The sequence below is a fragment of the Streptomyces africanus genome (assembly GCF_002150735.1).
Classification (GTDB): domain Bacteria; phylum Actinomycetota; class Actinomycetes; order Streptomycetales; family Streptomycetaceae; genus Streptomyces; species Streptomyces africanus.
This window is the reverse complement of the sequence record NZ_MUKA01000023.1, coordinates 319-57,045: the sequence shown is the minus strand read 5'-3', so window position 1 is coordinate 57,045 and position 56,727 is coordinate 319. Positions and strand designations below refer to the sequence as shown.

Here is a 56,727-nt window from a genome sequence, read left to right as displayed (position 1 = left end):
TCAACCTGCCCGCCACGGTGGAGCGTTCGACCCCGTCGACCCACGCCGACCGCTTCGAGTGGATGGGCCGCAACCTCTCCCGCCGCGAGCACGTCTGCCTGTCGATCCACCCGCACAACGACCGCGGCACGGCCGTCGCCGCAGCCGAGCTGGCCCTGATGGCCGGTGCCGACCGCGTCGAGGGCTGCCTGTTCGGCCAGGGCGAGCGCACCGGCAACGTCGACCTGGTCACCCTGGGCATGAACCTCTTCTCCCAGGGCGTCGACCCGCAGATCGACTTCTCCGACATCGACGAGATCCGTCGTACGTGGGAGTACTGCAACCAGATGGAGGTCCACCCGCGCCACCCGTACGTGGGCGACCTGGTCTACACGTCCTTCTCCGGCTCCCACCAGGACGCCATCAACAAGGGCTTCGACGCCATGGAGGCCGACGCGAAGGCCAAGGGCGTCACCGTCGACGACATCGAGTGGGCCGTCCCCTATCTGCCGATCGACCCCAAGGACGTCGGCCGCTCCTACGAGGCGGTCATCCGGGTCAACTCGCAGTCCGGCAAGGGCGGTATCGCCTACGTCCTGAAGAACGACCACAAGCTGGAACTGCCCCGCCGGATGCAGATCGAGTTCTCGAAGATCATCCAGGCGAAGACGGACGCCGAGGGCGGCGAGGTCACGCCGAAGGACATCTGGGCGACCTTCCGGGACGAGTACCTGCCCAACCCCGAGAACCCGTGGGGCCGGATCCAGGTCAAGAACAACCAGTCGACGACCGACACCGACGGCGTGGACACGCTGACGGTGGAGGCCACGGTCGACGGCCAGGACACCGTCCTGACCGGCTCCGGCAACGGCCCGATCTCGGCCTTCTTCGACGCGCTCCAGTCCGTCGGCATCGACGTACGCCTGCTGGACTACCAGGAGCACACGATGAGCGAGGGCGCCTCCGCGCAGGCCGCCTCGTACATCGAATGCGCGATCGACGACAAGGTCCTGTGGGGGATCGGAATCGACGCGAACACCACGCGGGCCTCGTTGAAGGCGGTCGTCTCGGCCGTCAACCGCGCGACGCGCTGACCAGCCCTGTAGGCGGTTTGAGGGCTCCGTCCGCCGATGTCCGGCGGACGGAGCCCCGTCGTATACCGGCCAATCCCTGTGACGGTCACGGAAAGGTCTCCTCCGGGGTACTGACTCCTCCTCACAGATGTGGCTAACATCACGCAAGCGCGGCGACGCTGCCGTGCGGCGTGACGGAGGTGCGACGTGCTGCCAGGACGGGGACGAAACGGCCGTGCCGCCAGGTTTTCGAGCATCCTGGGCACCCGTACCGCGTGGACGCCCGCCGGTGACGGGGAGTTCTTCTGCCCCGGCTGCGGCGGCGACCGCAACTACCAGCGGCTGACCGGCCAACGCCGCTTCACCCTGCTCGGCCTGCCGGTGCTGCCGCGCGGCGAGACCGGCCCGGTCGTGGAGTGCGCCGCCTGCCGCCGCCACTTCGGCACGGACGTCCTCGACCACCCGACCACCACCCGCTTCTCCGCGATGCTCCGCGACGCCGTGCACACCGTCGCCCTCGCCGTGCTGGCCGCGGGCGGCGCCGGATCCCGTACGGCGCTGGAGGCCGCGGTGCTCGCCGTGCGCGCGGCCGGCTTCGACGACTGCACGGAGGAACAGCTGGCCGCCCTCGTGGAGGCGCTGGAGGCGGACACCGGCCGGATCACCGGGGAGCCCTGCGGTGCGGGGCTGGCCATAGAGCTGCATGAGGCGCTGGACCCGCTCGCCCCGCACCTCGCCACGGTCGGCCGCGAATCGATCCTGCTCCAGGGGGCGCGCATCGCCCTGGCGGACGGTCCCTACACACCGGCCGAGCGGGACGCGCTCGCGACGGTGGGCGCGGCGCTCACCATCTGCTCGGACGACGTGACCCGGGTGCTGGCGGCGGCGGCCCGGACGCCGTCGTAGGGCAGCGCTCAGAGCAGCCCCGCCGCCGTCAGGTACGTCCCGACCCGCTCCACCTCGGCCTGTGACAACGGCACCTGCGGCTCCGCCGTGGCCGGGCAGTCGATCACGCCCCTCAGGTGCAGCGCGGCCTTGAAGGCGCCGATCGCCGAGGAGCCGGGGCCCATGCGGGCCGGGTCGCCGACGCCGACCAGGCCGAACAGGGCGCACAGCCGTTCCTGTTCGGCACGGGCCTGTTCCCACTCCCCGGCGCGGCACAGGCGGTCCAGGCGGGCGTAGCCGTGCGGGTCGACGTTGCCGAGGCCGGGCACGGTACCGTCCGCGCCGACCGCGAGCGCCGCGTCGACGATCAGCTCGGAGCCGGTCAGCACGCTGAAGCCGGTGATGCCCGGGTGGGCCCTGGCCCCGGTCACGACCTGGCGGAAGGCGGCCAGGTCGCCGCTGGAGTCCTTGAGCGCGGCCAGGACACCGTCGGCGGCCAGCTCCAGGACCACGTCCCCGGGGAGCTTCGTGTGGACGGCGACGGGGATGTCGTAGGCGACCACCGGGACCGGGCTCGCGGCGGCGACCGCGCGGTAGTGGCGGGCGATCTCCGCCGGGTGGGTGCGGGCGTAGAACGGGGCGGTGACGACGACCGCGTCCGCGCCCGCCGCCGTCACCGCCGCGACGTGGTCCACCACCCTGGCCGTCGTCATGTCGATCGCCCCGGCCAGCACCGGGAGTTGCCCGCCCGTGTGGGCCGCGACCGACTCGACCACCAGCCTGCGCTGGGCGTCCGTCAGATACGCCGCCTCCGAGGTCGAGCCGAGTACGAACAGGCCGTGCACCCCGCCGGACACCAGATGGTCGACCAGCCTGAGCAGCGAGGGGACGTCCACCTCGCGGTCCGGTGTCAGGGGCGTGCAGACGGGCGGGATGACACCGGTCAGCGGGGTGAGGGTCATGGGGCCTCCATCGGGTCGCTCCGGAGGACGAGGTCGCGGGTCGACTCGTCCTCCTGGACAGGATGGTGGCAGCGGAAGCGGTGCGCGGGGGCCGACGCGACCGAGAAGTCCGGCATCACCTCCGCGCACGTCGCGTCCGCCTTCCAGCAGCGCGTGCGGAACGGGCAGCCGCTCGGCGGGCGCGTCGCCGACGGGACCGGACCGGCCAGCGGGATCGGCTCGATCGGGTCGAGCAGCCCGGGCGTGGCGGAGAACAGGGCGCGGGTGTACGGGTGCCGGGCCCGGTCGGTGACCAGGGCGGCCGGGGACTCCTCGACGATCCGGCCCAGGTACATGGTGATCACGCGGTCGCTCATGCGCCGGACCGTCTGGATGTCGTGCGAGACGAACACCAGGGCCAGCCCCAGGCGCTCCTTCAGGTCCAGCAGCAGATTGAGGATCTGGGCGCGGACCGACACGTCCAGGGCACTGGTCGGCTCGTCCGCCACGACCAGGTCCGGGTCGAGCGCCAGCGCCCGGGCGATCGCGACGCGCTGCCGCTGCCCGCCCGACAACTGGCCCGGCAGGGCGTCGGCGAGGGCCCGGGGGAGGCCGACCAGGGACATCAACTCCCGGACTCTCTCGTCACGTTGACCGCGAGTGCCCCGGTCGTGCACGTCCAGCGGGTCCCGCAGGATCTGCCGTACGGTCAGGCGGCGGTTCAGGGCCGTCGACGGGTCCTGGAAGATCATGCCGGTGCTGCCGCCGACGGCCCGACGGCGTTCGGCGGGCGGCATCGCCCACAGGTCGCGGCCCCGGAACGACACCGTCCCTCGCATCGGCCGCTCCACCCCGACCAGCACCTTCGCCAGGGTCGACTTCCCGCAGCCCGACTCGCCCACCACGCCGACGGTCTCGCCGGGCGCGATCGCCAGGTCGGCGCCGGTCAGGGCGTACACCCGGTCGCGGGTGAACAGGCCGCCGCTGCGGGCCTTGTGGACGACGTGGGTGTCGGAGAGCTCCACCAGAGCGGGCTGGGCGTTCATGACACCGCCTCGGTCCCGGTCGTCGCCAGCGCTATGGCCGGGTGATGGCAGGCCGCCGTGTGGGCCGCGGTGCCGGCCAGGACCGGAGCCGTCGTACGGCAGACCTCGCTCGCGCGCGGGCAGCGGTCGGCGAACCGGCACCCGGCCGGGAAGTCGGCCGGGGACGGCACGACCCCCTTGATCTGCGTCATCCGCTCCTGCGCCGACTCCAGCGACAGCACGCTGCCGAGCAGACCGCGCGTGTAGTGGTGGGCCGGCGCCTCCACCAGGTCGGCGGTCACGCCCGTCTCCACGATCTGCCCGCCGTACATCACCACCACCCGGTCGGTGACGTCCGCGATCAGCGCCAGGTCGTGCGAGACGAGGATCAGCGCGAAGCCCAGCTCCGCGCGCAGCCGCAGCAGCAGCTCTATGACCTGGGCCTGCACGGTCACGTCGAGGGCGGTCGTCGGCTCGTCGGCGACGATCAGCTTCGGGTCGCGGGACAGGGCCATGGCGATCAGGACACGCTGCCGCTGCCCGCCGGACAGTTCGTGCGGGTAGCTGCGCAGCGTGCGCTCGGGGTCGAGGCCGACCATCGTCAGCAGCTCGGCGGGACTGCGCCGCCCGCCCCGCCGGACGACCTGCTTGAGCTGGGCGCGGATCGTCATCGCCGGGTTCAGCGACGACAGGGCGTCCTGGTAGACCATCGCCATCTCGTGGCCCAGCAGCCTGCGGCGTACGCGCATCGGCTCGGCGAGCAGGTCGCGCCCGCCGAACCGGACCTGGCCGCCGACGCGCGCCCCCTTCGGCTGGAGGCCCATGATCGCGAGCGCGGTCAGCGACTTGCCGCAGCCCGACTCGCCGACCAGGCCCAGGACCTCACCGGGATGCACCTCGAAGCTGATGCCGTCCACGATGTCCACGCCGCCGTGCCGCCGGTCGAAGCCGATGGCCAGGTTCTCCACGGCGAGCACGGGCTGCCCGTCCCGGGGCACATGGCGGGCCCGGGCCCGCAGTCGCCGGGCCGCTTCCGTCAGGCCGGGCAGTTGGACGATCTCCCCGCTGCCGGGCTCCGGCGCCTGGAGCCGGTCGTCCTCGGCAACCTCCACCTCGCGCGCGGCCGGGGCCGCCCACGCGTCGGACACTCCCTCGGACAGGATGTTCAGCGACAGCACCGTGACCAGCATCAGCAGGCCGGGGAACACGGTCGCCCACCAACCGCCGGTCAGCACCATGTTCTTGCCGTCCGCGATGACACTGCCCCACGACGGGTCGGGCGGCCGTACGCCCGCCCCGATGAAGGACAGCGACGCCTCGAAGACGATCGCCTCGGCGACCTGCACCGTGCAGAACACCAGCACGGGCGCGGCGCAGTTGACCGCCACGTGCTTCAGCACGATGTGCGGTGTCCGGGCGCCGATCACCCGTTCCGCCGTCACGTAGTCCTCGCCGTACTGGTCGAGGACGTTCGCGCGGACGACCCTGGCCACGGGGGGCGTGAACAGGAACGCGATCGCGCAGATCAGCACCGTGATGCCACCGCCGAACACCGCGACCAGCACGGCGGCGAGCGCGATGCCCGGGAACGCCATGACGACGTCCAGGCAGCGCATCAGCGTCTCGTCGACCGCCTTGCGCGAGGTGGCCGCGACCGCCCCGAGCAGTGCCCCGGCCACCAGCGCCAGGCCGGTGGCGCCGAGCCCGATCGCGAGCGACCAGCGCGCCCCGTACATCAGCCGGCTGAGGATGTCCCGGCCGAGACTGTCCTGGCCCATCCAGTGCCCGGCTGAGGGATGCCCGGTGCCGTCCACGGGCGGCTGCTGGTCGAGTGGGTCGTGCGGGGCGAGCAGCGGGGCGAGCAGCGCCATCAGCACGACGACCGCCAGGAAGCAGACGGCGGCCTTCGACAGCAACGGCAGCCGGCGCCAGGCGCGCAGCCGCACGCCGGGCCGGGACAGCGCCTCGGTGAGGCTCTTGCGGGTCATCGGACGGGTCATCATGCGGTCGCGTCCCTCAGTCGCGGGTTGACCAGCAGGTAGAGGACGTCGATGACGAGGTTCACGACGACGAACCCGGCCGCCGTGGTCAGGACGACACCCTGGACGACGGCCGGATCGCCGTTCTTCACCGCGTCGATCATCAGCTTGCCCATGCCGGGCAGCGAGAAGATCGTCTCGATGACGACCGCGCCGCCCAGCAGGTAGCCGACGCGCAGCCCGAGCACGGTGAGAGGGTTGATGAGCGCGTTCCGCAGCACGTTCCGCCCCACGACCACGCGCGGCGGCAGCCCGCTGCCGATCGCCGTCCGGACGTAGTCCTTGTCCAGCTCCTCCACCACGGCCGTCCGCACGATCCGGGTCAGCTGCGCCGCCACCGGCAGGGAGAGGGCGAGGGCGGGGAGTGTCATGGTCTTCAGCCAGCCGGTGAAGGAGTCGGCCGGGTTGATGTAACCGCCGGTCGGGAACCAGCCCAGGTCGACCGCCAGATACTGGATCATCAGCAGCGCCAGCCAGAAGCCGGGCGCCGCGACGCCGGTCAGCGACACGACCCGGATGATCTGGTCGGGCAGCCGGTCCCGGTGGATCGCCGCGGTCACGCCGCCCACGAGGGACAGCACGACCGCGACGCCCAGGCCCAGGAAGGTCAGCTGGAGCGTGAGCGGCAGCGCGGTGGTGACCTGGTCGATCACCGGCGCCCGGGTCAGCGCGCTGGTGCCCAGGTCGCCGTGGAGCAGGTCGGCGACGAAGTCGGCGTAGCGCACGGGCAGCGGGTCGAGCAGGCCGTGTTCCTCGCGGAAGTCGTGCAGTTGGTCCGGAGTCGGGTTGGCGCCCTGGAAGAACGCGGACGCCGGGTCGACGTCCGAGAACCGCATCACCAGGAACACGAACAGCACGATGCCGAGCATCAGCGGCACGAGCAGGGCGATGCGGCGCAGCAGGATCCGCAGGACTGCCGTCATGCCGCTAGGCCCACTTGGCCTGGAGGAGGTTGATGCCCGGGTAGGGCTGGGCCCTGATGCCGCTGAGCCGCTTCGGGTCCCAGGCCGTCATCAGCTCGTTGTGGACGACCGGGTAGAGCACGGCCTGTTCGGCGACGACGTCGATGTAGTCCTGGACCATCGCCTTCTTCTTCTCCGGGTCCGGCTCCCGGGTGGCCCGGTCCATGTCCCTGAAGAGCGCCTTGGCGACGGGGTCGCCGGCCCACCGCGTGTACTGCATCCACAGGTTTTCGGGCCCGTAGTTGTAGTGCATGATCAGATCGGCGTCGAGGCCGAACTGGTTGGGGTTGGAGGCGGCGGCGACGACCTGGTAGTCCTGCTTCTGGTCCATCTTCGTGAACACGGCCGTGGTCTCCTGCGGGGACAGGGTGGTCCGTACGCCGATCGCGTCCCAGGACGCCTTGATGGTGGGCAGGCAGTCGACGATCCAGCTCACGTTCACCGCGAGGATGTCGATGCTCAGCTCCTTGACCCCGGCCGCCTTCAGCAGGGCCTTCGCCTTGTCCGGGTCGTGGTCGTACACGGTCTTTGCCCGGCGGTAGGAGGGGTTGCTCTCGTCGAGGAAGGAACTCGACGGCTTGCCGTGCCCCTTGAGCGCCACCTCCACCATCTTCTCGGTGTCGATGGCGTAGTGCAGGGCCTGGCGCACGCGCACGTCGTCGAAGGGCTTGTGCCGGGTGTTGAACATCAGGAACAGGTTGTTCATCCCCGCCCCGCCGGCGACGGTCAGCCCGCCGCTCTCCAACTGCGCGATGTTGGCGTACGGGATGTTGTCCGCGATCTGCGCGCCCGCGCTCGACCCCGAGATCTTCGCGACGCGGGGCGCCGCGTCCACGATCGTCAGCCAGTTCATCTTGCGGAAGGCCGGCTTGCGCGGGCCGTTGTAGTCGTCGAACGCCTCGAAGGTCGTGTTCGACTTCGGGTGGTGCGCGGTCTGCCGGTACGGTCCCGAGCCGATCGCCTTGCCCTTGATGGCGTCGTCCCAGGCGCCGGGCCGGGAGAACACGTGCTTCGGCATGATCTTGGCGAGGGTCAGCCGCGCGAGCCCGTCCGGGAACGGGAACCTGAGCACCAGCTCCACGGTCCGTGGGTCGATCTTCCGGACCTCTTTCAGCCAGCTCGCGAAGAAGCCCTTGGCGAGGGTCTGGGTGCCCGGGTCGAGGATCCGCTCGAAGACGAAGACCACGTCGTCGGCGGTCACCGGCTTGCCGTCGTGGAACCTGGCCCCCTCCCGCAGCGTGAACCTCCAGGACGTACCGCCCGGGTCCTTCGGCACCTCGGTCGCCAGGGCCGCGTACGGCTCGCGGGAGATCGGGTCGGTGTCCAGCAGGCCCTCGTAGATGTGGTGGTTGGCGGCCATGCAGAACGCGGACGCCGTCTGGGTGGGGTCCCAGCTGCCGTCGTTGCCGTAGCCGATCACGGCAGTGAGCGTCCGGTTCGCCCCACTGCCGCCGCCACCGGTGTCGTTGGTGGACTCCGGCCCGGACGAACAGGCCGACAGCGACGCGGAGACGGCGGCGGCCGCGCCCAGGGCGCCGGTGTACTTCAGGAACGTCCGGCGGTGCGCCGCCGGCACGTCGGGGGTCTCGTCGCGCACGGGGTCCTCCAGCGAGAGGTCTGGAAAGGAGAAGGGGGAGGGCGAGCAGCGGAGATACGACGTCCTACGTCCGGCGGTCAGCGCGACCATAGGAGGGGCCGTGGGGCCGGTCAAGAGATCGCACACGAATGGCGTATCCGCCACAGGTGGGACCAATGGCACTGTTCTAGGGGGTGAGTTGACGCCTCATCAGGGCGGGCATGATGAGCGGCGTGACTGAGCTGTGGACCGAGAATGGCGCCGGCGTCCTGAGACTGCCGTCCGGCCGGCTGGTGCGGGGGCGAGGTCTGCGCCACCCCATGGACCCCGGCGAGCCCCGTCCCTCCTACGGTGTCTACCTGCTCGGCCGGCAGCCGCCCGAGGTTCCCTGGGAGGCGTGCTGGATCCGCTGGCCCGACTTCCGCCTCCCGTCGGACCGTGCAGCCGCCCGCGAGGTGCTGGCCGGCGCCTGGGAACGGGCCGCCGGGCAGCGCGTGGAGATCGCCTGCGGCGGAGGACGCGGCCGCACGGGCACGGCCCTGGCCTGCCTCGCGGTCCTGGACGGCGTACCCGCCGAGGAGGCGGTGGCGTACGTGCGCCGGCACTACGACCGGCATGCGGTGGAAACGCCCTGGCAGCGGCGGTACGTACGCCGGTTCGGCGAGGGATGAGCCCTTCCTTCGGCGCGGCGCCTCATACCTTGGTCGCCCCGCCGTAGACCGACGGCCGACAGCCGGGCCGGGTGTCCGCTCGGCACAGTGAACGGCATGGAAGAGACCAAGGGGATCAAGCAGGCGAAAAGCATCAGCCGGGCGCAGTTCCTGGCCGGAGCGGCGGCGGTGGGGGCCGCCGGGGCGCTGGGGCCGGCGGGACAGGTCCGGGCGACGGAGCCCCGGCACGGCAGGGGGCTGCGCCGCCGGGGCGTCGTCTACACGGTCGGCGAGGGCGAGACGCCGGGGACCGCGTGGAACGCACGCCGGATGCGGGCCGATGTCCGGGCCATCCGGGACGACCTGCACGCCGACACCATCGACGTCACGGGCGACGGCGTCGAGCGGCTCACCGCCACCGCCGCCGAGGCCGCCGAACGCGGGCTGCACATCTGGCTGCAGCCGACGCTCGGCGACGCCCCGCAGCGGGACATCCTGGAGCACCTGGCCGAGACCGGCCGGTTCGCGGAACGGCTCCGCCGGCAGGGCGCCGGTGTCGACTTCAGCGTCGGCTGCGAGTTCTGGCTGTTCGTCCCCGGCATCCTGCCGGGCGAGACGGTCCTGGAACGCATCAGGAACCTGCAGAACGGCACGGTCGACTGGCCCCGGGCGCAGCGCCGCCTCGCCGACTTCACGGCGAAGGCCGCGAAGACCGGCCGCTCCGTCTTCCAGGGCAACCTCAGCTACGCCGCCGCCCAGGCCGTCGACGACCCGGACTGGAACCTCTTCGACATCGTCGGCATCGACTACTACTCGTACTTCCCCGAGCGGTCCGGGTACGTCCGGGAGCTGAAGCGGTACCTGCGGTGGGGAAAGCCGCTCGCCATCACCGAGTTCGGCACCTGCGCCTATGTCGGTGCCCCCGAGACCGCCGGCATGGGCTGGGACGTCGTCGACCACGACAAGGAGCCGCCGGAGATCAAGGGCGACCTGGTTCGCAGCGAGCGCGTCCAGGCCGACTACGTGGGCGAACTGCTGGACGTCTTCGAGTCGATGGGCCTGTACGCGGCGATGACCTTCGAGTTCCTCACCGCGGACGCCCCGCACCGCCCGGACGAGCCCCGCCTCGACCTCGACATGGCGACGTACGCCCTCACGAAGGCGATCAAGGACCGCCCGGACGACCCCGCCTCCGGCTGGCGCTGGGAGCCGAAGGAGGCGTTCCACGCGGTGGCCCGCCGGTACGGGGCGGCGGCCCGCCGCGCCGGGCAGGCGGGATAGGGGTGTCCGCAGTGGACGTCCGACGCGGGCCGGATGTGCCGTGTCGGCTCACTGCGGCGCCACATCGTCCCAGTCGCCCAGGTCGTCCAGGTCGTCCAGGAAGCCGAAGCCCGGCGTCTCGACGGCCATGGCCGCCTCGCCGCCGTCAAGAGCCTGCTCGGTCCAGATGACCTTGCCGTCCGGTGGGTAGCGGGTGCCCCAGCGCTGTGCGAACTGGGTCACGAGGAACAGGCCGCGTCCGCCCTCGTCGGTGGTCTTGGCGCGGCGCAGGTGGGGGGAGGTGCTGGAGCCGTCGGCCACCTCGCAGACCAGGGTGCGGTCCTTGAGCAGGCGCACGGTGATGGGCTCCTTGCCGTAGCGGATGGCGTTGGTGACCAGTTCGCTGAGGATCAGCTCGGTGGTGAAGGACAACTCCTCCAGCCCCCAGTCGGCCAGCTGCCGGGCGGCCCGGCTGCGGACGGGGGCCACGGCGGCCGGGTCGGCGGGAATGTCCCACGTGGCGACCCGCTCGGGGGCGAGGACGCGGGTGCGGGCCGTCAGCAGGGCGATGTCGTCGCTGGGACCGGCGGGCATCAGTGCGTCCAGTACCGCCTGGCAGGTGTCCTCCATGGTCCTCTCGCCGGGGCCCGCCAGGGCTCTGCCCAGGAGTTCGAGGCCTTCGCCGATGTCGCGGTGGCGGTCTTCGACGAGTCCGTCGGTGTACAGGGCGAGCCGGCTGCCCTCGGGAAGTTCGAGTCGGGCGGTCTCGAAGGGCTGTCCCCCGAGCCCGAGAGGCAGGCCCGCGGGCACGTCGGGGAACTCCACGGCGCTGCCGGGACGGACCAGGGCGGGGCCCGGATGCCCGGCCCGGGCCATGGTGCAGTGGCCGGAGACCGGGTCGTAGACGGCGTACAGACAGGTCGCTCCCGTGGCCCCCTCGCCGCCGTCCCCGGCCGCCTTGTCCTGGTCCATCCTGGCGACCAGCTCGTCCAGGCGGGTCAGGAGTTCGTCCGGGGCCAGGTCGAGGGCCGAGAAGTTGTGCACCGCGGTGCGCAGCCGGCCCATGGTGGCCGCGGCGTGCAGCCCGTGCCCGACCACGTCGCCGACCACGAGGGCGACCCGGGTGCAGGACAGCGGGATGACGTCGAACCAGTCGCCGCCCACTCCGGCCTGGGCGGGCAGGTACCGGTACGCCACCTCCACGGCGCTCTGCTCGGGCAGGTCGCCGGGCAGCAGGCTGCGCTGCAGGGTGACGGCCATGGAGTGTTCCCGGGTGTACCGGCGGGCGTTGTCGACGCACACCGCGGAACGGGCGGCCAGCTCCTCGGCGAAGGACAGATCCTCCTGACCGAAGAGCTCGGACGGGTCCATGCGCCAGAAATCGATCGCTCCCAGCACCACGCCGCGGGCCCGCAACGGCACCGCGATCAGGGAGCGGATGCCGTAGTCGAGGATCCGCCGGGTGTGGTCCGGGTCCTGGGCCTTCCATCCGGGCGCGGTGCGCAGGTCGGCTTCCAGGACCGCGTGGCCGCTGTGCATGCCCACGGCCATCGGCGTCGAGGGGGCGAACCTGACCAGCTTGCCCACCGGGTAGAGCGGCGGGTCCTCCCGGATGCCGCGGAGGGCCGTGCGGCGCATCTCGCTGCTCGGCCCGGCCGGCTCCTCGCCGCGCAGGACGGGGTCCAGCAGCTCGACGGTGACGAAGTCCGCGAACCTCGGGACCGCCACCTCGGCCAGTTCCTGTGCGGTACGCACCACGTCCAGGGTGGTGCCGATCCGTGACCCGGCGTTGTACAGCAGCTCCAGCCGCTCCCGGGCCTTCTCGGCCCGGCCGGCCAGGCTGTGCAGCTCGGTGGTGTCCCGCAGGGTCGCCACGTTCCCCACCGGGCCGCGACCTCCTGAGCAGTGACCGGCCGCGACGACCCGGTCGGCCCGGACTGAACAGCCCTTGCGCTCGCGTCAGTCCACGGACTGCGTCATCTGTAGCGGAACGTCCTGGGCAGACGCTGCCTCTCGATGGCTGACGCGCGGTCGTTCCACGGGGACGGCTCGGGCCTGGCGAGCGGCTGGGCCGGGAGCGGTACGGCTGCGGCCCGGGTCTGCAACACGGCGATGACGGCGGCCAGTTCTTCGGCGGTGGGCCGGCCGCGCACCACCGTGACAAGGGGCAGGGACATGGTGGGCTCCTTACGGAGGGCCTTCTTCTAGAGGGGGATGTTGCCGTGCTTCCTGCCGGGCTGCGTCTCGCGCTTGGTGCGCAGGGCTCGCAGACCGCGCATGAGGTGCTGCCTGGTCCGGGACGGGGTGATCACGGCGTCCACGCAGCCGTGCTCGCACGCCGAGTCGGAGTCGAGGAAGGTGACTTCGGGCGCGAGCCGTGGTCCGGGCACCGTGATGCGGGCCGTGGGCCAGGCGAGGTTGAGGTCGGCGCCGAGATGCTTGGAACCCATGACGTCGTAGGCGCCGCCGCAGGCCTTGCGGATGATCACGGTGATCAGCGGCACGGTGGCCTCGGCATAGGCGTAGGTCAGTTTGGCGCTGCGCCGGACGACGCCGTTCCACTCCTGGTCGGCGCCGGGGCGGAAGCCGGGGACGTCGACGAACGTCACGACCGGCACATTGAAGGCGTCGCAGGTGCGGATGAAGCGGGCGGCCTTCTCGCAGGCGTCGATGTCCAGACAACCGCCGTGGCGCAGCGGCTGGTTGGCGACCACGCCGACGGGGTGTCCCTCGACGCGGCCGAAGCCGGTGATGATGTTGGGGGCGAAGAGGGGCTGGGTCTCCAGGAACTCGTCGTCGTCCAAGGTGCTTTCGACGACCTGGAGCATGTCGTACGGCTGGCCGGCGGTGTGGGGGACGGCCGAGTCCAGCTGCGGCCGCAGTTCCGTCTCGATGTCGCCCGCACGGCTCTCGGGGTCAACCGGTGGGTCCTCCAGGTTGTTTGACGGCAGGTAGGACAGCAGCGCTCTGACGTACTCGACGGCGTCCCTGTCGTCGTGCGCCATGTGGTGTGCGATGCCGGACACGGTGCTGAGGGTCCTGGCGCCGCCGAGTTCTTCAGGGTCGACGGGCTCTCCGGTCGCGGCCTCCACGGCCTCGGGCCCGGTCACGAACAGGTACGTCGCCTGGTCGCTCGTCACCACGAAGTCGCTGACGGCGGGGGAGTGCACCGCGTGGCCCGCACGCCCCACGACCAGGGCGATCTGGGGGATGACTCCGGAGGCGAGCACGGTGCGGCGGAAGATCTCTCCCCGGACGCCCACGGCACCTCCGCCGGCGTCGGAGCCATGGATGGAGACGAGGGGGCATCCCGTCTTCAGGGCGAAGTCCATCACCTTGGTGATCTTCGTACCGGAGAACCCGTCGAGGGCGGCACCGGAAGCGGTCGCGTCCTGGGAGAAGACGGAGACGGGCCGGCCGTCGACCGTGCCGTAGCCGGTGACGACGCTGTCGGGGCGGCGGTGTGCCACGGCGTCGAGCTCGACGAAGGAGCCTTCGTCGAGCAGCAGTTCGAGCTGCTCGCGGGCGCTGCTGGTTCTGGTGCCCACTGCGGTCATCCGGATCTTCCTGTCCTGGTGAGTGACGCTACGGCCGTCCTTACGCGACGAGGGTAGAGATTGTTGAACAATCCTTCAATAGCTGTACGGGTCGAAGTTGCGTGGTGCCCGCATGGAAGCCCAATGCAGAAAATGACCCCATTCCTCTTGAGGGATCGTTGAACAATCCCTAGGTTGTTCCCACGCCGAGGCCGGCTGGTGCGCAGAGCCGGTTGCTCCCCTCAGTTCCCTCCTCCCGTGAGGTCTCCATGAGAACCACGCCCACCCGTCCCCCCGTCGCCGCCGAGGACGTGACCGGCCGATTCGCCTGGTACCGGTCGTTCGGCCCGCAAGGGCGCCGCGCCTTCAAGGGAGCGTTCGGCGGGTACGCCCTCGACGCCTACGACTTCCAGGTGCTCCCGCTCAGCATGGTGGCGATGGCGGCCTACTTCAGCCTCACCACGGCGCAGACCGGGCTGCTGACCACGGTCACGCTGCTGGTGTCCGCGCTCGGAGGCATCCTGGCGGGCCTGCTGATCGACAGGGTCGGCCGGGTGAGGACGCTCATGATCACGGTGGGCACCTACGCGTTCTTCACCGTGCTGTGCGGCTTCGCCGTCAACTACCCGATGCTGCTGGTGAGCCGGGCTTTCCAGGGGCTGGGATTCGGCGGTGAATGGGCGGCCGGGGCGGTCCTGGTGGCCGAGTACGCCAAGGCCCGCTACCGCGGCAGGGTGCTGGCGTTCATCCAGAGTTCCTGGGCGGTCGGCTGGGGTCTCGCCGTGATCGTGTCGACCGTCGTCATGGACAGCCTCGACCCCGCCATGAGCTGGCGGGTGATGTTCTGGACGGGCGCCCTGCCCGCGCTGCTGCTGGTGTACGTGCGCCGCAACGTCAAGGACGCCCCCGAGGTGACCGAGCGGCTGGCGAGCAAGGAACCGCGGGTCCCGCTGTCGTCGATATTCAAGGGCGACCTCGCCCGCAAGACGCTCTTCGCGACACTGCTCGCCACCGGTGTGCAGGGCGGCTACTACACCATCGCCACCTGGCTGCCCACCTACCTCAAGGTCGAGCGCGGCCTCACCGTCGTCGGCACCGGCGGCTACCTCTTCATGCTCATCACCGGCGCCTTCCTGGGCTACCTCGCCGCCGGCTACATCACCGACGCGCTCGGACGCAAGAAGACCTTCGCCCTCTTCGCGGTGCTCAGCGCCGGCTTGCTGCTGGCCTACATCAACATCCCGCAGGGCGCCAACACCACGCTGCTGTTCCTCGGCTTCCCGCTGGGCTTCTGCGCCTCCGCCATCTTCTCCGGGTTCGGTGCCTACCTGGCCGAGCTCTACCCGGGCGCGGTCCGCGGCACCGGCCAGAGCTTCGCGTACAACGTCGGCCGCGCCCTCGGCGCCTTCTTCCCCACCGCGGTCGGCTTCACCGCGGGCAGCGCGGGCGTCGGCGGCGCCCTGATCTACGGGGTCATCGGCTACGCCATCGCTCTCGTCGCCCTGCTGGGACTGCCGGAGACCCGCGGCACCGAACTCACCTGAGGCGACCCGCCACAGGTGCGCACCGTACGGCGGCGCCCCGGCGCCACGGGTCCCCGGATCCGTTGCCCCGGGGCGCCGCCGCGCACAGGAGAGGCTTCATCCCTTGCATCCGAGAGCCGGCAGGGCCCTCAGAACGAGACCGCGTCCGCGTCACTGGCCCGAACCGGGGGCCTTGCGCCACCTCGCCCGGCCCCAGAACTGGCGGGTACGCCACAAACTCACCGCCGTCGTCCTGATCCCCGGTCTCCTCGCCGGCTTCCTGACGACCGTCGGCCTGTCCCGGACCATCGGCGATGCCGACGACTACGGGCGGTTCGCCGCGCTGGCCCGTCTCCAGCGCCCGGCCCTCGGTCTGGTGCACGCTCTCCAGGACGAGCGTGATGCCACGGCCGCGTTCGTCGCCGAACGGCGCGAGGGCCCGCACGGCGGCCTCGGCGGGCCGCGGGCCGCGGCCGACACCGCCGCTGTCGCCTACCGCCGGGCGGCGGGTGCCCTGGACACCTCCGGTGATCCGCACCTGCGGGCGGCGTTGCGCAGGGTGGCGGAGGAGTTGCGCACGCTCGGCGGGCTGCGTGCGGCAGTGGACGAGGCCGCACTGACCCAGGGGGCGATCGTCACCGGCTACACGGTCATGCTGGGCAGACTGCTGGACCTCGGCCCGGTGATCGCCGAGCACAACGGCGGCGGGGCGTCCGCACAACGGGTGCGGGCCCTCAACGCCCTGTCCGTCGCCGTGGAGAACACCAGCCGGGTCCGGGCGGAACTCAACGCCGTCCTGACCACCGGGACCTTCCTCGTCGGCCAGTTCCCGGACTTCGCCGGCGCGGTCGCCCGCCAGCAGGAGTCCGTGGACGACTTCCTGGCCACGACCAGCCGACCGCAGCGCACTCTGTACGCCGACGCCGTCAAGGGAACCGCGGTCAGCGCCACCCAGGCCATCCAGGAGCGGGCCGCCGAACAGGCGCAGGCGGGCCGGATCAGTATCGAGCCGGCGCGGTGGAACAAGGTCTCCAGTCGCAAGATCGCACTGATGCGCACGGTCGAGTCCCGGATCCTGGACGAACTGATCACCGTCAGCGAGGCCTCGCACGCCTCACGGCGGTGGGCCGCGTGGTGGGGCGCGGCAGGCATGCTGGCCATGCTCCTGGCGACCGGATGGGTGGTCAGCGCGGCGGTTCGCTCGATGACGCGTCCCTTGAAGACCCTGCGCGCCTCCGCGCTCGATGTCGCCCACCACCGTCTGCCCGAGGCCCTGGCACGGCTGCGGCAGGCGGACGCCGATGACCTGGGCGACTTCCGGGCCACGCCCACCGGGGTGGTGTCCGGGGACGAGATCGGCGAGGTCGCCCGGGCCTTCGACGCCGTACAGAACGCGGCCGTACGGCTGGCCACCGACCAGGCCGCGCTCCGCGCGCACATCAACGGGATGTTCGTGCACCTCTCCCGTCGCAACCAGCGTCTGGTGGGCAAGCTCCTCGGCGAGATCGGGGACCTCGAACAGGACGAGGGGGATCCCGAGCGTCTGGGGCGGCTGTTCCGGCTGGACCACCTGGCCACGCAGATGCTGCGGACCGACGAGAGCCTGCTGGTGCTCGCGGGTTCGGACACCGGACGCGGATGGGATCGTCCGATGCCCCTGTCGGAGGTACTGCTCGCCGCGAGCGCCGAGGTGGAGCAGTACGCCCGGATCGTCTGCCGGCCGGCCGTCGAGGCGGACATCGCGGGTGACGCCGTGACCGACCTGGTGCATCTCCTCGCGGAGCTGATGGAGAACGCCACGCACTTCTCCGGCCTCCACTCGGCCGTCACCGTGACGTGCGGTGTCACCGGCGACCGCACCGCCGATCCGGTGATCTCGATCGTGGACGAGGGGGTGGGGATGACCCCCGAGGAGATGGCGGTCACCAACCACCGGCTGGCCTCGGTCAGTGTGTTCGACCCCGAGGCGGGCCAGAGCATGGGCCTCTTCGTCGTCAGCCGTCTCGCGTCCAGACACGGCATCTCGGTCACCCTCGCCCCCTCGCCCGGGCACGGGACGACGGCTCTGGTGCGGTTGCCCCGCCACCTGCTGGCCAGGCTCGAGCATCCTGCGGCCGACGGGCCCGAGTACCCAGGGGCGCAGCACCCCGGGCAGGTTCTCCCGCCGCAGACCTCAGCCGCGGAACCCGCGTTCGGCTCGGCGCAGGACTGGCTGGTCCACCGCCGTTTCTCCGACGGACTGCACGCGGCCGCCGACCATCAACCGCCAGCCGTACCGTTCACCGCGGAAGGAAAACACCAGTGATGCCGAGACGCGCCGCCGGCACGATCGCCGTCCTCTGTTCGGCTCTGCTGCTCACCTCCGCCTGCACAGGTGACCCGGTGGCGAGACCCGGGGCCACCGTGACCCTCGGATTCCTGGCCCCGCTGTCAGGCCCCGCGGCCACCGTGGGTGCCGACACCAGGCGAGGTGCCGAACTGGCGGTGAAGATCGTCAACGACGATGCGGCAGCGATCCCGCTGCCGCTCGGCCCGGGTGAGGGGCTTCCCCGGGCGGACCACGCGAGGATCAGGCTGCTGTCCGCCGACACCGCCGCTTCCGGCACGACCGGTGCCGGGCAGCTGGAGCGGCTCGTGAGGGGACGGGGCGCGGTGGCCGTGGCCGGCGGGTACGAATCGGCGGTCACCCGGTCGGCCGGCGCGCGAGCCGAGGAGCTGAGGATCCCCTTCGTCAACGGCGGATCCTCCGCAGCGTCGCTGACCGAGCGGGGCCTGGACTGGTTCTTCCGCACAGGGCCCTCCGACCTGGGCTACGGCAGGGTCGTGTTCTCGCTGCTCAAGGAGCGCCAGAGCGAAGGCACCGCCGTTCGGCGCATCGCCGTGGTGCACACGGACGACCAGTACGGGGAGGACGGATCGGGCATGATCAAGCGCCTGGCCTCCCAGGTCGACGGCGATGTCGTGGCCGATGTCGAAGTGAGTGCCAGGTCCACCGACCTTTCGGGGGCCGTTGCGGAGGTGCGTGGTTCGGCTCCGGATGTCGTCCTGACACTGCTGTACACGCCGCAGGCGCTCGCACTGAGTGAGGAGGCTCGCGCCGTGTCGTACGAGCCGCCGGCTCTCATGGCCTTCGGCGGGGGCTATGCCGACCCGGCCTTCGTCAGGACGGAGGGAGGCGACGCGGAAGGGATATGCAGTCGATTCGCCTGGTCCGCGGACCTGGCCACGCACAACCCGGCGGCCCGGGCCGTCGCCGACCTCTACCGGAGGACGTATCGCAGCCCCATGAACGACGACGCCGCGCGTGCGTTCACGGCGGTGATGACCCTCGCCCAGGCGGTCGACGAAGCCGCTTCCCCTTCACCGGCGGACATCCGCTCCGCTCTGGTGAACCTCGACGTTCCGGGGCGGGACACGATCATGCCGTGGGACGGCGTGAAGTTCGACGACAACCATCAGAACACCGGGGCCCGGGGCGTCGTGGAGCAGATCCAGAAGGGGCGCTACCGCCTGGTCTACCCCTTTGACGTGGCTCGCGCGCGGCTGCGGTGGCCCATGCCCTAGGGCCTGTCCCTAGACGCCCGGCCGGATCACTCGGCCCGGTCGGCTTCGGCCGTGATGGTCTCGGAGTACGTCCGGACGAGTTCCTGCTCGGCGTCGTTGAGGTAGTCGGCGAGCAGGAGCTCCGCCTTCACGGTGGCGCCGGCCCTGAGGGCGGCGAGGATGTCCCGGTTGCGCGCCAGATAGGACTCGTGGAACTCCCGCAGCGCGCCCATCACATGGAAGCCGAGACGCAGTTCCGCCAGGATGCCGCGCATCAGTTCGTTCAGGCGGACGCTTCCGGCGAGGGCCACCACCGCGTCGTGGAAGTGCGTGTTGGCGGTGCCGACCTTGAGCCAGTCGCCGTCCTCGGCGGCTTGTTCTCCCTCGGCGACGGCGGCTTCGGCATCCGCCAGTTCGTAGGGCGGGTCGCCCAGGTGGCGGACCACCGAGCATTCGATGAGCCGGCGCACCTGATAGATGTCGGTGACGTCCTGGACGGTGAGCCTCCGGACGAAGACCCCGCGGTTGAGCTCGTGGACGAGCAGCTTCTCGTGCGTGAGCAGCCGGAAGGCCTCTCGCAGGGTGTTGCGTGAGACGCCGAGTGCCTTGCCGATGGTGTCCTCGGAGAGCTTGCCGCCCGGCGGGAGGTGACCCTCGGAGATGCGGGTGCGCAGGATGTCGGCGACCCGCTCGGCGGTACTGGACCGCCCCAGCAGGGCGCGATCGCCCACCAGTACGGCCGGATCCAGCTCGGCAACCATCGTCCTCGGTCCTCCTCCGTGAGCTCTGAGAGTCAGTCAATCGAAAACCCGGGGATGGAACAACACGCCTCTTGTCGGATTGTTCAACAATCCTCTAGCCTGGGTTCGTGGACGCGTAAGCCGTCCTTGGTTTCCCCTGTCGAAAGGACCGCTGGTGGCAACCGTTGCTGACCCCGCAGCCCTGAGCCCCGCTCAGGCCCGAGAGCTGTTCCGACGCGGCGAGAGCCGGCCCACTGCCGGATGGTGCGGGGGATTCACCCAGGTCAACCTGATCACGGTGCCCGCCGACTGGGCCTACGACGTCCTGCTGTTCTGTCAGCGCAACCCCAAGCCGTGTCCGGTGCTCGACGTCACGGACCCCGGCTCGTGGTCCACGGCGCTCGCCCCGGACGCCGACCTGCGGACCGATGTGCCGCGCTACCGCGTCTGGGAGCACGGCCGGCTGATCGACGAGCCGGCCGACGTCGTCGGCCACTGGCGCGAGGACCTGGTCACCTTCCTGATCGGATGCAGCTTCACCTTCGAAACCGCCCTGAACGAGGCGGGCGTACCACTGCGCCACGTCGACCAGGGACGCAACGTCGCGATGTACCGGAGTGGCCGTGCGTGCCGGCCCGCGGGGCGGCTCCACGGTCCCATGGTCGTGTCGATGCGGCAGATCCCGGCCGGCCTGGTGGACACGGCGACGCGCGTCAGCGAGCGGATGCCCGCCGTGCACGGCGGGCCGGTGCACGTCGGAGACCCCGCGGACCTGGGCATCGACGACCTCGCCCGCCCCGATTTCGGTGACCCGGTGGAGGCCGAGCCCGGCGACGTCCCGGTCTTCTGGGCGTGCGGTGTCACCCCGCAGGCCGCCCTGATGGCATCGCGGCCGCCCTTCGCCCTCACCCACGCGCCCGGACACATGCTGATCACGGATGCGCGGGACACCGACTACCGCGTCGGATGAAGCGGACTCGGGTGATGACTACGGAACATGTGCGGTCGCGAGGAGAACAGGCACCAGGGATGACGGACGTCGTGATCGATCTCAACGCGGACCTCGCGGAGGGCTACGGACGGTGGGTCCTCACCGACGACGAGGCCATGCTGGAGCTGGTGACCAGCGCCAACGTCGCCTGCGGCTTCCACGCGGGCGACCCCGGCATCATGCGCCGGGTCTGTGACACGGCCGTCGAGCGGGGGGTGCGGATCGGGGCCCAGGTCTCCTACCGGGATCTCGCCGGTTTCGGGCGCCGGGCCATGGACGTTCCCGCCGGTGAACTGGCCGACGAGGTCACCTACCAGATCGGCGCCCTTCAGGTGTTCGCCCGCGCCGCCGGGGCGGACGTCGCCTACGTCAAGCCGCATGGGGCGCTCTACAACCGGGTCGTCTCCGACCCCGAACAGGCCGCCGCCGTCGCGTCGGGCACCAGGCTCGCGGACTCCCGGCTGGCCGTGCTGTGCCTGCCCGGCTCGGCCCTGCACCGAGCGGCCGCCGAAGAAGGGCTGGCCGTGGTCGGCGAAGCCTTCGCGGACCGCGCCTACACCGCGGCGGGCACCCTGGTCCCGCGCGGCACACCCGGCGCCGTGATCAGCGACCCCCTTCAGGTCGCCCGGCAGGCCGTCGCGCTGGCCCGCGACGGCCGCACCACCGCACTCACCGGTGAGCCGGTACGGATCCGGGCGAGGTCGCTGTGCCTGCACGGCGACACCCCCGGAGCGGTCGGCCTGGCGCTCCGGGTCCGCACGGCACTGTTGGACGCGGGAGTCCGGCTGGAGGCGTTCGTATGAGACTGCTGCGGGCCGGGCAGGACTCGCTGCTCATCGATCTGGACGAGCCGGGCGAGGCTCAGGCCTGGCATGCCGAACTGCTGCGCCGCCGCGCCGAGGGCACCCTGACGCCGGTGCGGGAGATCGTGCCGGGGGAGAGGACCGTGCTGTTGTACGGCGTGCACGATCTCCCGGGCCTGGAGGCGGAACTGCGCCACTGGTCCGCTCCTTCCCGGGCGGCGGACAGCGGCGAGCTCGTGGAGATACCCGTCCGGTACGACGGTGCCGACCTCGGCGTGGTCGCCGAGCTGTGGGGCATGAGCGAGGACGAGGTGGTACGTGTGCACAGCGGCGCCGAACACCGGGTGGCGTTCTCCGGGTTCGCCCCCGGATTCGCGTACATGACGGGACTGGGCGAGCCGTACGTCGTGCCGCGCCGGGCGGAGCCGCGCACCTCGGTTCCGGCCGGGTCGGTGGCCCTGGCCGGCCACTACACCGGCATCTACCCCCGGAGTTCGCCGGGCGGATGGCAGCTGATCGGCAGTACCTCGGTGACGCTGTGGGACCTGGACCGGCAGCCGGCCGCCTTGCTCGTGCCGGGCACCCGGGTGCGTTTCGTGCCTGACTCCGAGGGGGCGGCGGCGTGAGTGACGGCAAGGTGGAAGTGGTGCGGGCCGGTGCGCTGACCACCGTCCAGGACCAGGGGCGGTTCGGTCACGCGGCTCTCGGCGTACCCCGCTCGGGCGCCCTGGACCAGCCGGCCCACCGGCTGGCGAACCGGCTGGTGGGCAACCCGGCCGACGCCGCCACCCTGGAGACGACGCTGACCGGCGTGGCGATCCGCGTCACCCGGCCGGTGACCGTGGCCGTCACCGGTGCGCCCGCCCCGGTGTACGTCGACGGCCGGCCGGCGGCCTGGGGCAGCCCCGTCCGCCTGCCGGCCGGCGCGGTGCTCGACGTGGGCGCCGCCACCTTCGGGCTGCGCGGCTATCTCGCCCTGAGCGGAGGCATCGCCGTACCTCCGGTCCTCGGCAGCCGCTCCACCGATCTGCTGTCCGGGCTGGGCCCCGCGCCCCTCAAGGACGGTGACATCCTGCCCCTGGGGGAACCGGCCGGTGCGGGCCCGCCGCCCCACCACCTGGCCCTGTGGGACGGGCCCCCGCGTGAACTGGTGCTTCCCGTGCTGCTCGGCCCGCGCGACGACTGGTTCACCGCCGCCGCCGTGCGCACTCTCGCGGCGGGCCGCTTCTCCGTGTCCCCCCACAGCAACCGCATCGCCCTGCGGCTGGACGGACCCGCGCTGGAACGGGCGGTGGACGGCGAACTTCCCAGCGAAGGCATGGTGCTCGGCGCGGTCCAGGTACCGCCCGACGGCAGGCCGGTGCTCTTCCTCGCCGACTCACCCACCACCGGCGGTTACCCCGTCATCGGCGTCGTCCCCGAGGCCCGGCTGCCCGCCGCGGCCCAGGCCCGGCCGGGCCTGCCCGTTCGCTTCACACCGCTGCGACACCGGCGCCCGGCGGCCGCAGCATGAAGACGTCGACCGGGTCCTGGGATTCGACCGTGAATCCATTGCGTTCGTAGAGGCGCCGGGCCGGGCTCCCCCGCAGGACGTTGAGGCGGACGGCCGTGCCGGTGGCGTCCGTCCCGCTCAGCAGGGTTCGCAGGACCGCCGAGCCGAGGCCCCGGCCCTGGACGGCCGGGGTGAGATAGAAGTGCTCCAGCCAGTGGCCGTCCCCCGACGGGCGCAGGGCCACACTGCCCGCGAAGGTGCCGGCCGCGAGGACGACCGATGTGTGTTCGGGGCGGAAGCCGTCCCGCAGGCGCTGCCGGACCCGGTGTGCGTCGTAGCGGCCCAGCCTTTCCAGGTCCGGGCGCATCACCACCGCCCGTAGTTCCGCGATCGCCTCGACATCGGCCGGCTCCGCGGCCCGCAGCGACCATTCCAGGTCTGTACGCCGGCCCGGCTCGGTCTTCTTTTTCGTCCCCGTACTCGTGTCCACGGCTCGATCATGCCCGAACCCCTTTGTGCTGCCCCGCAGTTGTAGGGCACAGACTCCTCCGGAGTGTAGACGCGGAGCGTCACCGCGAAGATGCGAAGAGTGAAACTCCGCAAGGAAGGGGAGCACGGTGGAGGCACGACACTCGGCGCTCTGCGCCGAAGAAGCGGAGGATGCGGTGAAAGAATTGCGGGCAGAACTCGCCAAGGTCCGGCGGCACGCGGCGGTGCCGCGATGAAGCCCCCGGTCGGCGCGTACGTCGTGGACACCCGCAGCGGCCGCATCGGCATCGTCATGGGGCATGAGGGGCCCTACGTACAGCTGAGGCCGTACGGCGGCGGCAAGGAGTGGGACGCCGACCCCGGTGCCGTCCGGCACGCCACCCCGGCCGAGCGGCTGCGCGCGGCGACGCAGTACGCCAACGCCCGCAGCAGGGGTGAGGTCCCTTGACACCATGACCCTGCGAGAATGGCGCCATGAGTCTGTTCCGCGACGACGGCATCGTGCTGCGCACCCAGAAGCTGGGTGAGGCGGACCGGATCATCACGCTGCTCACCCGCGGTCACGGACGGGTACGGGCGGTGGCCAGGGGCGTGCGCCGGACGAAGTCGAAGTTCGGTGCGCGCCTCGAACCCTTCTCCCACGTCGACGTGCAGTTCTTCGCCAAGGGCAGCGAACTGGTCGGACGCGGGCTGCCGCTGTGCACGCAGAGCGAGACCATCGCGCCCTACGGGGGCGGGATCGTCAGCGACTACGCGCGGTACACCGCCGGGACCGCGATGCTGGAGACCGCCGAGCGGTTCACCGACCACGAGGGGGAGCCGGCCGTGCAGCAGTATCTGCTGCTCGTCGGCGGACTGCGGACCCTCGCCCGCGGGGAGCACGCGCCGCATCTCGTGCTGGACGCGTTCCTGCTCCGCTCCCTCGCCGTCAACGGCTACGCCCCGAGCTTCACCGACTGCGCGAAGTGCGGCATGCCCGGGCCCAACCGGTTCTTCTCGGTCGCCTCGGGCGGTTCCGTCTGCGTGGACTGCCGGGTGCCCGGCAGCGTCGTACCCTCGCCGCAGGCCCTGGAACTCCTCGGCGCGCTGCTTACGGGAGACTGGGAGACCGCGGACGCCTGCGAGGCGCGGTACGTCCGGGAGGGCAGCGGGCTGGTGTCCGCGTATCTGCACTGGCACATGGAGCGCGGGCTGCGCTCCCTGCGCTACGTCGAGAAGTAAGCAAGGCAAGCAAGCACGAGGAGACGAGAAACACATGGCCGTACGCGGGATCCTGGGGCGGCAGCGCCGGGAGTACAGGACGCCGGAGCCGCACCCGTCCGGCGCGCGGCCTCCGAAGCTCGGAGAGCTCGTACCGCAGCATGTGGCGATCGTCATGGACGGCAACGGGCGGTGGGCGAAGGAGCGGGGCCTGCCGCGCACCGAGGGCCACAAGGTCGGCGCCGAGCGGGTGCTCGACGTGCTCCAGGGCGCCATCGAGATGGGCGTGGGCGCCATCTCCCTGTACGCCTTCTCCACCGAGAACTGGAAGCGGTCGCCGGACGAGGTGCGCTTCCTGATGAACTTCAACCGGGACTTCATCCGCAAGACCCGCGATCAACTCGACGAGCTGGGCATCCGGGTGCGCTGGGTGGGCCGTATGCCCAAGCTGTGGCGCTCGGTCGCCAAGGAGCTCCAGATCGCCCAGGAGCAGACCAAGGGCAACGACAAGCTCACGCTGTACTTCTGCATGAACTACGGCGGGCGCGCCGAGATCGCCGACGCGGCGCAGGCGCTCGCGGCCGATGTGAAGGCCGGGAAGCTCGATCCGTCGAAGGTCAACGAGAAGACCTTCGCGAAGTACATGTACTACCCGGACATGCCGGACGTGGACCTGTTCCTGCGCCCGAGCGGTGAGCAGCGCACCTCCAACTACCTGCTCTGGCAGAGCGCGTACGCCGAGATGGTCTTCCAGGACGTGCTCTGGCCGGACTTCGACCGCCGCGACCTGTGGCGGGCCTGCCTGGAGTTCGCCTCCCGGGACCGCCGCTTCGGCGGGGCCATCCCGAACGAGGAACTGCTGGCCATGGAGGGCAAGCAGCAGTAGGTCTCACCGGCCTCGCCCGGCCCGGCAGCCCCTCGAGCGGCGGCCGGGCCGCCCTGGTCCGCTACTTCGCCGCTGCCGCGCAGTCGGCGCACGTGCCGAAGATCTCCACCGTGTGGGCCACGTTCACGAAGCCGTGCTCGGCGGCGATGGCCTCCGCCCACTTCTCCACGGCCGGGCCCTCGACCTCGACGGCCTTGCCGCAGCCGCGGCACACCAGGTGGTGGTGATGGTCGTCGGTGGAGCAGCGGCGGTAGACGGACTCGCCGTCGGCGGTGCGCAGGACGTCGACCTCGCCGGCGTCGGCGAGGGACTGCAGGGTGCGGTAGACCGTGGTGAGCCCGACCGAGTCGCCCTTGTGCTTGAGCATGTCGTGCAGTTCCTGCGCGCTGCGGAACTCGTCGACCTCGTCCAGGGCCGCCGCCACGGCGGCGCGCTGCCTGGTGGCGCGGCCCTTCACGGACGGTCCAGCGGTCGTCACCGTTGCCTCCTCACGTCTGCCTTGCCCGGGCCATTGTGCCAGCCCGGGGCGGGGGCGGTCAGACGCCGACTTCGTCGGATGCCTCCCGGGTGGCCGGAATCGCGCACTCGGCAGGGTCGTGGGCCGGATCCGCGGCGCTCCGGGCGCGGGCGCGGCGCCGGGCCAGCGGGGCCGCCAGCGCCGTCAGCACGACGAAGGCGCCGATGGTCAGCAGCACGATCGTCGCACCGGGCGGGACGTCCTGGTAGTACGACGTGACGGTGCCGCCGATCGTCACGCTCACGCCGATGACGACGGCGATCACGAAGGTCGCGGCGAAGCTGCGGCCGATCTGCTGGGCGGCCGCGACGGGCACCACCATCAGCGCGCTGACCAGGAGCAGGCCGACCACGCGCATCGCCACCGTCACCGTGACGGCCGCGGTGATCGCCGTCAGCAGGTTCAGGGCCCGCACCGGCAGGCCCGTCACCCGGGCGAACTCCTCGTCCTGGCTGACCGCGAACAGCTGCCGGCGCAGACCGAGGGTGACCAGGACGACGAAGGCGGCCAGCACGCAGATCGCCGTGACGTCCGACTCGGACACCGTCGACAGGGAGCCGAAGAGGTACGACGTCAGATTGGCGTTGGAGCCCGTCGGTGTGAGGTTGATGAACATCACACCGCCGGCCATGCCGCCGTAGAAGAGCATCGCGAGGGCGATGTCGCCGCGGGTCCGGCCGTACCAGCGGATCAGCTCCATGAGGACCGCGCCGATGACGGAGACGAGGGTCGCCATCCACACCGGGGACCAGGTCAGCAGGAAGCCGAGACCGACGCCGGTCATCGCCACGTGCCCGATGCCGTCGCCCATCAGGGCCTGGCGGCGCTGGACCAGGTAGATCCCCACGGCGGGCGCCGTGATGCCGACCAGGACGGCGGCGAGCAGCGCCCGCTGCATGAAGGCGTAGTCGAGGAAGTCCATCAGCTCAGCAGTCCCGTGCGGATCGGTTCGGCGCCCGCGGGTGCGTGCGGGTGTACGTGGTCGTGGCCGGGCAGGGCGTGCTGCCCGACCGCCTTCGGGGGCGGTCCGTCGTGCACGACGCAGCCGTCGCGCAGGACGACCGCCCGGTCGATGAGGGGTTCCAGGGGGCCCAGTTCGTGCAGCACCAGCAGCACGGTCGTGCCCTGCGAGACCTGCTCGCGCAGGGTGTGCGCGAGCACTTCCTGGCTGGCCAGGTCGACCCCGGCCATCGGCTCGTCCATGATCAGCAGTTCCGGCTCGGAGGCCAGCGCGCGGGCGATCAGGACCCGCTGGTGCTGGCCGCCGGAGAGCGCGTTGACGGAGTCCTTGGCCCGGTCGGCCATGCCGACGAGCTCCAGGGCCTGCCGTACGGCCGTGTGGTCCGCCTTGCGCAGCACGCCGAAGCGGGCCCGGGACAGGCGGCCCGAGGAGACCACCTCGGTCACCGTGGCGGGCACGCCGCCGGCGGCCGTGGTGCGCTGCGGGACATAGCCCACGCGGTGCCAGTCGCGGAACCGCCTGCGGTCCGTGCCGAACAGTTCGATCTGGCCGGCACCGGTCTGCACCTGGCCGATGATGCTGCGCACGGCCGTGGACTTGCCGGAGCCGTTCGCGCCGAGCAGCGCGACGACCTCACCGTGGTGCACGGTGAGGTCGATGCCGCGCAGGACGGGGCGCGAGCCCAGGTCGGCGCGGACGCCGCGCAGGGATACGACGGGCTCGGTCATGCCGTCCTCCGATGGGTCGATCACTTCGCTCCCAGGGCTGCCTGAAGGGCCTTGAGGTTGGCTTCCATCACCTGGAAGTAGTCGTCACCGCGGGACTTGTCGGTGATGCCCTCGAGCGGGTCGAGGACGTCCGTCTTGAGCTTCGCGTCCCGGGCCAGGGTCCTGGCGGTCTTGTCGGAGACCAGTGTCTCGTAGAAGACGGTGGTGACGCCGTCGGCCCTGGCCTCCTGCTGGAGTTCCCTGACCCGGGCGGCGCTGGGCTCGCTCTCGGGGTCGAGGCCGGAGATGGCCTCCTGGGTGAGGCCGTAGCGCTCGGCGAGGTAGCCGAAGGCGGCGTGGTTGGTGAAGAAGACCTTGGTCTTCGTGTCCTTCAGGCCGTTCTCGAACGTGCTGTTGAGGCCGTTCAGCTTCTGGACCAGGGCCGCGGTGTTCTTCTTGTAGTCGGCCGCGTGGTCCGGGTCGGCCTTCTCGAAGGCCTTGCCGACGCCCTGGGCGACCTCGGCGTACTTCACCGGGTCCAGCCAGATGTGGGGGTCGCGGGCGTGCTCTTCCTCCTCGGAGTGCCCCTCCTCGCCCTCGTGGGCGTGCTCGGTGCCGCCGTGGTCCTCCAGGGTGGTCAGGGCGGCCGCGTCGATCTTCGTCTTGATGCCGGTCTGCGAGACCGCCTCGTCGACGGCGGGCTGGAGGCCCTTGAGGTAGAGCGCCGCGTCGGCCTCTTCGAGCTGTGCCCGCTGCCTGGTGCTGATCTCCAGGTCGTGCGGCTCCTGGCCGGGCTCGGTCAGGCTGGTGACGTTCGCGTGGTCGCCGCCGATCTGCTCGGCGAGGAACGCCATGGGGTAGAACGACGCGACGACGTCGAACTTGTCCGTGTTGCCCGAGGCCGCGCTGTCGCTGGAGCAGGCGGAGAGGGCACCGAGGCCGAGAGCGGTGGCCGCGCTGACCGCGGTGGCGGATATGAGGCGTCGTCGTACGTTCATGACACTCATTTTCATCAAATATGGAAACCGTTGTCAACAAACCAGCTGAGCGGGTTCCGGGGACGGGGTCTGGCGGTCGCGGGAGGGGGAGCGATTTGATTGAGGGGGCGCCCCCGCCGGTAACCTGAGTCATTCGCTGGAAGCAACTCGCTTCGTCGCCCGTCGTCGTAATGAAGAGAGCACCGTGGCCGCCGACAAGATCGACACCATCGTCAGCCTGAGCAAGCGCCGTGGCTTCGTATTCCCCTGTAGTGAGATCTACGGCGGTCAGCGCGCCGCTTGGGACTACGGCCCCCTGGGTGTCGAGCTCAAGGAGAACCTCAAGCGCCAGTGGTGGCGCTACATGGTGACGTCGCGCGAGGACGTCGTCGGTATCGACTCGTCCGTGATCCTGGCCCCCGAGGTCTGGGTCGCCTCCGGCCACGTCGCCACCTTCACGGACCCGCTGACCGAGTGCACCTCCTGCCACAAGCGGTTCCGCGCGGACCACCTGGAGGAGGCCTACGAGGCCAAGCACAACCGCCCGCCGGAGAACGGCCTGGCCGACGTCAACTGCCCCAACTGCGGCAACAAGGGCCAGTTCACGGAGCCCAAGCAGTTCTCGGGCCTGCTGTCCACGCACCTCGGCCCGACGCAGGACTCCGGCTCCATCGCCTACCTGCGGCCCGAGACCGCCCAGGGCATCTTCACCAACTTCTCCCAGGTGCAGACCACCTCCCGCCGCAAGCCGCCGTTCGGCATCGCCCAGATGGGCAAGTCCTTCCGCAACGAGATCACGCCCGGCAACTTCATCTTCCGCACCCGCGAGTTCGAGCAGATGGAGATGGAGTTCTTCGTCAAGCCGGGCGAGGACGAGAAGTGGCAGGAGTACTGGATGGAGCAGCGCTGGAACTGGTACACCGGTCTCGGCCTGCGTGAAGAGAACATGCGCTGGTACGAGCACCCCAAGGAGAAGCTCTCCCACTACTCCAAGCGCACCGCCGACATCGAGTACCGCTTCAACTTCGGCGGCAGCGAGTGGGGCGAGCTGGAGGGCGTCGCCAACCGCACGGACTACGACCTCGGCGCCCACTCCAAGGCCTCCGGCCAGGACCTCACCTACTTCGACCAGGAGGCCGGCGAGCGCTGGACCCCGTACGTCATCGAGCCCGCGGCCGGTGTCGGCCGCGCGATGCTGGCGTTCCTCCTGGACGCCTACATCGAGGACGAGGCGCCCAACGCCAAGGGCAAGATGGAGAAGCGCACGGTGCTGCGCCTCGACCCGCGCCTGTCCCCGGTGAAGGTCGCGGTGCTCCCGCTGTCCCGGAACCCGGAGCTCTCCCCGAAGGCCAAGGGCCTCGCCCAGGCGCTGCGCCAGCACTGGAACATCGAGTTCGACGACGCCGGCGCGATCGGCCGCCGCTACCGCCGCCAGGACGAGATCGGTACGCCGTTCTGCGTGACCGTCGACTTCGACACCCTGGAGGACAACGCGGTCACCGTGCGCGAGCGCGACTCCATGAAGCAGGAGCGCGTCTCCCTCGACCAGATCGAGGGCTACCTGGCGGCCCGCCTGGTCGGCTGCTGATCGCCTCTTCTGCGCACGCCGGTGCCGGGTTCCTCCGCGGAGGGGCCCGGCACCGGCGTTTTCACGCCTTTCGTCGTCGTCGCCACGCCGGGCACTGGGTGACAGCTGACAGATATTGAAATCTGTCAGCTGTCATGCCACAGTGGATGGCATGACGATGCGAACCCGACCCCTCGGAACCACCGGCCCCCAGGTCTCCGCCCTCGGCCTCGGCTGCATGGGCATGTCCGCGCTGTACGGCGAGGCGGACCGGGCCGAGTCCGTCGCGACCATCCACGCGGCGCTCGAAGCGGGCGTCACCCTGCTCGACACCGGCGATTTCTACGGCATGGGCCACAACGAGATGCTGATCGGCGAGGCCCTGCGCACGGCCCCCGCCGCCCGGCGTGAACAGGCCCTGGTCAGTGTGAAGTTCGGCGCCCTGCGCGGCCCGGACGGCGGCTGGTCCGGCTACGACGGCCGGCCCGCCGCCGTGCGGAACTTCGCCGCGTACTCCCTCCAGCGGCTCGGCGTCGACCACATCGACGTCTACCGCATCGCCCGCCTCGACCCCGACGTGCCGATCGAGGAGACGGTCGGCGCGATCGCGGAACTGGTCGAGAAGGGATACGTGCGGCACATCGGCCTCAGCGAGGTCGGCGCCGAGACGATCCGGCGGGCCGCCGCCACCGCGCCGATCTCCGACCTCCAGATCGAGTACTCGCTCATCTCGCGCGGCATCGAGGACGAGATCCTCCCCACCACGCGCGAGCTGGGCATCGGCATCACGGCGTACGGCGTGCTCTCCCGGGGTCTGATCTCCGGGCACTTCACCGCCGACCGGCAGCTCGGCGCCGGCGACTTCCGGGCGATGTCGCCGCGCTTCCAGGGGGACAACCTCCGGCACAACCTGAACCTCGTCGAGGCGCTGCGGAAGATCGCCGAGCAGAAGGGCGTCAGCGTCGCGCAGATCGCCATCGCCTGGGTGCTCGCCCGCGGCGAGGACATCGTGCCCCTGGTCGGCGCCCGCCGCCGCGACCGGCTCACGGAGGCCCTGGGCGCGCTGGACGTCTCGCTGGAGGCGGCCGACCTGGCCGCGATCGAGGAGGCCGTACCGCCCGGCGCCGCCGCCGGCGACCGCTACCCGGCGGCCCAGATGGCACACCTCGAGAGCTGAACCGGGCTCCGGGTACGGTCAGGGGCATGGCACCGACCAGCGAGATCCTGACCGCCGAGCGCATCCTCGAGGCGACCGAGGAGGTGCTGCGCCGGCACGGCCCGGCCAAGGCCACCGTGGTGGACGTGGCCCGCGCGCTCGGCGTCAGCCACGGCAGCGTCTACCGCCACTTCCGCACCAAGGCGGCGCTGCGCGAGGCCGTCACCAAGCGCTGGCTGGACCGCACGTCCGGGGAACTGGCCGGGATCGTCGCCGCTGACCGCGACCCGGAGGCCCGGCTGCGGGACTGGCTCGCCACGCTGTTCGCCGCGAAGCGCCGCAAGGCGGGCGAGGATCCGGAGCTGTTCGCCACGTACATGGTCCTCACCGGCGAGAACGGCACGGTGGTGCGCGAGCACATCGCCGACCTGACCGGCCAGCTGACCCGGATCGTCGAGGCGGGCGTCGAGTCCGGCGCCTTCGCCGCCGGCGCCGGCCCCGGGACGACCGCCCTGGCCCTCTTCCACGCCACGGGGCGCTTCCACGACCCCTGCTACGCCCGGGAGTGGGAAGAGCCCGGCATCGAGGCGGACTTCACGGCGGTCATGGACCTGCTGGTCCGGGCGCTGCGGGCCTGAGAGGACCGCCGTGCCGAGTGCGCCCCGGCAGGGAGAGGCACAGGATGGGAAGGGGTGGGTCGCCGCGCGGGGGCGCTGAGAAGGGGATGGCGATCGTGGATCTCATACTGCGTCCGGGCACCGCGGACGATGCCGCGGAGTGCGGCAGGATCTGCTACGAGGCCTTCGCCGGCATCGCCGGGGAGCACGCGTTCCCACCTGACATCCCGAGCCCCGACGTGGGTGTGGCGGTGATCGAGGGAGCCCTGACGCACCCCGGTTTCTACAGTGTCGTCGCCGAGCTCGACGGGCGGATCGTGGGCAGCAACTTCCTCGACGAACGCTCGGCCGTCGTCGGGGTCGGGCCCGTCACCGTCGACCCCGCCGTGCAGAACGCGGGTGTGGGCCGCGGTCTGATGCGGGACGTGATGGAGCGCGCCGACGAGCGCGGGGCGCCGGGCATCCGGCTCCTGCAGAGCGGCTACCACAACAGGTCGTTCTCGCTGTACGTCAGCCTGGGCTTCGTCCACCGGGCCACGGTGGCCTGTGTGCAGGGCCCGCCGATCGGGCGGGCGCTGCCCGGCTACGTCGTGCGGGAGGCCACGGACGCGGACCTCGGCGCCTGCGACGACGTGTGCCGGCAGGTCCACGGCGTCGACCGGGGCGGCGAGGTCGCCGACGGGCTCGAACAGGGCACCGCCCGGGTCGTCGAGCGCGCGGGACGCGTCACCGGGTACGCCACCGACCTGGCCTTCTTCGCGCACGCCGTCGGCGAGACCACCCCGGACCTCCAGGCCCTGATCGCGGCGGCCCCGCAGTTCGCGGGCCCGGGCATCCTGGTCCCCGCGAGCGACAGCGTGCTGCTGAGGTGGTGCCTGTCCAACGGCCTCAAGGTCGTGCAGCTGATGAGCCTGATGACCATCGGCCTCTACAACGAGCCCGACGGGGCGTACCTGCCCTCGATCCTCTACTAGGGCAAGCCCGTCCGGCCGTTCACGCCGCCGTCGGGTCCACCGTCGCCTGGTGGGCCTCCGCCAGGTGCTCCTCGGCCTTCAGCCAGGGCAGGAACTGGGCGCCTCTGCGCCAGCCGCAGGTGTCGCATCTGATGGTGCGCTGCACGCCCGTGCGCCGCACCCGCACGACATGCTCCCGGCCGTGCTGGTCCCAGCGGCTGACCTTGCTGGTGTCGCTCTGCGCCATGACGTCTCCCGCGTCCAGGAATCCGGCGGATCCGGTCCGCTCGCAGCAAGGAGTGTGCTGCAAGACCAACATCAACAGGGTTTTCCCGGACGCGAGTTATCAGGCCGTGAGATACCTCAAGCGACCGTGCGCGGCAGCCGGAGACTCAGCAGGCCGGTCAGCACCACTCCGGCGAGCTGCACCAGCAGCGTCGTGACCAGGGCGTCCCGCATGCCCATCCCCGGGACCAGGGACAGGAACAGCGTGCCCAGGGTCGCCACCCCGAGGGCCAGCGCCGACTGCTGAGTGGTGATCATCACGCCGCTGCCGACACCGGCGCGGGCGGCCGGCACCTCGGAGAGGATGACCCGGTAGATGACGGGGAGTTGCAGCGCCTGCCCCGCGCCCGCGACCGCCGCCCCCGGGAGCAGCTCGACGAAGCCGAGGTGCGGCCAGAAGCGCCAGGCGGCCAGTGCCATCAGCGCCAGGCCCAGGCCCTGGAGCGCGGCGCCCGCCGTCACCACCCGCGTGCCGTACCGGGTGACCAGCCGCGGGCCCAGCAGCGAGAAGACGAAGAACACCACCGCCAGCGGCGCGAGCGCCAGGCCCGCGGCGACCGGGTCGAGGCCGGCGCCCTGCTGCAACGCCACCGCGATCACGAACATGAAGCCGCTGAAGCCGATCGAGAACGGCAGCACCAGCAGCAGCCCGCGGCGCAGGGAGACGAGCGCGAACAGACTCGGCGGCACCAGCGGCGTCCGGCCCTCGCGGTCGGCCCGCCGCTCCACCAGGAAGAACGCCGCCGCCGCGAACGGGAAAGCCACCAGCGACAGCCAGGTCCACAGCGGCCAGCCCGCCGCCCGGCCCTCGGTGAGCGGGACGAGCAGCGTGAGGAGCGAGGCCGCCAGCAGGACCGTGCCCGGGACGTCGACCGGCTCCGGGCGCGTGGAGCGGGTCTCGGGGACCGCGCGGGCGGCCAGGACCAGCCCGGCGAGGACGACCGGCACGTTGACGAGGAACACCGACCGCCAGCCGGTCCCCGCGATGTCGGCGGCCACCAGGACCCCGCCGAGGATCTGCCCGGCCACCATGGACAGCCCGGCGGTGGCGCCGTACAGGCCCATGGCCTTCGCCCGCCGGGGGCCGGTCGTGGTCGCCTGGATGGTGGCCAGCACCTGCGGCAGCATCGCGGCGGCCGACGCGCCCTGTGCGACCCGGGCCGCGACCAGCGACCAGGCGCCGGGCGCCAGTCCGCACGCCAGCGAGGTCAGCCCGAAGGCGGCCATGCCGACGAGGAACAGCCGCCGCCGGCCGAACAGGTCACCGAGCCGTCCGCCGAGGACCAGCAGGACGGCGTACGACACCCCGTAGCCGGCGACGACAAGTTCGAGGACCGACTCGCTCGCGGCGAGGTCGGCGCCGATGGTGGGCAGGGCGACGTTCACGATGAAGAAGTCGATGAGCGGGAGTGCCGCGGCCAGCAGCACCGTGAACAGTCCGAGCCCGCCGAGCACGGGAGCCGGGGCGGCGGGGGAGCGGACGGGACGTGAAGTGAGGGATTCCGTGGTCACGTCATCAGCCTGCGGCGGCGCCCAGACTGGTACCAGAGTGTCCTTATCCTGGTAGTGACACCACCTGGAAACAGGGTCCGGGAGGCGGCAGGCTGAAGGGTATGACGACCATGGCCCAGGAGACAGCGGCCCACCCGCCCGAGGCGTCCGGCGACGCGGACGTCCGGCGGCACGAACTGGCGGCGTTCCTGCGCAGCCGCCGGGAGCGGATCGCCCCCGAGCAGGTCGGCCTGCCCCGCGGCCGCCGGCGCCGTACGCCCGGGCTGCGCCGCGAGGAGGTCGCCCAGCTCTCCGCGGTGGGCGTCACCTGGTACACGTGGCTGGAGCAGGCCCGGGACATCCAGGTCTCCGTCCAGGTCCTCGACGCGCTGGCCCGCGCGCTGCTGCTCGACCCCAGCGAGCGCGCCCACCTCTTCCGGCTGGCCGGGGCCGCCGACCCGACGCCGGCGACCACGTGCCCGTCGGTCACGCCGGCGATGCGGGCGCTGCTGGAGCAGGTCGAGCCGTTCCCGGCGTGCCTGCAGAACAGCCGGTACGACATCCTCGCCCACAACCGCACGTACGGGCTGCTGCTGTGCGACCTGGACGCGGTGCCGCCCGAGGACCGCAACTGCATGGTCCTGTCCTACACGCACGCCGAGTGGCAGTCGTCGATCGTGCACCTGGAGGAGACGCAGCGGCTGATGGCCGCGCGCTTCCGGGCCGCGATGGCCGGCCATCTCGCCGAGCCCGCCTGGACGATGCTCCTGAAGCGCCTGCGCACGGAGTCTCCCGCCTTCCGCGCGGCCTGGGACCGCCATGAGGTCGTCGCCCACCGCACCAAGCGCAAGGAGTTCCTCAACCGCCACGTCGGCCGCATCACCGTCGACCACGCGGACTTCTGGCTGACGCCGGGGACGGGCCCGCGGATCGTCACGTACGTCCCGGCGGACCAGGACTCGCGAGAGCGCCTGGAGAGGCTGCAAGCCATAGCGCTGAGCAGAGAGACCGACCGCCAGGGGCGCGGGGAACTGCGCGCCCGGCCCCAACTCACCCGCGGCTAGGCACGCTCCGCAGCTGCCACCACATCCCGCACCTCCGCCGCCTCCAGCCTCTCGGCCGTCCGCTCGGCGGTCCCCCGAGCCCACCGCCCACTGCTCACGGCCCCCAGCACCAGCACCGCGAACCCGCACGCCGCGATGATCCACCAGCCCGGCCGCGCGGCCGGCACGAACATCTCGCGGTACGGGGACGCACCCACGCCGGAGGCGAGCACCGCGCCCACCACCGCGACGCCGAGCGTCTGGCCGAGCTGACGGCTCGTCGAGGCGACGGCCGCGGCGACGCCCGCCTGGGCGCGCGGCATGCCGGAGACCGCCGTGTTGGTGATCGGCGCGTTGACGAAGCCGAAGCCGATGCCGAACAGGACGTACCCCGCGACGAGGGTGGCGTTCGAGGTCTCGGCCTCGAACGCGGCGAAGAGGATGCCGCTGACCGTCATCGCGCAGCCCGCGATCAGCAGCGGCACACGCGGGCCCCGGCTGCCGACCAGACGGCCGGAGAGCGGGGCGCACAGGAAGGTCGGGGCCGCCATCGGCAGCATCCACAGACCCGCCTCCAGGGCGTTCAGGCCGCGGACGTTCTGCAGGTACAGCGTGGACAGGAACAGGAAGCCGCCGAGTGCGGCGAACGCGCTGATCGCGATGACCGTGGCTCCGCTGAACGGCGCCGAGCGGAAGAAGCGCAGGTCGATCAGCGGCTGCGCGCGGCGCGGTTCGTACCACAGCAGTCCGGTCAGCGCGGCCAGGGCGACAGCGGCCGGCAGGGCCGTGGAGGTGAACGGCGTGCTCGGCGCCTCGATGATCGCGTACGTGAGCGTGCCGAACAGCGCGATCACCAGGAGCTGCCCGACCGGGTCCGGGCGGCGGGCCCTCGGTGCGCGGGACTCGGGGACGAAGCGCAGGGTGAGGAGCAGGGCCACCAGGCCCACCGGCAGGTTGATCCAGAAGATCGAGCGCCAGCCGACCGACTCGACCAGGAGGCCGCCGACCAGCGGGCCGGCGGCCATCGATATACCGACGACCGCGCCCCACACGCCGATCGCCCGGGCCCGCTCGCGCGGGTCGGTGAAGGTGTTGGTGATGATCGACATGGCGACCGGGTTCAGCATCGAGCCGCCCACGGCCTGCACCATCCGGAAGGCGACCAGCGCTTCGAGATTCGGCGCCAGGGAGCACAGCACCGAGCCGAGGGTGAAGACCACCAGGCCCGCCATGAAGACCCGCTTGCGGCCGATCCGGTCGGCCGTGGAGCCCGCGAGCATCAGCAGCGAGGCCAGGACCAGGGTGTAGGCGTCGATCGTCCACTGGAGGCCGGACGTACTCGCGTGCAGATCCTGCTGCATCGACGGCAGGGCCACGTTCAGGACCGTGTTGTCCAGGCTCACGATCAGCAGGCTCATGCAGCAGATCGCGAGCACCAGCATGCGGCGGCGGGGGCTGAGCTCAGGCATGGGCGCCATCGTACGCCGATTTCGATAGTGTGGCTAACTAACGACTTTTGCCATCTCATTGCACGGCACAATGGAGGAATGTCCACGCCCCTGCAGATCGGTCCGCACACCGTCCAGCCCCCCGTCGTCCTGGCCCCCATGGCCGGGATCACCAACGCGCCGTTCCGCACCCTGTGCAGAGAGTTCAGCGGCGGCAAGGGCCTGTTCGTCAGCGAGATGATCACCACCAGGGCGCTGGTCGAGCGCAACGAGAAGACCATGCAGCTCATTCACTTCGACGCGAGTGAGCGCCCCCGGTCCATCCAGCTGTACGGCGTGGACCCGGCGACCGTCGGCAAGGCCGTCCGCATGATCGCGGAAGAGGACCTCGCCGACCACATCGACCTCAACTTCGGCTGCCCGGTGCCGAAGGTGACCCGCAAGGGCGGCGGATCCGCGCTCCCGTACAAGCGGAACCTGCTGCGGGCCATCCTGCGCGAGGCGGTCAGCGGTGCCGGCGACCTGCCGGTCACGATGAAGATGCGCAAGGGCATCGACGACGACCACATCACCTTCCTCGACGCCGGCCGGATCGCCGTCGAGGAGGGCGTCACCGCCATCGCGCTGCACGGCCGCACTGCCGCCCAGCACTACGGCGGCACCGCCGACTGGGACGCCATCGCCCGGCTGAAGGAGCACGTGCCGGAGATCCCCGTGCTCGGCAACGGCGACATCTGGTCGGCCGAGGACGCCCTGCGGATGGTGCGGGAGACCGGCTGCGACGGAGTGGTCGTGGGGCGCGGGTGCCTCGGGCGGCCCTGGCTGTTCGCGGATCTCGTCGCGGCTTTCGAGGGGCGCTCCCAGGACATCGCACGACCCACACTCCGGGAAGTCGCCGACGTCATGGTCCGGCACGCCACGCTGCTCGGCGAGTGGATCGGGGACGAGTCGCGCGGCGTGATCGACTTCCGCAAGCACGTCGCCTGGTACCTCAAGGGCTTCGCGGTCGGCTCCGAGATGCGCAAGCGGCTCGCGATCACCTCGTCGCTCGAAGAGCTGCGGGCCGGCCTCGACGAGCTGGACCTCGACCAGCCCTGGCCCGCCGGCGCCGACGGGCCCCGGGGCCGTACGTCCGGCAACAACCGGGTGGTGCTGCCGGACGGCTGGCTCAAGGACCCGTACGACTGCGCGGGCATCGGCGAGGACGCGGAGCTGGACACCTCCGGCGGCTGATCAGCCCCCCGAGGGGTGCGGTGTGGAGCCGAACGCCGTGAGGAAGCGGTCGCGGAACGCGCTCATCTTCCAGACGGGGGCGTCACGGTCGGGCTTGAGGCCTTCCGTCCAGTTCCAGTCGGCGACCTTGTCGAGGACCTTCGGATCCTTCGCGACGATCGACACCGGCACGTCCCGGCTGGCGCGGTTGCCGCTGACCCGGGCGATGGGCTGGTGGTCGCCGAGGAAGACCAGGACGGTGTCGTCGGTGCCGTAGCGCTCCAGCCACTGGGTGAGGCTGGTGACCGAGTACTGGATGGACTTGCCGTACTCCTGCCGGGACTGGGTGGTGTCGGTGATGATGTCGGCGGCCTTCTTGCCGGACTTCTGGATGGCGTCGAAGACGGAGCCGTCGCCCAGTTCGTCCCAGCCGACCGTCTTCGGGATGGGTGCCCACGGCTGGTGGCTGGAGGTCAGGATGACGAACGACATCAGCGGCTTGTCGCGCTTCTTGCCGTGCACCCGCCGCTGGAACGCCTCCAGCGCGTACTGGTCGGGCATCGTCGACCAGCTGAACTTCGGGCCCTTGTAGCCCAGGTCGAAGGCGTCGTAGAGCTTGTCGAGGCCGTACCACTTCTCCTCCGGCCAGCCCTTCTGCACGCCCGGCATCACACCGACCGTGTCCCAGGCGCCGGTCTTCTGGAAGGCCTTGGTGAGGGTGAGGTGATCCCCCGCGGTGACCGTGCGGTAGCGGCGCTGGTTGTCGATCCACAGGCCGGACATGGTCGTGGAGTGGCCGAGCCAGCTGCTGCCGCCGTAGGTCGCCGAGGTCAGCCAGCCGCTGCGGGCGTGGAAGCCGGCCTTCGCCAGGGCCTCGGTGCTCGTGTCGAGGGTCCGGTCGACGCCGGGGGCCATGATCGGGTCCTCGACGGCGCTGCGGCCGTAGCTCTCGATGAACGTGAAGATCACGTCCTTGCCGCGCAGGTCGGGGAGGAGCTGGCCGGGCGGGGTGTTGCCGAAGGTGTCCGCCTTCGACTGCCGCACGAACGCCGCCTCGTCCCGCAGCGACTCCACCGTCCGCTGCGCGTGCACCCGCAGGGCCCCGGCCCCGCGCTCGGAGGCGATCGGACCGCCGAACAGCGTCAGGCCCAGCGCGGAGCAGGTGACCCAGACCGTGCCGGCGAGCAGGGCGCCCTTGGTCGCCCGGGGCCGGTGGCGGGCCAGCACGTCGCTGAGCCGGATCGTCGCCGCGACCATGACGGCCGCCACGAGCAGGACGAGCACGACCGCGCCGACGGCGGCGGCGGTCGCGACGCCCCCGCCCAGCGTGTCCTCGACGTACGCCTGCGCGTCCGGGAGCAGGTCCCAGTCCAGCGCGGCGTTGAAGCCCCGGCCCAGGTACTCGTTGAACCCCATGTCGAGCAGGTTCACCGTGGTCAGCGCGGTGAGACCGAGCCCGTACAGCACGGCCGCCACCAGCCGGGGCCGGCGGGGCAGCACCAGCATCACGACGGCCCCGACGACCGCCTCCGCCGGGATCCGCGCGAAACGGTCCGGCTCGACGGCGGGGAGGGTGTTGGGCAGGAGCAGGGCCCCGAGCACCAGGACGGCGGCGAGGGCGGTGGTGGTCAGGCGGAGGGCGCGGGCGGCCCGGGGGTGACGGGTGCGCCAGGCGCGGAGGTGAGCGAGCCGGGACCGGAGGGCGGGAGTCTCCACCTCCGCGGTGACGACCTCCGCCCTCTCCTCACGCTCCGTCCCGGACTCGTCCCCCGGGATGTCCGGCTGCGCTGACTGGCGGAAGCGTGTGAAGACAGGCACCCGAAGGTCCTTCCCGTACGAAACCCGGCGAGGTGGCGGACCCGCGTGGGGGTACGGGTCCGCCGCCGTTCCGTACGGGGCGCCCACCAGGTGTGTTCAGCCCACCGGGCCAGCGCTCGGCAAACACCGGGCAAACGGCCGGCCAACCGGCCCGCCGGCCGGCTCTCAGGCGCCGCCGACCGCCGTGAGCAGTGCCAACGGGGCCGACGCCGACCGGGATTCACGGACGCACGCGTGCGGGTACGGCACCGGCTCGGGGTGGGTGTCGCGGCCGTAGCCCGCGAGGACCTCCGGCAGCCGGTGGCCGGTCGCGCTCGCCGCGTCGACCAGGCCGCGGGCGATCGCGCGGGCCTCGTCGTGCAGCCCGTAGCGGGCCAGGCCCAGCGCGATCAGCGCGTTGTCGTGCGGCCAGACCGAGCCGCGGTGGTAGGAGAGCGGGTGGTAGGCGGGCTGGCCGGCGGCCAGGGTGCGCACGCCCCAGCCGGAGAAGAAGTCCGGCTCCAGCAGGCGCCGGCCGACCTGTTCGCCGTACTCCTTGTCCAGCAGGCCCGACCACAGCAGATGCCCGGCGTCGGAGGCGAGCGCGTCGACCTGCTTGCCCCGGCCGTCGAGCGCGAGGGCCGGGAAGGAGTGCTCCGGCATCCAGAAGTCCCGCTGGAAACGGTCGCGCAGATCGCCGGCCGCCTGCTCCAGCAGGTCCGCGTACGTCGTGTCCTGCCACACCGTGCGCGCCAGCCACGCCGTGCGGCGCAGCGCGTCGTACGCGTAGCCCTGGGCGCCCGCGGCCGTCACCGGGCCGTTGGGCCGGGTGCCCTCGGCGGAGCAGATGGCGCCGGGGGAGTCCTTCCAGTTCTGGTTGGCGAGGCCGCCCTGGTCGGCGCGGTAGACGAGATAGCCGCGCGAGGTCAGGCCGCCGTGGTCCAGCATCCAGCCGACCGCCGCCCGGGCGTGCGGCTCCAGACGGCGGGCCGGGCCGGTCTCGCCGGTCTGCTCGGTGTACGCCCCGAGCAGGACGAGGAACAGGGGTGTGGCGTCGACCGAGCCGTAGTAGCGGCGGTAGGGGACCTGGCCGAAGTGCGCCAGTTCGCCGTGCCGCACCTCGTGCACGATCTTCCCGGGCTGGGCGACCTCGCTGGCACCGGCGTCCGTGGCCTGGGTGGCGGCGAGCGCGGGCAGCGTGGCGGCGGCCAGCCGGGGCCGGTAGGGCAGGGCGAACAGCGAGGTCAGCAGGGCGTCCCGGCCCAGCAGGGTCAGGAACCAGGGCGCACCGGCGGCCGGGACGCGCAGTTCCTCGCCGTCCGGGCCCTTCGCCGGGACCTGGAGCGCGGCCAGGTCGGCGAGGCCCCGGGCGCAGGCCGCGGACAGCTCCGGCCAGCCGGCCGGCAGGGCCACGCCCTCCATGAACCGGCCCTCCCGGTCCAGGAGCTGTTCCTTCAGGGCGGCGGGGGAGCGGGGCACGCGCAGGGCGCGCTTGTCTCCGTGCGGGCGGGCCATGACGCGCAGGACCAGCTCGGCCGTGCCGTGCGGTTCCAGGTCCAGGGTCCACACCAGGCGGCGGGCGCCGGTGCCGGTCTCCTCCACGGCGTCCGGCTGGGGCTCGGCCGTCACCGTCGTGACCGACCGCCACTCGCCGCGCCGGTAGCTGAACTCCACGCCGTGCCCGAGGACCTGGCGGGAGCGGACGGCACCCGCTTTCGTGTAGGTGCGGTGGTCGGCGCGCAGCTCGAACTGGTCGGTGAAGTCGGCGTCGGCGGTGACCGCGAGGCGGACCGTCGTCGGCACCGGACGGTTGCTGGTGACCCGCAGCGACTCCACGAACGAGGCGTCCCCGACGGCCTGTTCGCGGAAGAGCGTGTACGCGGGCGGCTCGTCGCGCCCGCCGCGCGGGACGAGGACGCAAGCCGCGGTGTCCCCGTCGGCCACCGGCGTCAGCGTGTCGGGCACGGCCCCGTCGACGGTGAGCTGCCACCGGCTCAGGTGCCGCGCGTCCCGTACGAACATTCCGTCCGGGGCGCTGCCGCCCCGGTAGCCGCTGATGTCGCCGCGGTCGCCGACGGCGGCGAACGTCCCGCCGTGCACGAGCAGATGATGCCGGTCCGTCATCCCCGGTCCCCTCCCTTGATCGCCGTGACGCCGTTCCTGTCGCCTGCGGGCCGGTCGTGCAGCAGGTCGAGCGTGAGCGCGGCGGTCCAGCCGAAGCCGGTGGCGCCGCAGGCCTGTGCGGTGTACGGGTCCACGTACTCCGCGAAGTCGGAGGCGCCCGCGGTGTGCAGGATCCCCCGGCGCAGGGCGTCGGCCCGGCCGCGCTCGCCGTGCAGCCGCAGCCCGCGCTCCAGCAGCCAGCTGGTGTTGAACCAGGCCGGGCCGCGCCAGTAGCGGTGCGGGTCGAAGGCCTCGCCGAGCAGGTCGTAGCTGGGCACCAGCCGGGTCGTGCCGCCGAGCCCGAAGTGCGGGCCGCTCAGGGTGCGCACCAGGGTGGCCGTGAGGTCGCGCGGCAGGGCCGGCAGCAGCAGCGGGACGAGCCCGGAGACACCGCGCTCGGGGATCAGCTCCCCGGCGCGCACGTCCCGGCACAGGAACATCCCGGCCGACGGCTCCCACAGCCGCTCCACCAGGGCGGCGGTGAGCCGCTCGGCGCGGTCCTGCCGGGCCGAGGCCGCCGCGCCCAGCTCGCGGGCGATCCGGGCCAGGGCGTATTCGGAGGCGATGAGCAGGGCGTTGAACGCCGGGTCCTCCACGGCGAAATCACCCGGTCCGTCGGCGTATCCGCGGTCCCGGTAGTCGCCGGCCAGCCGTACGTACCGCCCGTAGTCCAGATCCGTCGGCCGGTCCTCGGGGGAGCCGTGGGCGAGGTCGGCGCGGCGGAAGGAGCGGGCCGGGGCCGGAGCGACCCGGGAGAGCGGGAGGTCCCAGCAGGGGCTGTTGTCCATACCCTGTTCCCAGGGGTGCACGACGGACACCAGTCCGCCTCCGCCCAGGTCGCGCCGGTGCAGCAGATACCGGTGCCAGGCCGCGAGCCGGGGATACGCCCGGGTGAGGAAGCCGCGCGCCCGGGACAGGCCGGGGTCGGCGAGGTGCACCAGCCACGCGGCCAGCGCGTGGACCGGTGGCTGCACGATCCCGGAGGTCTGTACGGTGCGCGGGGCGCCCGCGGCGCGCCCGGCGGTCGAGGAGCGCCAGAAGTCGGGGCTGGGGAAGTACGCGTCGAGCGGGACGGAGGGGTTGAAGACGATGTGCGGGATCCGCCCGTCCGTCCACTGGGCCGCCAGCAGCGTCTCCAGCTCCGTCTGTGCCCGTAACGGCGACAGGTGCCGCAGGCCGATCGCGATGAACGCCGAGTCCCACGACCACTGGTGCGGATACAGACCGCGCGAGGGCACGGTGGACGAGCCCGTCCAGCCGGCCTCCAGCACGGCGGCGGCCCTGACGTGCAGGGGCGCGGCGGCACTGGACGGATCGTATGCAACGGTTCGTCCTGGGGGACGAGGGGCGCGTTGGGCGGTGCTGTCCACTCGGGGCTCTCCGGTAAGACGTCCGGCCGGGCCGGTTAGGCTGCGGCTACCGTGGGGTTACGTCTATTTAACACGCAAAACCCACTATGTAAGGCAAGGTTGAGAAACACAAGGGGGTGTGCATGACCGGACGGCCCGTCAGAACGGGACGAGGTGCCGGCCAGGCGAGCGCCGGCGAACTGCTCGAACTGGTGCGCAGTCGCCGCGCCGTGACCCGGGGTGCGCTCCAGCAGGCGACCGGACTGTCGCGGGCCACCGTCGGGCAGCGGCTGGACCGGCTCTTCCGCGCGGGCTGGCTGCGCGAGGGCGCCGGGGGGCCGGTGGACTCCCCGCTGGGCGGGCGCCCCTCCATCACCCTGGAGTTCGACGACGAGCACGCGGTGGTCCTGGCCGCCGACCTCGACACCCGGCACGCGCGGGCGGCCGTGCTGTCGCTGAGCGGCGAGATCCTCACCGAGCACTCCGGCACCCTCGTCGTCGAGGACGGGCCGGACGCCGTACTGGGCGAACTCGGCCGCTGGTTCGGCGAGCTGCTGGAGAAGACCGGCCGCGGGGCCGAGTCGGTGTGCGGGGTCGGGCTCGCCGTGCCCGGCCCGGTCGACACCGAGACCGGCCGCGTCGTCCAGCCGCCGATGATGCCCGGCTGGGACGGCTACGACATACGGAGCCGGCTGGCCCGGGCGCTCACCGAGCACACGGGCGCCGCCGCCGTGCCGGTCCTGGTGGACAACGACGCCAACCTCATGGCGTACGGCGAACAGCGCACCGGCTATCCCGACTGCTCCGCCTTCGTGCTGGTCAAGGTCTCCACCGGCATCGGCGCCGGGGTCGTGGTGGACGGCACGATCTTCCGGGGCATCGACGGAGGCGCCGGGGACATCGGGCACATCCGGGTGCCGGAGGGCGCCCAGACGCTGTGCCGGTGCGGTTCCTACGGCTGTCTGGCCGCCATCGCGAGCGGCGGCGCGGTGGCGCGGCGGCTGGCGGAGGCCGGGCTGCCGGCGGCCTCCGGCTCGGACGTGCGGGACCTGCTGGCCTCCGGGCATCCCGACGCGGTCGGCCTGGCCCGGGAGGCCGGGCGCCGGGTCGGCGACGTGCTGGCGACCGTGGTGACGCTGCTCAACCCCGGGGTGCTGATGATCGCCGGGGATCTGGCCGGAACCCCCTTCCTCACGGGCGTGCGCGAACTGCTCTACCAGCGGGCGCTGCCCCGCTCCACCGCCCACCTGGACGTCGTGACGGCACGGCTCGGCGAGCGGTCCGGGCTGGTCGGGGCCGGGGCGATGGTCGTGGAGCACCTCTACGCCCCCGAGCGGGTCGAGGAGCGGCTGCGCGCGCTCGGTGTGTGAGGGGGACATTTCGACCCCGAGACGCGTCCGCATGGTGAAATCCCGTCGGCTGTGGCAGCGTGATTCTCGCCACCCTTGATAAGGGTTGCGCTCAGATGAGCGGATCTTGAGCGGCTGCACTTCTCCAAAGGGTGGCACTGAGTGCCACCCTTTGATCGTTCATCGAGCGAAATCAAGCGTGCCGAACGCCGCTCGTATGAGCGCTCAACGGGCTCAAAGGAGGTTCGTGCGTTCAAGAAGTGAAAACATACGGCTGTGATCGCTTGCCGAGCCTTGACTTTCGATCCGCTGGCGGACGAGTGGTTACAGGCGTATGACGCGCGAGTGGACGTACCCAGAAGCCTTTGATCTGGGTATGTTCCTCGCCGTCAGGGCAGCCACCGCGTCCTCGAGGAGTCGAGACCCGTGTCGGAAAACAAAGATCCCCACGTAGCTGAGCACGGTACGAGTGTTGACGGCGTGAAGTTCGTTTACGACTTCACCGAGGGCAACAAGGACCTCAAGGACCTCCTCGGTGGCAAGGGCGCGAACCTCGCCGAGATGACGAACCTGGGCCTTCCGGTGCCGCCCGGCTTCACGATCACCACCGAGGCGTGCAAGGTCTACCTCGAAAGCGGCGAGGAGCCGGCGGCACTGCGTGACGAGGTGAGTGCGCACCTCGACGCGCTGGAGCAGCGCATGGGCAAGAAGCTCGGCCAGGCCGACGACCCGCTGCTGGTGTCGGTGCGCTCGGGCGCCAAGTTCTCCATGCCCGGCATGATGGACACCGTCCTCAACATCGGCCTCTCCGACAAGTCGGTGCAGGGCCTGGCCAAGCAGGCCGGCGACGACCGCTTCGCCTGGGACTCCTACCGCCGCCTCATCCAGATGTTCGGCAAGACCGTCCTCGGCGTCGACGGCGAGCTCTTCGAGGACGCGCTGGAAGCGGCCAAGGCGGCCAAGAAGGTCACGGTCGACACCGAGCTGGAGGCGGCCGACCTCAAGAAGCTCGTCACCAAGTTCAAGAAGATCGTCAAGACCGAGGCCGGCCGGGACTTCCCGCAGGACCCGCGCGAGCAGATGGACCTCGCCATCCACGCGGTCTTCGACTCCTGGAACACCGACCGCGCCAAGCTCTACCGCCGCCAGGAGCGCATCCCGCACGACCTCGGCACGGCCGTCAACGTCTGCTCGATGGTCTTCGGCAACCTCGGCCCCGACTCCGGCACGGGCGTGGCGTTCACCCGCGACCCCGCCTCCGGCCACCAGGGCGTCTACGGCGACTACCTGCAGAACGCGCAGGGCGAGGACGTGGTCGCGGGCATCCGCAACACCGTGCCGCTCGCGGAGCTGGAGCAGATCGACAAGAAGTCGTACGACCAGCTGATGCAGATCATGGAGACGCTGGAGAACCACTACAAGGACCTCTGCGACATCGAGTTCACCATCGAGCGCGGTGTGCTGTGGATGCTCCAGACCCGCGTCGGCAAGCGCACGGCGGGCGCCGCCTTCCGGATCGCGACCCAGCTGGTGGACCAGGGTCTGATCGACGAGGCCGAGGCGCTCACCCGCGTCAACGGCGCCCAGCTCGCCCAGTTGATGTTCCCCCGCTTCGACGAGAGCGCGAAGGTCGAGACGGTCGGCCGGGGCATCGCGGCCTCGCCGGGCGCCGCGGTCGGCAAGGCCGTGTTCGACTCCTACACGGCGGTCAAGTGGTCGCGGTCCGGCGAGAAGGTCATCCTGATCCGCCGCGAGACCAACCCCGACGACCTCGACGGCATGATCGCCGCCGAGGGCATCCTGACCTCGCGCGGCGGCAAGACCTCCCACGCGGCCGTCGTCGCGCGCGGCATGGGCAAGACCTGTGTCTGCGGCGCCGAGGAGCTGGAGGTCGACACCAAGCGCCGCCGGATGACCGTGCCGGGCGGGCACGTCGTCGAGGAGGGCGACGTCGTCTCCATCGACGGCTCCTCGGGCAAGGTGTACCTCGGTGAGGTACCGGTCGTGCCGTCGCCGGTCGTGGAGTACTTCGAGGGCCGGATGCACGCCGGTGCCGAGGACGCCGACGAGCTGGTCGAGGCGGTCCACCGCATCATGGCGTTCGCCGACCGCAAGCGCCGCCTGCGGGTGCGGGCCAACGCGGACAACGCCGAGGACGCGCTGCGCGCCCGCCGCTTCGGCGCCCAGGGCATCGGCCTGTGCCGCACCGAGCACATGTTCCTCGGCGACCGGCGCGAGCTGGTGGAGCGGCTGATCCTGGCCGACACCCAGGCCGAGCGCGAGGAGTCCCTCAAGGAACTGCTGCCGCTGCAGAAGCAGGACTTCGTCCAGCTCTTCGAGTCGATGGACGGCCTCCCGGTCACCGTCCGCCTCCTGGACCCGCCGCTGCACGAGTTCCTGCCCGACATCACCGAGCTGTCGGTCCGCGTGGCCCTGGCGGAGTCCCGCCAGGAGCCGCACGAGAACGAACTGCGCCTCCTCCAGGCGGTCCACCGCCTGCACGAGCAGAACCCGATGCTCGGCCTGCGCGGCGTGCGCCTCGGCCTGGTCATCCCCGGCCTGTTCACCATGCAGGTCCGGGCGATCGCCGAGGCCGCCGCCGAGCGCAAGGCCGCCAAGGGCGACCCGCGCGCCGAGATCATGATCCCGCTCGTCGGCACGGTGCAGGAGCTGGAGATCGTGCGCGAGGAGGCCGACAAGGTCATCGCCGAGGTCGAGGCGGCCTCGGGCACGCAGCTCAAGCTGTCCATCGGCACGATGATCGAGCTGCCGCGCGCCGCCCTGACCGCCGGCCAGATCGCCGAGGCCGCCCAGTTCTTCTCCTTCGGCACGAACGACCTGACCCAGACGGTGTGGGGCTTCTCCCGGGACGACGTGGAGGCCAGCTTCTTCACCGCGTACCTGGAGAAGGGCATCTTCGGCGTCTCCCCGTTCGAGACGATCGACAAGGACGGCGTCGGCTCCCTGGTCAAGCTCGCCGCCAAGGCCGGCCGCGAGACCCGCCCCGACCTCAAGCTCGGCGTCTGCGGCGAGCACGGCGGCGACCCGGAGTCGGTCCACTTCTTCCACGAGGTGGGACTCGACTACGTCTCCTGCTCCCCGTTCCGCATCCCGGTGGCCCGGCTGGAGGCGGGCCGGGCGGCGGTCCAGTCGCAGGGCAGCGACCACCGGTAGACCCGTGGCCCGTGTGCAGGGCCACTGAAGAACCCGGAGCCGTCGGCGGTCCCCGACCCTCACCGATCGCGGCGGCTCCGGTGCACGGAGAGAGCGGGGCGGCACCTTTTGTGCGGAGGTGCCGCCCCGCTCTTCCGGCTCGTGCCCGGTTGTGAGGGACACTCGGGCATGGACAACAAGCCGGCCCCGGGCACCCTGAGCACAGGCCGTCGTTCGCACCTGGACGAGGCACTGGAGATCTTCGAAGCCGATCTGAACCCGGACGACCCCGTGCACCGGAGCGCGGGACAGCTCGCGAATCTGGCTCTCCAGGTACTCGGTGAGTACGCGGACCTCCTCGCCGAGGCCGACAAGCATCTGCCACCGGCCGAGCGCACCCGCGTCGTGTCCGCCCACAAGGAGCGTGCCGTCGAGGGGCTGTCCCGGCTTGCGGAGATCCTGGACATCGAGATCGAGGACGCCGACTGACGGGACCCTGACGGGTGCGAGGGCTTCGGCGTACCCGTTCGGGCGAATGTCAGGGCCCGCCGCGGCATTGGCCGTTCCGCTCGGGGCACGTATCCGGGTATGCCGAGCCTGCGTCCGTGGCCCCTCGTTCTCGCGTTGATCCTCCTCGCCCCGACCCCCGCCGCCGCCGCTCCCGGCCCTTCGCGGGACCCGGTCGTGCCGGTGCTGGAGCGGGCCGCGAGCCCGCTGCGTACCGCCGAACCCGGCGGCGACCCGAGCGATCTGCGCCCGGTCGGCAGAGCGGTCGGGGACGCGGCCGTGGTGGGGATGGGCGAGGCGACGCACGGCTCGCACGAGTTCCTCACCCTGAAGGACCGGGTCTTCCGCTACCTGGTGGAGCGCCGGGGCTTCCGCACCTTCGCCCTGGAGACGTCCTGGAGCGCCGGAGTACGCCTCGACGACTACGTCGTGCACGGCAGGGGCGACCCGGAGCGCATCATGCGCGAGGACTTCCAGTACACGTACGCGCTGAACCCCACCGCCGAGAACCTGGCCCTGGTGGAGTGGATGCGGCAGTACAACCGCCGCCACCCGCGGGACCCGGTCCGCTTCATGGGCGACGACTGGGGCTACACCGGGCCGGAGCTGTACGACCGGGTGACCGCGTACGTGGGACGGGTCCGGCCGGATCTGGTGGCGCGGTTCGAGGAGCTGTACCGGGGGCTGCGGCCGGCCGTCCCCTCCGGCGAGTACCAGAAGACGTACCTGACCCGGCCGCTCGCCGAACGGCAGGAGATGGCCTCCCGGACCGGACGCGCCCGGGAGCTGCTGGAGTCACTGTCGCCGCGCGGCGGGGCCGGGCGGGAGGAGTTCGCCGAGGTGCTGCGGCACGCGACGGTCATCGACCAGACGGCCACCGGGTACGGCTTCGACTTCGAGGACCCGCAGCAGGTCGCCGAGGCCATGCGGTGGCGGGACGAGGTCATGGCGGACAACGTCGTCTGGTGGCACGAGCACACCGGGCACCGGATCCTGCTGGCCGCCCACAACAACCACGTCGGCTACGACCCCGAGGACCCGCAGGTCCTGCCCAGGACCCAGGGCGCGGTCCTGCGCGACCGGCTCGGCAGCGGGTACGTGAGCGTCGGGCTCACCTTCGGCCGGGGCTCGTTCAAGGCCACCGACCCGGAGGAGACGCGCATGCTCACCCACACGGTCGGCCCGCCGCAGCCCGGCAGCAACGAGCACACCCTCGTCCGGGTGCGCCACGACCGCTGGGTCCTGGACCTGCGGACCGCCCCGGAAGCGGCCCGCGCCTGGCTCGCCGAAGCCCGGCCCACGCGCAGTGTCGGCACCGCCTATCCGGGAGAGCGGAACTGGTTCGACACCGCGCTGGGCCGCTGCTTCGACGTGCTGATCCATCAGGACCGGGTGCGGGAAGCGGAACTGCTGTCCTGAAAGGCCCGGGGGTGTCACCGCCGGCACAGCATCCGGTCGATGAGCCCCTGGAGGACCTTCTCCGTGGCGAGGAGCCGGGCCTCGTCGGTGGTCCGGCCGCCGGCCGTGACGACCACGGACCGCCGGCCGTCGGCGGTGAAGCCCGTTCTGACGAAGGTGCCTTCGAGGTCCCCGTGGTGGCCCCAGCGGCTGCCGCCGCACGGCAGGGGCTGTTCCATCAGGCCGAGGCCGTACCGCATCCCCGGCGTGAACTGCTGGTGCTCCTCGTTGGCGGGGACGGTGGTGCGCATCGCGGCGCGTTCGCGGGGCGGCAGCAGCCGGCCGGTGAGCAGGGCCGTGAAGAACCGGTCCAGGTCGCGGGAGGTGGAGACCAGCGACCCGGCCGCGTCGGCCCACGCCATGGTGCGGACGGTGGTGTCGGTGTAGCCGTCCGACCCGGTGAACCGGTGGTAGACGTGCGCGTACGGCTGCGGCAGGTACGGGTCGTCCCCGGGGACGCGGGTGCCGCGCAGGCCCAGCCGGCGGATGATCCGGTCCTCCACCTCCTCCGCCCAGGGCCGCCCCGTCACTTTCTCGACGAGGGCGCCCAGCAGGAGGTAACCGGTGTTGGAGTAGCTCCAGTCGGGCTCGGGGTCGTCCGGGTCGGCAGGGGGGAAGTCCGGGGCGTGCCGCAGGGCGGCGGCGACGATCCGCGCGGGGTCGATGTGGTCGAATCTGTGCCGCTCGAAGTCCTGGGCCGTCCTGCCGGTCAGCTCAGTGGTGTCGTAGTCGTACAGGCCGCTGGTGTGCTGGAGCAGGTGCCTGACGGTGATCCGGCTGCCGTCGTTGCCGTGCCCCTGGACGAGGCCGGGCAGCCAGTGCTCGACCGTGTCGCGCAGGGACAGCCGCCGCTCGGCGGCCAGTTGGAGCACGGTCGTGGCCACGAACGACTTCGTGACGCTGGCGGCCCGGAAGTGCGCGCCGCCGGGCACGGGCCGGCCGGTGCCGAGGGCGGCCTCCCCCGCGCCCGCCTCGACGGTGTGCCGCCCGTCCCGCACGCGGATGTGCAGGTTGACCGCCCCGGTGGTGTCCAGGGCCGTGGCCGCCTCGCGCCGCAGCCGCTCCGGCGTGAGGGGCGTGGTGACCGGGGACGACGGTGTGTGGAGGGCCACGGACAGCGCGAGGGACGCCAGGACGACCGCCGCCAGGCGGCGCGGCCCGGTCACCGGGGCAGGCCTTCCCGCAGGGTTACGACGGTGCCGGTCAGGGCGGCCTCGTGCAGGGCGGTGAGGGCCGGCAGCGGGGTCGCCAGCGGGAGGGCGTTCAGGTCGGCGAGGGCGAACAGGCCGTCCTGGTCGTGCTCGTCGCTGCGCCTGACGGGCTGCCCGGGGGCAAGACGACCGCCGTGGAAATAGAAGTCGATCACCGGGCCCGTGCCCTTCACGTCGGCCCGGTGGTCGTAGCCGATGAGCCGGGGCTCCCGGTCCAGGGCGATGCCGGTCTCCTCGTGCAGCTCCCGGTGCGCGGCACCGAGCGGGTCCTCCCCGTGGTCGAGCATGCCGCCCGGCAGCCCCCAGAGTCCGGCACCGGGCTCGTCCTCGGCGTAGCGCAGCAGCAGCATCCGGTCCTCGGCGTCGAGGAGCAGCACGCACGAGGCGACGATGGTCTGCGGCAGCGTCCTGACCCACTCGTCACGCGGCAGCACGCGCGGTACGTCGGTGGCGGGCACGGTCGTGTCCACGGTGGTGTTCCTTCCGTCGTCCGGGCAGCCCGCGACGAGCTGCCCGAACGGTGGAACGGCCCAGCGCGCCGATGGTCACCGGTGTACTCGTGTCACGTGTCGCAGGCGATGCCGTCGTTGTCCCGGTCCAGATGGGAGGCGTAGCCGGGTTCACCACGGTGGATGGGGGCGGCACCGGCGGCACGGACGGCGTCGCAGTTGGCGTAGGAGACGTCCGCCGAGCCGCCCGAGCCGCCGGAACCGCTGTCGTCGGAGCCGCCGCCCGCGGCCGGTCGTGCGGTGACCGTGACGGTGGCTCTGACGGTCTTGGTGGCGGTGACCGTGGGAGCGGGTTCCGGCTTCTTCGCCAGCGGTGTCGCGGTGGCGGTGGTGGTCGCGGTGACCGTGACGGTCGGCCGCGGCTTCGCGGCCGCGGGCTTCGCATCGCCCGTCGTGTCGCCGGAGGCGCCGATACCGACACCGATGAACCAGGCCAGGCCGAGGGCGGGCAGCACATAGCGCTTCCTGGCCCAGCGGGGCGCCGGGCGTGCGGGCTGCGGCGCGGGCGGCACGGGACAGGGGTTGGCGTTCGGGCCGGTGTAGGGATGGGTCATGGTCGTCCCCCCAGTGGTGACACGTGAGGGGACGACCGTAGGTCCGGGAGGCGCCGGATGGCGGAGAGGTGACCATTTTGTGATGGTCACGTGAAGCCCGGTGGGGCGGCTATGCGCGGAACGGGCCCTTCACCTCGTAGGTGATGCCGCCCGAGGAGCTGCCACTGGTGCCGCGCTGGCTGGAGAAGTACAGGCGGGTGCCGTCCGGGGAGAAGGCCGGGCCCGTGATCTCGGAGCCGGACTGGCCGTCGATGCGGAGGAAGGGGGCGACCACGTCGTCGGGCGTGATGACGCAGATCTCCATGTTGCCGCCGTCCTCGGCGACGAAGAGGTCACCGGAGGCGGCGCCGGTGACGTTGTCCACCCCGGTGAGCGGGGCCGTGCCGCTCGTCACCAGGGAGTCGTCGTAGGCGAGTTCGATGGTCTGGGCGGCGGCGTCGTACTGCCAGACGCGGTTGTCGCCCTTGGTGGTGAACCAGCAGGTGTCGTTCGCGTAGTAGCAGCCCTCGCCGCCGTTGAAGTGCTTGGCGCCGGAGACCTGGCCGCGGGTGGCCGTCGCGCCGGAGGGGTCGGGGACCCGGGCCCAGGTGACCGGGCCGCTGGTGCCGCTGCCGGCCACCAGGACCTCCAGCGTGCCGGAGGACAGGTCGCCCCAGGTCGTCGGGCGGAAGCGGTAGAAGCAGCCGTCGGTGACGTCCTCGGTCAGGTAGACGACCTGGCGGACCGGGTCGGCCGCCGCCGCCTCGTGCTTGAAGCGGCCCATGGCGTCGCGGCGCACCGCCGCCTTCGCGCCCCAGGGGTCCGTCTCGTAGACGTAGCCCCGGTCCACCTCCTCGCAGGACAGCCAGGTGTTCCACGGCGTCCTGCCGCCGGCGCAGTTCTGGCGGGTGCCGGAGAGGATGCGGTACGCGCCCGTGACCGCGCCGGTCGAGGAGAACCTCACCGCGCTCGCGCCGCCCGACGGGTTGATCTCGGAGTTGGAGACATAGATCCAGCCCGTGCCGTCGGCGTAACAGGCGCCGCCGTCCGGGGCGTTGTGCCAGGTGTACGACGTGGTCCCGACCCGCTGGCCCGAGCGGGCGATCACCCGGCTGGTGAAGCCGGCGGGGAGTCTGATGCCGTTGGCGTCCGGGGAGCTCAGCGGCCCGTAGGGGCCGGTGCCGGGCTGGGCCGGGGCCGCGTACGCGGCGCCGCGCCACAGGGTTCCGCCCAGGGCGGCCGACGTGCCGCCGAGGACGGCCGCACGCAGGAGGCTACGACGTTCCACTCTCACTCCAAGAGGTGCCGTACCGCCCTGCCGCCGGTCGACGGCAGGGTTGTGCGTGGGGGGAGGCGAGAGGGACGCTAACCGGACTGAGTTGACGGGGCATGGACAATTCGTGGCCCCGCGGCGGCATGCTGTGTGCCGTCGTTCGTGGGCTCACGCGGGCAGTGCCGGGGCCTCCCGTCTCCGGGTGGACCTCGGGCGGTCGGTGCCCGGGCCGTGTCCCTCGGCGGGCGGTCGTACGGACGGCAGGCGGATCACCACGTCCAGGCCGCCCGTCGCCGCCGCGTGCAGGGTCGCCTCGCCGCCGCTGGCGTGGGCGAGGCGCTGCACCAGGGCGAGGCCGAGTCCCGAGCCGCCCTTGGGCGCGCCCGGGGCGCGCCAGAAACGGTCGAAGGCGCGGGCCCGCTGCTCCTCCGTCATGCCGGGGCCCTCGTCGGTGACGTGCAGGTCCACCCAGCGGGGGCGGTTGTCGCGCAGGGCGCGCCGGGGCGGGGCCGGCATCCGCAGTTCGATCGTGACGGTGCTGCCGGGCGGGGACGCCCGCAGGGCGTTGGACAGCAGGTTGTCCATGATCTGCTCGACGGCTCCCGGCACGGCCAGCACCGGGCCGACGCCGCCCGCGAAGAGTGCGAGGGAGACGTTCTCCCGCGCGAACAGGGGCTGCCAGGTGCGGTGCCGTTCCGCGCAGACCGCGCCCAGGTCGACCGTGACGGGGATCGCCGCGTGCTCCTCCAGCCGGGCCATCGCCAGCAGGTGCTCGACCATCCGGGCGAGCCGGTCCGTCTCCGTGACGGCCGCGGTGAGGCTGCCCCGGGCCCGGGCGGCGACGTCCGGCTCCAGGTTCTCCAGGCGCAGCCGCAGCGCCGCGAGCGGGGTCTTCAGCTGGTGCGAGGCCTCGCCGGCGAACGCCCGCTGGGAGGCGAGCAGATGGGCGAGCCGGGCCGCGGTGCGGTTGAACGCGGTGGCCAGACTGAGCACTTCCGGCGGGCCCTTCGTGATCGTCACCGGGGTGAACCGGCCGCCGCCCGCCGCGAGTTCGTGCGTCGCCTGCTCCAGTTCGCGGATGGGGCGGCCGGCCCAGCGGGCGAAGGCGAAACCGACCACGGCCACGGCCGTCAGCACGGCGAGACCGCCCAGGGCGAGCAGCAGCCACACGTGGTGGACCCGCTCGTGCACCGTCCGCGTGGGCACCGTCAGCCACACGGCACCCACGGGCCGGGCCTCCGGACCGACCGGCGCGGCCACCGACAGGTACTCGACCCCGCCGATCGTGGAGGTGCGCACGTCCACCGTCGAGGTGCCGCGCAGCGCGGCCGCGATGCCCGGCCGGTCGGCCAGGGCGCCGGACACCGAGGTGTCCACCGGATGCGAGGTGGCGAGCGTCGCGCCCGAGGCGGCGACGACCACGACCTTCCCGCCGATGCGCTTCGCGCAGTGCGCGACCCGCGCGGGCAGGTCCCGCTCGGCCCGCCCCGCCGCGAGGGACAGCGCGGCGTACGCGGAGACCGATTCGGCCTCGTCCTTCGCCGCGTTGACCACCTGCTCCCGCTCGCCGCGCGAGTAGACGAAGCCCAGCGGGATCTCCAGGCAGAGCAGCACCAGCGCGGCGAGGGTGAGGTAGCTGATCAGCAGCCGACGGGTCATGGAGAGGCCACCTGCGGGGCGTTCGGCCCCGTGTGCACCGCCAGCCGGAAGCCCACGCCCCGCAGGGTCCTGATCCAGGCCGGGTGGCCCAGCTTGCGGCGCAGCGCGGCCACATGGACGTCCAGCGTCTTGGTCGGGCCGTCGTAGTGCGGATCCCAGACCCGGTCGAGGATCTGCTGGCGCGAGTAGACCGCGCCCGGGTCCTCGCTGAGGAGCGCCAGCAGGTCGAACTCCTTGGGGGTGAGCGGGACGGGGGAGTCGCCGACCCAGACCTGGCGGGTACGGCGGTCCACGACGAGCGGGCCCGGGTCGTGCGGGGGGTCGTACGACGGTGTGGCAGGGGAGTCCTCCGGTGTGGCTGGTGTGCCCTGCGCGCCCAGTGTGCCCGGTGGCTCGGGGAAGGGCTGCCGGGTGCGTTGCGTGCGGCGGGTCACCGCGCGGACCCGGGCCACCAGTTCCCGCACGCTGAATGGTTTCGCCAGGTAGTCGTCGGCGCCCAGTTCCAGGCCCAGCACGCGGTCGGCCTCCTCGCCGCGGGCGCTGAGGATGACGATGGGCACGTCCGAGACCTGGCGGATGCCGCGGCAGACGTCGATGCCGTCCATGTCCGGCAGTCCCAGGTCGAGCAGGACGACATCGTTGTACGGGCCTCTCAGCCCGTCCGTGCCCGTGGCGACATGATCGACCGTCAGTCCGAAGTGGCCCAGCCCTTCGGTGAGCGGCTCGGCGATCGTCTCGTCGTCCTCGATGAGCAGCACTCGTAGGCCCATACGTCCTGTCTCTCCGTGAAACCGGCATGAATCCGGGCAGCGTGAATTCGCATTCTCCGCCCCTGGAGTTCACACGCTACAAGATGACCGTTCGTCTGGGTATCCGGACAAAGAATGTTCAATTTCTGGCCGGGCTCTTCAGTTTGCTTAACCTTCCACTGTAGGTCGTCCGTCTACGGTGGGGTGCACAGATCGAAACCGCAGCTCAGGAGGCGGAGATGAAGGCATTGCTGGATCGTGCCCGCACGTTCAGGACGCGCGTCGATTTCGACAGCGGCGAATACCGGAAACTGGCCGAAGGGCAATATCCGGAGGCGTTGTTCATCACCTGCTCGGACTCCCGGGTCATACCCGCACTCATCACGGGTGCACGGCCCGGGGAGATATTCGAGCTGCGCAACGCGGGCAATATCGTGCCGCCGTACGGACGGCCCGGGGCCTCGGGAGAGGCGGCCACCATCGAGTACGC

Annotated in this window: 50 protein-coding genes and 1 pseudogene (1 of these 51 only partly in view); 25 read left to right on the top strand and 26 right to left on the bottom strand. The window is 71.7% G+C overall.

Features of this window, described 5'->3' with window-relative positions; genetic code table 11:
* Positions 1–1,073: the 3' portion of a 2-isopropylmalate synthase gene (leuA, locus tag CCL05_RS03980; RefSeq protein WP_086559083.1), read on the top strand. The gene continues 649 nt to the left of window position 1, outside the view; only the last 1,073 of its 1,722 coding nucleotides appear in the window; its start codon lies off the left edge, out of view; the stop codon is at positions 1,071–1,073.
* 186 nt (positions 1,074–1,259) lie between these two features.
* Positions 1,260–1,958 (top strand): TerB family tellurite resistance protein, encoded by a 699-nt coding sequence (locus CCL05_RS03975; RefSeq protein ID WP_086559082.1) that lies wholly within the window; start codon positions 1,260–1,262, stop codon positions 1,956–1,958.
* Positions 1,959–1,966: 8 nt separating this feature from the next.
* Here the strand turns inward: CCL05_RS03975 and CCL05_RS03970 are convergent, their stop codons facing one another.
* Genes CCL05_RS03970 through CCL05_RS03950 form a run of 5 tightly spaced genes read right to left on the bottom strand, consistent with a single transcriptional unit; the run spans position 1,967 to position 8,501 of the window.
* Positions 1,967–2,899, bottom strand: coding sequence for a dihydrodipicolinate synthase family protein (locus tag CCL05_RS03970; RefSeq protein ID WP_086559081.1), 933 nt, complete (start codon positions 2,897–2,899; stop codon positions 1,967–1,969).
* Complete coding sequence (locus CCL05_RS03965; protein WP_086559080.1) at positions 2,896–3,924, bottom strand: oligopeptide/dipeptide ABC transporter ATP-binding protein; 1,029 nt, start codon at positions 3,922–3,924, stop codon at positions 2,896–2,898. Before CCL05_RS03965 ends, CCL05_RS03970 begins: the two co-directional genes overlap by 4 nt.
* A complete protein-coding gene (locus CCL05_RS03960) occupies positions 3,921–5,891 on the bottom strand; it encodes a dipeptide/oligopeptide/nickel ABC transporter permease/ATP-binding protein (RefSeq protein WP_086559092.1) in 1,971 nt (656 codons plus the stop codon). Before CCL05_RS03960 ends, CCL05_RS03965 begins: the two co-directional genes overlap by 4 nt.
* A gap of 11 nt (positions 5,892–5,902) precedes the next feature.
* Positions 5,903–6,865, bottom strand: coding sequence for an ABC transporter permease (locus CCL05_RS03955; RefSeq protein ID WP_086559079.1), 963 nt, complete (start codon positions 6,863–6,865; stop codon positions 5,903–5,905).
* Positions 6,866–6,869: 4 nt separating this feature from the next.
* Complete coding sequence (locus CCL05_RS03950; protein WP_086559078.1) at positions 6,870–8,501, bottom strand: ABC transporter substrate-binding protein; 1,632 nt, start codon at positions 8,499–8,501, stop codon at positions 6,870–6,872.
* A gap of 203 nt (positions 8,502–8,704) precedes the next feature.
* Between CCL05_RS03950 and CCL05_RS03945 the strand changes: the two genes are divergently transcribed.
* A complete protein-coding gene (locus tag CCL05_RS03945; protein WP_086559091.1) occupies positions 8,705–9,151 on the top strand; it encodes a protein-tyrosine phosphatase family protein in 447 nt (148 codons plus the stop codon).
* 96 nt (positions 9,152–9,247) lie between these two features.
* Positions 9,248–10,411, top strand: a complete 1,164-nt coding sequence (locus CCL05_RS03940) for an abortive phage infection protein (protein WP_086559077.1) — start codon at positions 9,248–9,250, stop codon at positions 10,409–10,411.
* A 48-nt stretch (positions 10,412–10,459) separates the two neighbouring features.
* Here CCL05_RS03940 and CCL05_RS03935 read toward each other — a convergent pair.
* The 3 genes and pseudogenes from CCL05_RS03935 to CCL05_RS03925 all read right to left on the bottom strand — a co-directional run.
* Positions 10,460–12,280: pseudogene (locus tag CCL05_RS03935) on the bottom strand (ATP-binding SpoIIE family protein phosphatase); the annotation flags it as partial.
* A gap of 86 nt (positions 12,281–12,366) precedes the next feature.
* Positions 12,367–12,567 carry an acyl-CoA carboxylase subunit epsilon gene (locus tag CCL05_RS03930; RefSeq protein ID WP_086559076.1) on the bottom strand — a complete coding sequence of 67 codons (201 nt, stop codon included), beginning with the start codon at positions 12,565–12,567 and terminating at the stop codon, positions 12,367–12,369.
* Between the two features lie 27 nt (positions 12,568–12,594).
* The gene (locus CCL05_RS03925; RefSeq protein ID WP_425275888.1) at positions 12,595–14,019 is read right to left on the bottom strand and encodes an acyl-CoA carboxylase subunit beta; all 1,425 of its coding nucleotides are present in this window, start codon (positions 14,017–14,019) and stop codon (positions 12,595–12,597) included.
* Between the two features lie 176 nt (positions 14,020–14,195).
* Between CCL05_RS03925 and CCL05_RS03920 the strand changes: the two genes are divergently transcribed.
* The 3 genes from CCL05_RS03920 (at position 14,196) to CCL05_RS03910 (ending at position 19,013) form a co-directional block, all read left to right on the top strand.
* Positions 14,196–15,470: an MFS transporter gene (locus CCL05_RS03920; protein ID WP_086559074.1), complete on the top strand. Its 1,275-nt coding sequence runs from the start codon at positions 14,196–14,198 to the stop codon at positions 15,468–15,470.
* 172 nt (positions 15,471–15,642) lie between these two features.
* Positions 15,643–17,754 (top strand): sensor histidine kinase, encoded by a 2,112-nt coding sequence (locus tag CCL05_RS03915; RefSeq protein ID WP_158102413.1) that lies wholly within the window; start codon positions 15,643–15,645, stop codon positions 17,752–17,754.
* Positions 17,754–19,013 carry an ABC transporter substrate-binding protein gene (locus CCL05_RS03910; protein ID WP_086559072.1) on the top strand — a complete coding sequence of 420 codons (1,260 nt, stop codon included), beginning with the start codon at positions 17,754–17,756 and terminating at the stop codon, positions 19,011–19,013. The genes CCL05_RS03915 and CCL05_RS03910 overlap by 1 nt, the downstream gene beginning before the upstream one ends.
* Before the next feature lie 26 nt (positions 19,014–19,039).
* Here CCL05_RS03910 and CCL05_RS03905 read toward each other — a convergent pair whose 3' ends face one another.
* Positions 19,040–19,753, bottom strand: coding sequence for a GntR family transcriptional regulator (locus tag CCL05_RS03905; RefSeq protein WP_086559071.1), 714 nt, complete (start codon positions 19,751–19,753; stop codon positions 19,040–19,042).
* Between the two features lie 154 nt (positions 19,754–19,907).
* On the opposite strand from CCL05_RS03905, the gene CCL05_RS03900 reads away from it, so the two are divergent.
* The 4 genes from CCL05_RS03900 to CCL05_RS03885 are packed head-to-tail and all read left to right on the top strand — an operon-like array spanning position 19,908 to position 23,039.
* Positions 19,908–20,702, top strand: coding sequence for a putative hydro-lyase (locus tag CCL05_RS03900; RefSeq protein WP_086559070.1), 795 nt, complete (start codon positions 19,908–19,910; stop codon positions 20,700–20,702).
* 59 nt (positions 20,703–20,761) lie between these two features.
* Positions 20,762–21,526: a LamB/YcsF family protein gene (locus tag CCL05_RS03895; protein ID WP_086559069.1), complete on the top strand. Its 765-nt coding sequence runs from the start codon at positions 20,762–20,764 to the stop codon at positions 21,524–21,526.
* Positions 21,523–22,152 (top strand): 5-oxoprolinase subunit B family protein, encoded by a 630-nt coding sequence (locus CCL05_RS03890; RefSeq protein WP_086559068.1) that lies wholly within the window; start codon positions 21,523–21,525, stop codon positions 22,150–22,152. The genes CCL05_RS03895 and CCL05_RS03890 overlap by 4 nt, the downstream gene beginning before the upstream one ends.
* The gene (locus tag CCL05_RS03885) at positions 22,149–23,039 is read left to right on the top strand and encodes a 5-oxoprolinase subunit C family protein (protein ID WP_086559067.1); all 891 of its coding nucleotides are present in this window, start codon (positions 22,149–22,151) and stop codon (positions 23,037–23,039) included. Before CCL05_RS03890 ends, CCL05_RS03885 begins: the two co-directional genes overlap by 4 nt.
* Here the strand turns inward: CCL05_RS03885 and CCL05_RS03880 are convergent.
* Positions 22,999–23,442 carry a GNAT family N-acetyltransferase gene (locus tag CCL05_RS03880; protein ID WP_244204148.1) on the bottom strand — a complete coding sequence of 148 codons (444 nt, stop codon included), beginning with the start codon at positions 23,440–23,442 and terminating at the stop codon, positions 22,999–23,001. The two genes, CCL05_RS03885 and CCL05_RS03880, sit on opposite strands and share 41 nt — an antisense overlap.
* 297 nt (positions 23,443–23,739) lie before the next feature.
* Between CCL05_RS03880 and CCL05_RS03875 the strand changes: the two genes are divergently transcribed.
* The 3 genes from CCL05_RS03875 to CCL05_RS03865 are packed head-to-tail and all read left to right on the top strand — an operon-like array spanning position 23,740 to position 25,593.
* A complete protein-coding gene (locus CCL05_RS03875; protein WP_086559066.1) occupies positions 23,740–23,955 on the top strand; it encodes a hypothetical protein in 216 nt (71 codons plus the stop codon).
* A gap of 26 nt (positions 23,956–23,981) precedes the next feature.
* Positions 23,982–24,728, top strand: a complete 747-nt coding sequence (gene recO / locus CCL05_RS03870; protein ID WP_020273157.1) for a DNA repair protein RecO — start codon at positions 23,982–23,984, stop codon at positions 24,726–24,728.
* A gap of 34 nt (positions 24,729–24,762) precedes the next feature.
* On the top strand, positions 24,763–25,593 hold the full coding sequence (locus CCL05_RS03865; RefSeq protein WP_086559065.1) for an isoprenyl transferase: 831 nt from the start codon (positions 24,763–24,765) through the stop codon (positions 25,591–25,593).
* A 61-nt stretch (positions 25,594–25,654) separates the two neighbouring features.
* Here CCL05_RS03865 and CCL05_RS03860 read toward each other — a convergent pair whose 3' ends face one another.
* The 4 genes from CCL05_RS03860 to CCL05_RS03845 are packed head-to-tail and all read right to left on the bottom strand — an operon-like array spanning position 25,655 to position 28,776.
* Positions 25,655–26,071, bottom strand: coding sequence for a Fur family transcriptional regulator (locus tag CCL05_RS03860; protein WP_086559064.1), 417 nt, complete (start codon positions 26,069–26,071; stop codon positions 25,655–25,657).
* Between the two features lie 58 nt (positions 26,072–26,129).
* Positions 26,130–27,032, bottom strand: coding sequence for a metal ABC transporter permease (locus CCL05_RS03855; protein ID WP_086559063.1), 903 nt, complete (start codon positions 27,030–27,032; stop codon positions 26,130–26,132).
* Positions 27,032–27,799: a metal ABC transporter ATP-binding protein gene (locus tag CCL05_RS03850; protein ID WP_086559062.1), complete on the bottom strand. Its 768-nt coding sequence runs from the start codon at positions 27,797–27,799 to the stop codon at positions 27,032–27,034. Before CCL05_RS03850 ends, CCL05_RS03855 begins: the two co-directional genes overlap by 1 nt.
* A gap of 20 nt (positions 27,800–27,819) precedes the next feature.
* A complete protein-coding gene (locus tag CCL05_RS03845) occupies positions 27,820–28,776 on the bottom strand; it encodes a metal ABC transporter substrate-binding protein (protein WP_086559061.1) in 957 nt (318 codons plus the stop codon).
* Between the two features lie 184 nt (positions 28,777–28,960).
* Here CCL05_RS03845 and CCL05_RS03840 point away from each other — a divergent pair, with 184 nt between their 5' ends.
* From CCL05_RS03840 to CCL05_RS03825, 4 genes are all read left to right on the top strand, one after another.
* Positions 28,961–30,343, top strand: coding sequence for a glycine--tRNA ligase (locus CCL05_RS03840; protein WP_086559060.1), 1,383 nt, complete (start codon positions 28,961–28,963; stop codon positions 30,341–30,343).
* Positions 30,344–30,494: 151 nt separating this feature from the next.
* Positions 30,495–31,499, top strand: a complete 1,005-nt coding sequence (locus CCL05_RS03835) for an aldo/keto reductase (protein ID WP_086559059.1) — start codon at positions 30,495–30,497, stop codon at positions 31,497–31,499.
* A gap of 26 nt (positions 31,500–31,525) precedes the next feature.
* A complete protein-coding gene (locus tag CCL05_RS03830) occupies positions 31,526–32,116 on the top strand; it encodes a TetR/AcrR family transcriptional regulator (protein WP_086559058.1) in 591 nt (196 codons plus the stop codon).
* An 86-nt stretch (positions 32,117–32,202) separates the two neighbouring features.
* A complete protein-coding gene (locus tag CCL05_RS03825; protein ID WP_086559057.1) occupies positions 32,203–33,069 on the top strand; it encodes a GNAT family N-acetyltransferase in 867 nt (288 codons plus the stop codon).
* Positions 33,070–33,088: 19 nt separating this feature from the next.
* On the opposite strand, the gene CCL05_RS03820 is transcribed toward CCL05_RS03825, so the two are convergent.
* The gene (locus tag CCL05_RS03820) at positions 33,089–33,295 is read right to left on the bottom strand and encodes a hypothetical protein (RefSeq protein ID WP_037669683.1); all 207 of its coding nucleotides are present in this window, start codon (positions 33,293–33,295) and stop codon (positions 33,089–33,091) included.
* A gap of 116 nt (positions 33,296–33,411) precedes the next feature.
* Positions 33,412–34,845, bottom strand: coding sequence for an MFS transporter (locus CCL05_RS03815; protein WP_086559056.1), 1,434 nt, complete (start codon positions 34,843–34,845; stop codon positions 33,412–33,414).
* 101 nt (positions 34,846–34,946) lie between these two features.
* Between CCL05_RS03815 and CCL05_RS03810 the strand changes: the two genes are divergently transcribed.
* Positions 34,947–35,888 carry an MmyB family transcriptional regulator gene (locus CCL05_RS03810; protein ID WP_208641351.1) on the top strand — a complete coding sequence of 314 codons (942 nt, stop codon included), beginning with the start codon at positions 34,947–34,949 and terminating at the stop codon, positions 35,886–35,888.
* On the opposite strand, the gene CCL05_RS03805 is transcribed toward CCL05_RS03810, so the two are convergent.
* A complete protein-coding gene (locus tag CCL05_RS03805) occupies positions 35,885–37,336 on the bottom strand; it encodes an MFS transporter (RefSeq protein WP_086559055.1) in 1,452 nt (483 codons plus the stop codon). The two genes, CCL05_RS03810 and CCL05_RS03805, sit on opposite strands and share 4 nt — an antisense overlap.
* 78 nt (positions 37,337–37,414) lie before the next feature.
* On the opposite strand from CCL05_RS03805, the gene dusB reads away from it, so the two are divergent.
* Positions 37,415–38,548 carry a tRNA dihydrouridine synthase DusB gene (gene dusB, locus CCL05_RS03800; RefSeq protein WP_086559054.1) on the top strand — a complete coding sequence of 378 codons (1,134 nt, stop codon included), beginning with the start codon at positions 37,415–37,417 and terminating at the stop codon, positions 38,546–38,548.
* Here dusB and CCL05_RS03795 read toward each other — a convergent pair whose 3' ends face one another.
* The 3 genes from CCL05_RS03795 to CCL05_RS03785 all read right to left on the bottom strand — a co-directional run bounded on the left by CCL05_RS03795 (position 38,549) and on the right by CCL05_RS03785 (position 43,857).
* Positions 38,549–40,345, bottom strand: a complete 1,797-nt coding sequence (locus tag CCL05_RS03795; protein ID WP_086559053.1) for a sulfatase-like hydrolase/transferase — start codon at positions 40,343–40,345, stop codon at positions 38,549–38,551. It abuts the gene before it with no gap.
* A gap of 165 nt (positions 40,346–40,510) precedes the next feature.
* Positions 40,511–42,448 (bottom strand): amylo-alpha-1,6-glucosidase, encoded by a 1,938-nt coding sequence (locus CCL05_RS03790; RefSeq protein WP_086559052.1) that lies wholly within the window; start codon positions 42,446–42,448, stop codon positions 40,511–40,513.
* The gene (locus tag CCL05_RS03785) at positions 42,445–43,857 is read right to left on the bottom strand and encodes an MGH1-like glycoside hydrolase domain-containing protein (protein WP_425275887.1); all 1,413 of its coding nucleotides are present in this window, start codon (positions 43,855–43,857) and stop codon (positions 42,445–42,447) included. The genes CCL05_RS03790 and CCL05_RS03785 overlap by 4 nt, the downstream gene beginning before the upstream one ends.
* Positions 43,858–43,979: 122 nt before the next feature.
* On the opposite strand from CCL05_RS03785, the gene CCL05_RS03780 reads away from it, so the two are divergent.
* The 4 genes from CCL05_RS03780 to CCL05_RS03765 all read left to right on the top strand — a co-directional run bounded on the left by CCL05_RS03780 (position 43,980) and on the right by CCL05_RS03765 (position 50,264).
* Positions 43,980–45,206: an ROK family transcriptional regulator gene (locus CCL05_RS03780; RefSeq protein WP_208641350.1), complete on the top strand. Its 1,227-nt coding sequence runs from the start codon at positions 43,980–43,982 to the stop codon at positions 45,204–45,206.
* Positions 45,207–45,611: 405 nt separating this feature from the next.
* Positions 45,612–48,359 (top strand): pyruvate, phosphate dikinase, encoded by a 2,748-nt coding sequence (gene ppdK / locus CCL05_RS03775; protein ID WP_086559049.1) that lies wholly within the window; start codon positions 45,612–45,614, stop codon positions 48,357–48,359.
* A 168-nt stretch (positions 48,360–48,527) separates the two neighbouring features.
* On the top strand, positions 48,528–48,827 hold the full coding sequence (locus CCL05_RS03770; protein WP_086559048.1) for a hypothetical protein: 300 nt from the start codon (positions 48,528–48,530) through the stop codon (positions 48,825–48,827).
* A 99-nt stretch (positions 48,828–48,926) separates the two neighbouring features.
* Positions 48,927–50,264 carry an erythromycin esterase family protein gene (locus tag CCL05_RS03765; protein ID WP_086559047.1) on the top strand — a complete coding sequence of 446 codons (1,338 nt, stop codon included), beginning with the start codon at positions 48,927–48,929 and terminating at the stop codon, positions 50,262–50,264.
* Positions 50,265–50,278: 14 nt separating this feature from the next.
* Here CCL05_RS03765 and CCL05_RS03760 read toward each other — a convergent pair whose 3' ends face one another.
* The 6 genes from CCL05_RS03760 to CCL05_RS03735 all read right to left on the bottom strand — a co-directional run bounded on the left by CCL05_RS03760 (position 50,279) and on the right by CCL05_RS03735 (position 56,258).
* Positions 50,279–51,469: a serine hydrolase domain-containing protein gene (locus CCL05_RS03760; RefSeq protein WP_244204147.1), complete on the bottom strand. Its 1,191-nt coding sequence runs from the start codon at positions 51,467–51,469 to the stop codon at positions 50,279–50,281.
* Positions 51,466–51,984, bottom strand: a complete 519-nt coding sequence (locus tag CCL05_RS03755; protein ID WP_086559046.1) for an NUDIX hydrolase — start codon at positions 51,982–51,984, stop codon at positions 51,466–51,468. The genes CCL05_RS03760 and CCL05_RS03755 overlap by 4 nt, the downstream gene beginning before the upstream one ends.
* Positions 51,985–52,076: 92 nt before the next feature.
* Positions 52,077–52,577: an excalibur calcium-binding domain-containing protein gene (locus CCL05_RS03750; RefSeq protein WP_086559045.1), complete on the bottom strand. Its 501-nt coding sequence runs from the start codon at positions 52,575–52,577 to the stop codon at positions 52,077–52,079.
* A 109-nt stretch (positions 52,578–52,686) separates the two neighbouring features.
* Positions 52,687–53,844 (bottom strand): alkaline phosphatase PhoX, encoded by a 1,158-nt coding sequence (locus CCL05_RS03745; protein WP_086559044.1) that lies wholly within the window; start codon positions 53,842–53,844, stop codon positions 52,687–52,689.
* A 153-nt stretch (positions 53,845–53,997) separates the two neighbouring features.
* Positions 53,998–55,488, bottom strand: a complete 1,491-nt coding sequence (locus tag CCL05_RS03740) for a sensor histidine kinase (RefSeq protein ID WP_086559043.1) — start codon at positions 55,486–55,488, stop codon at positions 53,998–54,000.
* Positions 55,485–56,258, bottom strand: coding sequence for a response regulator transcription factor (locus tag CCL05_RS03735; protein WP_086559042.1), 774 nt, complete (start codon positions 56,256–56,258; stop codon positions 55,485–55,487). The genes CCL05_RS03740 and CCL05_RS03735 overlap by 4 nt, the downstream gene beginning before the upstream one ends.
* Before the next feature lie 218 nt (positions 56,259–56,476).
* Between CCL05_RS03735 and CCL05_RS45870 the strand changes: the two genes are divergently transcribed.
* A partial coding sequence (locus tag CCL05_RS45870; protein ID WP_279629921.1) for a carbonic anhydrase occupies positions 56,477–56,727 on the top strand: 251 nt, incomplete at its 3' end.

What these genes read in the sequence shown, in the direction of transcription:
- CCL05_RS03970 (WP_086559081.1), bottom strand. Translation starts at nt 2,899, where the DNA reads ATGACCCTCACCCCGCTGACCGGTGTCATCCCGCCCGTCTGCACGCCC.
- CCL05_RS03735 (WP_086559042.1), bottom strand. Translation starts at nt 56,258, where the DNA reads ATGGGCCTACGAGTGCTGCTCATCGAGGACGACGAGACGATCGCCGAG.
- CCL05_RS03940 (WP_086559077.1), top strand. Translation starts at nt 9,248, where the DNA reads ATGGAAGAGACCAAGGGGATCAAGCAGGCGAAAAGCATCAGCCGGGCG.
- recO (WP_020273157.1), top strand. Translation starts at nt 23,982, where the DNA reads ATGAGTCTGTTCCGCGACGACGGCATCGTGCTGCGCACCCAGAAGCTG.
- CCL05_RS03740 (WP_086559043.1), bottom strand. Translation starts at nt 55,488, where the DNA reads ATGACCCGTCGGCTGCTGATCAGCTACCTCACCCTCGCCGCGCTGGTG.
- CCL05_RS03750 (WP_086559045.1), bottom strand. Translation starts at nt 52,577, where the DNA reads ATGACCCATCCCTACACCGGCCCGAACGCCAACCCCTGTCCCGTGCCG.
- CCL05_RS03825 (WP_086559057.1), top strand. Translation starts at nt 32,203, where the DNA reads ATGGCGATCGTGGATCTCATACTGCGTCCGGGCACCGCGGACGATGCC.
- CCL05_RS03890 (WP_086559068.1), top strand. Translation starts at nt 21,523, where the DNA reads ATGAGACTGCTGCGGGCCGGGCAGGACTCGCTGCTCATCGATCTGGAC.
- CCL05_RS03910 (WP_086559072.1), top strand. Translation starts at nt 17,754, where the DNA reads ATGCCGAGACGCGCCGCCGGCACGATCGCCGTCCTCTGTTCGGCTCTG.
- CCL05_RS03945 (WP_086559091.1), top strand. Translation starts at nt 8,705, where the DNA reads ATGAGCGGCGTGACTGAGCTGTGGACCGAGAATGGCGCCGGCGTCCTG.
- CCL05_RS03850 (WP_086559062.1), bottom strand. Translation starts at nt 27,799, where the DNA reads ATGACCGAGCCCGTCGTATCCCTGCGCGGCGTCCGCGCCGACCTGGGC.
- CCL05_RS03770 (WP_086559048.1), top strand. Translation starts at nt 48,528, where the DNA reads ATGGACAACAAGCCGGCCCCGGGCACCCTGAGCACAGGCCGTCGTTCG.
- CCL05_RS03765 (WP_086559047.1), top strand. Translation starts at nt 48,927, where the DNA reads ATGCCGAGCCTGCGTCCGTGGCCCCTCGTTCTCGCGTTGATCCTCCTC.
- CCL05_RS03805 (WP_086559055.1), bottom strand. Translation starts at nt 37,336, where the DNA reads ATGCCTGAGCTCAGCCCCCGCCGCCGCATGCTGGTGCTCGCGATCTGC.
- CCL05_RS03895 (WP_086559069.1), top strand. Translation starts at nt 20,762, where the DNA reads ATGACGGACGTCGTGATCGATCTCAACGCGGACCTCGCGGAGGGCTAC.
- CCL05_RS03930 (WP_086559076.1), bottom strand. Translation starts at nt 12,567, where the DNA reads ATGTCCCTGCCCCTTGTCACGGTGGTGCGCGGCCGGCCCACCGCCGAA.
- CCL05_RS03865 (WP_086559065.1), top strand. Translation starts at nt 24,763, where the DNA reads ATGGCCGTACGCGGGATCCTGGGGCGGCAGCGCCGGGAGTACAGGACG.
- CCL05_RS03955 (WP_086559079.1), bottom strand. Translation starts at nt 6,865, where the DNA reads ATGACGGCAGTCCTGCGGATCCTGCTGCGCCGCATCGCCCTGCTCGTG.
- CCL05_RS03960 (WP_086559092.1), bottom strand. Translation starts at nt 5,891, where the DNA reads ATGACCCGCAAGAGCCTCACCGAGGCGCTGTCCCGGCCCGGCGTGCGG.
- CCL05_RS03920 (WP_086559074.1), top strand. Translation starts at nt 14,196, where the DNA reads ATGAGAACCACGCCCACCCGTCCCCCCGTCGCCGCCGAGGACGTGACC.
- CCL05_RS03965 (WP_086559080.1), bottom strand. Translation starts at nt 3,924, where the DNA reads ATGAACGCCCAGCCCGCTCTGGTGGAGCTCTCCGACACCCACGTCGTC.
- CCL05_RS03905 (WP_086559071.1), bottom strand. Translation starts at nt 19,753, where the DNA reads ATGGTTGCCGAGCTGGATCCGGCCGTACTGGTGGGCGATCGCGCCCTG.
- CCL05_RS03830 (WP_086559058.1), top strand. Translation starts at nt 31,526, where the DNA reads ATGGCACCGACCAGCGAGATCCTGACCGCCGAGCGCATCCTCGAGGCG.
- CCL05_RS03790 (WP_086559052.1), bottom strand. Translation starts at nt 42,448, where the DNA reads ATGACGGACCGGCATCATCTGCTCGTGCACGGCGGGACGTTCGCCGCC.
- CCL05_RS03820 (WP_037669683.1), bottom strand. Translation starts at nt 33,295, where the DNA reads ATGGCGCAGAGCGACACCAGCAAGGTCAGCCGCTGGGACCAGCACGGC.
- CCL05_RS03810 (WP_208641351.1), top strand. Translation starts at nt 34,947, where the DNA reads ATGACGACCATGGCCCAGGAGACAGCGGCCCACCCGCCCGAGGCGTCC.
- CCL05_RS03875 (WP_086559066.1), top strand. Translation starts at nt 23,740, where the DNA reads ATGAAGCCCCCGGTCGGCGCGTACGTCGTGGACACCCGCAGCGGCCGC.
- CCL05_RS03780 (WP_208641350.1), top strand. Translation starts at nt 43,980, where the DNA reads ATGACCGGACGGCCCGTCAGAACGGGACGAGGTGCCGGCCAGGCGAGC.
- CCL05_RS03855 (WP_086559063.1), bottom strand. Translation starts at nt 27,032, where the DNA reads ATGGACTTCCTCGACTACGCCTTCATGCAGCGGGCGCTGCTCGCCGCC.
- CCL05_RS03835 (WP_086559059.1), top strand. Translation starts at nt 30,495, where the DNA reads ATGACGATGCGAACCCGACCCCTCGGAACCACCGGCCCCCAGGTCTCC.
- dusB (WP_086559054.1), top strand. Translation starts at nt 37,415, where the DNA reads ATGTCCACGCCCCTGCAGATCGGTCCGCACACCGTCCAGCCCCCCGTC.
- CCL05_RS03845 (WP_086559061.1), bottom strand. Translation starts at nt 28,776, where the DNA reads ATGAACGTACGACGACGCCTCATATCCGCCACCGCGGTCAGCGCGGCC.